This window comes from Vibrio cyclitrophicus (assembly GCA_023206055.1).
GTDB lineage: Bacteria > Pseudomonadota > Gammaproteobacteria > Enterobacterales > Vibrionaceae > Vibrio > Vibrio cyclitrophicus_A.
Map to the genome: position 1 here is coordinate 403,701 of CP065366.1, position 57,671 is coordinate 461,371.

37 protein-coding genes, 2 tRNA genes, 2 rRNA genes and 1 pseudogene (2 of these 42 cut by a window edge) are annotated in these 57,671 nt (G+C 44.3%); 34 read left to right on the top strand and 8 right to left on the bottom strand.

Features of this window, described 5'->3' with window-relative positions:
- From ITG09_01900 to ITG09_01920, 5 genes are all read left to right on the top strand, one after another.
- Window positions 1-2,247 (top strand): 23S ribosomal RNA (locus ITG09_01900); it begins 646 nt to the left of the window's first position.
- Window positions 2,248-2,381: 134 nt separating this feature from the next.
- Window positions 2,382-2,497, top strand: a 5S ribosomal RNA gene (rrf, locus tag ITG09_01905).
- Between the two features lie 43 nt (window positions 2,498-2,540).
- Window positions 2,541-2,617: transfer RNA gene (locus ITG09_01910), tRNA-Asp, on the top strand.
- 60 nt (window positions 2,618-2,677) lie between these two features.
- Window positions 2,678-2,754 (top strand) — tRNA-Trp (locus ITG09_01915).
- Between the two features lie 356 nt (window positions 2,755-3,110).
- Window positions 3,111-4,348, top strand: a protein-coding gene (locus tag ITG09_01920; protein UPR52429.1) for an IS3 family transposase whose coding sequence is annotated in 2 segments (ribosomal slippage) — window positions 3,111-3,483 and window positions 3,483-4,348 — 1,239 coding nt in all. Because the reading frame shifts where the segments join, the coding sequence is not laid out codon by codon here.
- Between the two features lie 669 nt (window positions 4,349-5,017).
- Here the strand turns inward: ITG09_01920 and ITG09_01925 are convergent.
- Window positions 5,018-6,298 carry a sodium:proton antiporter gene (locus tag ITG09_01925; protein ID UPR52430.1) on the bottom strand — a complete coding sequence of 427 codons (1,281 nt, stop codon included), beginning with the start codon at window positions 6,296-6,298 and terminating at the stop codon, window positions 5,018-5,020.
- Window positions 6,299-6,467: 169 nt separating this feature from the next.
- Here ITG09_01925 and metH point away from each other — a divergent pair, with 169 nt between their 5' ends.
- On the top strand, window positions 6,468-10,145 hold the full coding sequence (metH, locus tag ITG09_01930; protein ID UPR52431.1) for a methionine synthase: 3,678 nt from the start codon (window positions 6,468-6,470) through the stop codon (window positions 10,143-10,145).
- Window positions 10,146-10,260: 115 nt separating this feature from the next.
- On the opposite strand, the gene lysC is transcribed toward metH, so the two are convergent.
- Window positions 10,261-11,628 (bottom strand): lysine-sensitive aspartokinase 3, encoded by a 1,368-nt coding sequence (lysC, locus tag ITG09_01935; GenBank protein UPR52432.1) that lies wholly within the window; start codon window positions 11,626-11,628, stop codon window positions 10,261-10,263.
- A gap of 462 nt (window positions 11,629-12,090) precedes the next feature.
- Between lysC and ITG09_01940 the strand changes: the two genes are divergently transcribed.
- On the top strand, window positions 12,091-13,230 hold the full coding sequence (locus ITG09_01940; GenBank protein UPR52433.1) for an alanine--glyoxylate aminotransferase family protein: 1,140 nt from the start codon (window positions 12,091-12,093) through the stop codon (window positions 13,228-13,230).
- Window positions 13,231-13,334: 104 nt separating this feature from the next.
- Here ITG09_01940 and ITG09_01945 read toward each other — a convergent pair whose 3' ends face one another.
- From ITG09_01945 to ITG09_01960, 4 genes are all read right to left on the bottom strand, one after another.
- On the bottom strand, window positions 13,335-15,098 hold the full coding sequence (locus tag ITG09_01945; protein ID UPR52434.1) for a PglL family O-oligosaccharyltransferase: 1,764 nt from the start codon (window positions 15,096-15,098) through the stop codon (window positions 13,335-13,337).
- A gap of 96 nt (window positions 15,099-15,194) precedes the next feature.
- On the bottom strand, window positions 15,195-18,026 hold the full coding sequence (uvrA, locus tag ITG09_01950) for an excinuclease ABC subunit UvrA (GenBank protein UPR52435.1): 2,832 nt from the start codon (window positions 18,024-18,026) through the stop codon (window positions 15,195-15,197).
- 149 nt (window positions 18,027-18,175) lie between these two features.
- Window positions 18,176-19,048: a UTP--glucose-1-phosphate uridylyltransferase GalU gene (gene galU / locus ITG09_01955; protein ID UPR52436.1), complete on the bottom strand. Its 873-nt coding sequence runs from the start codon at window positions 19,046-19,048 to the stop codon at window positions 18,176-18,178.
- 157 nt (window positions 19,049-19,205) lie between these two features.
- On the bottom strand, window positions 19,206-19,853 hold the full coding sequence (locus ITG09_01960) for a DNA-binding response regulator (GenBank protein UPR52437.1): 648 nt from the start codon (window positions 19,851-19,853) through the stop codon (window positions 19,206-19,208).
- A gap of 278 nt (window positions 19,854-20,131) precedes the next feature.
- Between ITG09_01960 and ITG09_01965 the strand changes: the two genes are divergently transcribed.
- From ITG09_01965 to tldD, 26 genes and pseudogenes are all read left to right on the top strand, one after another.
- Complete coding sequence (locus tag ITG09_01965; protein UPR52438.1) at window positions 20,132-20,689, top strand: single-stranded DNA-binding protein; 558 nt, start codon at window positions 20,132-20,134, stop codon at window positions 20,687-20,689.
- Window positions 20,690-20,850: 161 nt separating this feature from the next.
- Window positions 20,851-22,866: an RNase E specificity factor CsrD gene (gene csrD, locus ITG09_01970; GenBank protein UPR52439.1), complete on the top strand. Its 2,016-nt coding sequence runs from the start codon at window positions 20,851-20,853 to the stop codon at window positions 22,864-22,866.
- 2 nt (window positions 22,867-22,868) lie between these two features.
- Window positions 22,869-24,311 carry an MSHA biogenesis protein MshI gene (locus ITG09_01975; protein ID UPR52440.1) on the top strand — a complete coding sequence of 481 codons (1,443 nt, stop codon included), beginning with the start codon at window positions 22,869-22,871 and terminating at the stop codon, window positions 24,309-24,311.
- Window positions 24,311-24,958: a type 4a pilus biogenesis protein PilO gene (gene pilO, locus ITG09_01980; GenBank protein ID UPR52441.1), complete on the top strand. Its 648-nt coding sequence runs from the start codon at window positions 24,311-24,313 to the stop codon at window positions 24,956-24,958. The genes ITG09_01975 and pilO overlap by 1 nt, the downstream gene beginning before the upstream one ends.
- Window positions 24,951-25,283 (top strand): MSHA biogenesis protein MshK, encoded by a 333-nt coding sequence (locus ITG09_01985; protein UPR52442.1) that lies wholly within the window; start codon window positions 24,951-24,953, stop codon window positions 25,281-25,283. The genes pilO and ITG09_01985 overlap by 8 nt, the downstream gene beginning before the upstream one ends.
- Window positions 25,284-25,298: 15 nt before the next feature.
- Window positions 25,299-26,936: a pilus (MSHA type) biogenesis protein MshL gene (gene mshL, locus ITG09_01990; protein ID UPR52443.1), complete on the top strand. Its 1,638-nt coding sequence runs from the start codon at window positions 25,299-25,301 to the stop codon at window positions 26,934-26,936.
- Between the two features lie 53 nt (window positions 26,937-26,989).
- Window positions 26,990-27,829, top strand: a complete 840-nt coding sequence (locus tag ITG09_01995) for an ExeA family protein (GenBank protein UPR52444.1) — start codon at window positions 26,990-26,992, stop codon at window positions 27,827-27,829.
- Between the two features lie 2 nt (window positions 27,830-27,831).
- The gene (locus ITG09_02000; GenBank protein ID UPR52445.1) at window positions 27,832-28,998 is read left to right on the top strand and encodes an MSHA biogenesis protein MshN; all 1,167 of its coding nucleotides are present in this window, start codon (window positions 27,832-27,834) and stop codon (window positions 28,996-28,998) included.
- A complete protein-coding gene (tadA, locus tag ITG09_02005; GenBank protein UPR52446.1) occupies window positions 28,988-30,712 on the top strand; it encodes a Flp pilus assembly complex ATPase component TadA in 1,725 nt (574 codons plus the stop codon). Before ITG09_02000 ends, tadA begins: the two co-directional genes overlap by 11 nt.
- A gap of 12 nt (window positions 30,713-30,724) precedes the next feature.
- The gene (locus ITG09_02010; protein UPR52447.1) at window positions 30,725-31,948 is read left to right on the top strand and encodes a type II secretion system F family protein; all 1,224 of its coding nucleotides are present in this window, start codon (window positions 30,725-30,727) and stop codon (window positions 31,946-31,948) included.
- A 3-nt stretch (window positions 31,949-31,951) separates the two neighbouring features.
- Complete coding sequence (locus tag ITG09_02015; GenBank protein ID UPR52448.1) at window positions 31,952-32,407, top strand: MSHA biogenesis protein MshF; 456 nt, start codon at window positions 31,952-31,954, stop codon at window positions 32,405-32,407.
- 79 nt (window positions 32,408-32,486) lie between these two features.
- Window positions 32,487-33,062 carry a prepilin-type N-terminal cleavage/methylation domain-containing protein gene (locus ITG09_02020; protein ID UPR52449.1) on the top strand — a complete coding sequence of 192 codons (576 nt, stop codon included), beginning with the start codon at window positions 32,487-32,489 and terminating at the stop codon, window positions 33,060-33,062.
- 35 nt (window positions 33,063-33,097) lie between these two features.
- On the top strand, window positions 33,098-33,616 hold the full coding sequence (locus ITG09_02025) for a type II secretion system protein (protein ID UPR52450.1): 519 nt from the start codon (window positions 33,098-33,100) through the stop codon (window positions 33,614-33,616).
- A 150-nt stretch (window positions 33,617-33,766) separates the two neighbouring features.
- A complete protein-coding gene (locus ITG09_02030) occupies window positions 33,767-34,258 on the top strand; it encodes a prepilin-type N-terminal cleavage/methylation domain-containing protein (GenBank protein UPR52451.1) in 492 nt (163 codons plus the stop codon).
- The gene (locus tag ITG09_02035) at window positions 34,255-34,824 is read left to right on the top strand and encodes a type II secretion system protein (GenBank protein UPR52452.1); all 570 of its coding nucleotides are present in this window, start codon (window positions 34,255-34,257) and stop codon (window positions 34,822-34,824) included. The genes ITG09_02030 and ITG09_02035 overlap by 4 nt, the downstream gene beginning before the upstream one ends.
- On the top strand, window positions 34,824-35,570 hold the full coding sequence (locus tag ITG09_02040; protein ID UPR52453.1) for a prepilin-type N-terminal cleavage/methylation domain-containing protein: 747 nt from the start codon (window positions 34,824-34,826) through the stop codon (window positions 35,568-35,570). Before ITG09_02035 ends, ITG09_02040 begins: the two co-directional genes overlap by 1 nt.
- Window positions 35,560-35,997, top strand: coding sequence for an MSHA biogenesis protein MshP (locus ITG09_02045; protein UPR52454.1), 438 nt, complete (start codon window positions 35,560-35,562; stop codon window positions 35,995-35,997). The genes ITG09_02040 and ITG09_02045 overlap by 11 nt, the downstream gene beginning before the upstream one ends.
- Before the next feature lie 221 nt (window positions 35,998-36,218).
- Window positions 36,219-40,982: pseudogene (locus ITG09_02050) on the top strand (hypothetical protein).
- Between the two features lie 150 nt (window positions 40,983-41,132).
- Window positions 41,133-42,176: a rod shape-determining protein gene (locus ITG09_02055; GenBank protein UPR52455.1), complete on the top strand. Its 1,044-nt coding sequence runs from the start codon at window positions 41,133-41,135 to the stop codon at window positions 42,174-42,176.
- Between the two features lie 360 nt (window positions 42,177-42,536).
- The gene (gene mreC / locus ITG09_02060) at window positions 42,537-43,424 is read left to right on the top strand and encodes a rod shape-determining protein MreC (protein UPR52456.1); all 888 of its coding nucleotides are present in this window, start codon (window positions 42,537-42,539) and stop codon (window positions 43,422-43,424) included.
- Window positions 43,414-43,902: a rod shape-determining protein MreD gene (gene mreD / locus ITG09_02065; protein UPR52457.1), complete on the top strand. Its 489-nt coding sequence runs from the start codon at window positions 43,414-43,416 to the stop codon at window positions 43,900-43,902. The genes mreC and mreD overlap by 11 nt, the downstream gene beginning before the upstream one ends.
- Before the next feature lie 7 nt (window positions 43,903-43,909).
- Entirely contained in the window at window positions 43,910-44,575 is a 666-nt protein-coding gene (gene maf / locus ITG09_02070) for a septum formation protein Maf (protein UPR52458.1), read from the top strand.
- A 20-nt stretch (window positions 44,576-44,595) separates the two neighbouring features.
- Window positions 44,596-46,065, top strand: a complete 1,470-nt coding sequence (rng, locus tag ITG09_02075; protein UPR52459.1) for a ribonuclease G — start codon at window positions 44,596-44,598, stop codon at window positions 46,063-46,065.
- 10 nt (window positions 46,066-46,075) lie between these two features.
- Window positions 46,076-49,948: a TIGR02099 family protein gene (locus ITG09_02080; protein UPR52460.1), complete on the top strand. Its 3,873-nt coding sequence runs from the start codon at window positions 46,076-46,078 to the stop codon at window positions 49,946-49,948.
- Between the two features lie 74 nt (window positions 49,949-50,022).
- Entirely contained in the window at window positions 50,023-50,835 is an 813-nt protein-coding gene (locus tag ITG09_02085) for a carbon-nitrogen hydrolase family protein (protein ID UPR52461.1), read from the top strand.
- A 19-nt stretch (window positions 50,836-50,854) separates the two neighbouring features.
- Window positions 50,855-52,300, top strand: coding sequence for a metalloprotease TldD (gene tldD, locus ITG09_02090; GenBank protein ID UPR52462.1), 1,446 nt, complete (start codon window positions 50,855-50,857; stop codon window positions 52,298-52,300).
- A 117-nt stretch (window positions 52,301-52,417) separates the two neighbouring features.
- On the opposite strand, the gene ITG09_02095 is transcribed toward tldD, so the two are convergent.
- Complete coding sequence (locus ITG09_02095; GenBank protein UPR52463.1) at window positions 52,418-53,797, bottom strand: PhoH family protein; 1,380 nt, start codon at window positions 53,795-53,797, stop codon at window positions 52,418-52,420.
- A 465-nt stretch (window positions 53,798-54,262) separates the two neighbouring features.
- Here ITG09_02095 and rapA point away from each other — a divergent pair, with 465 nt between their 5' ends.
- Entirely contained in the window at window positions 54,263-57,172 is a 2,910-nt protein-coding gene (gene rapA, locus ITG09_02100; GenBank protein ID UPR52464.1) for an RNA polymerase-associated protein RapA, read from the top strand.
- A 110-nt stretch (window positions 57,173-57,282) separates the two neighbouring features.
- Here the strand turns inward: rapA and ITG09_02105 are convergent, their stop codons facing one another.
- Window positions 57,283-57,671, bottom strand: partial view of a divalent metal cation transporter gene (locus ITG09_02105; protein UPR52465.1) — the final stretch only. 889 nt of this gene lie beyond the right edge of the window; 389 of the gene's 1,278 nt are visible here — the last part of the coding sequence; the start codon falls outside the window, past its right edge; its stop codon occupies window positions 57,283-57,285.

The following is a 57,671-nucleotide window of genomic DNA, read 5'->3' on the forward strand; positions in this document are numbered from 1 at the left end:
GCTAGGATTAGACCCGAAACCAGGTGATCTAGCCATGGGCAGGTTGAAGGTTGAGTAACATCAACTGGAGGACCGAACCGACTAATGTTGAAAAATTAGCGGATGACTTGTGGCTAGGGGTGAAAGGCCAATCAAACCTGGAGATAGCTGGTTCTCCCCGAAAGCTATTTAGGTAGCGCCTCGGACGAATACTACTGGGGGTAGAGCACTGTTAAGGCTAGGGGGTCATCCCGACTTACCAACCCTTTGCAAACTCCGAATACCAGTAAGTACTATCCGGGAGACACACGGCGGGTGCTAACGTCCGTCGTGGAGAGGGAAACAACCCAGACCGCCAGCTAAGGTCCCAAAGTATAGCTAAGTGGGAAACGATGTGGGAAGGCTCAGACAGCCAGGATGTTGGCTTAGAAGCAGCCATCATTTAAAGAAAGCGTAATAGCTCACTGGTCGAGTCGGCCTGCGCGGAAGATGTAACGGGGCTAAGCTATACACCGAAGCTGCGGCTACGTACCTTAGGGTATGTGGGGTAGGGGAGCGTTCTGTAAGCCGTTGAAGGTGGTCTGTAAGGGCTGCTGGAGGTATCAGAAGTGCGAATGCTGACATGAGTAACGATAAAGGGAGTGAAAAACTCCCTCGCCGGAAGACCAAGGGTTCCTGTCCAACGTTAATCGGGGCAGGGTAAGTCGACTCCTAAGGCGAGGCCGAAAGGCGTAGTCGATGGGAAACGGGTTAATATTCCCGTACTTCTTACAATTGCGATGGGGGGACGGAGAAGGCTAGGTGGGCCTGGCGACGGTTGTCCAGGTTCAAGTATGTAGGCGGAAAGTTTAGGTAAATCCGGACTTTCTTAACGCTGAGATACGATGTCGAGCTACTACGGTAGTGAAGTCATTGATGCCATGCTTCCAGGAAAAGCCTCTAAGCTTCAGATTGTAAGGAATCGTACCCCAAACCGACACAGGTGGTCGGGTAGAGAATACCAAGGCGCTTGAGAGAACTCGGGTGAAGGAACTAGGCAAAATGGTACCGTAACTTCGGGAGAAGGTACGCTCTTATCAGTGAAGTCCCTTGCGGATGGAGCAGACGAGAGTCGCAGATACCAGGTGGCTGCAACTGTTTATTAAAAACACAGCACTGTGCAAAATCGTAAGATGACGTATACGGTGTGACGCCTGCCCGGTGCCGGAAGGTTAATTGATGGGGTTAGACTTCGGTCGAAGCTCTTGATCGAAGCCCCGGTAAACGGCGGCCGTAACTATAACGGTCCTAAGGTAGCGAAATTCCTTGTCGGGTAAGTTCCGACCTGCACGAATGGCGTAATGATGGCCACGCTGTCTCCACCCGAGACTCAGTGAAATTGAAATCGCTGTGAAGATGCAGTGTACCCGCGGCTAGACGGAAAGACCCCGTGAACCTTTACTACAGCTTGGCACTGAACATTGAACCTACATGTGTAGGATAGGTGGGAGACTATGAAACCGCGTCGCTAGATGTGGTGGAGTCGTCCTTGAAATACCACCCTTGTAGTTTTGATGTTCTAACGTTGGTCCCTGAATCGGGATTACGGACAGTGCCTGGTGGGTAGTTTGACTGGGGCGGTCTCCTCCCAAAGAGTAACGGAGGAGCACGAAGGTGGGCTAAACACGGTTGGACATCGTGTGGTTAGTGCAATGGCATAAGCCCGCTTGACTGCGAGAATGACAATTCGAGCAGGTGCGAAAGCAGGTCATAGTGATCCGGTGGTTCTGAATGGAAGGGCCATCGCTCAACGGATAAAAGGTACTCCGGGGATAACAGGCTGATACCGCCCAAGAGTTCATATCGACGGCGGTGTTTGGCACCTCGATGTCGGCTCATCACATCCTGGGGCTGAAGTCGGTCCCAAGGGTATGGCTGTTCGCCATTTAAAGTGGTACGCGAGCTGGGTTTAGAACGTCGTGAGACAGTTCGGTCCCTATCTGCCGTGGGCGTTGGAAAATTGAAAGGGGCTGCTCCTAGTACGAGAGGACCGGAGTGGACGAACCTCTGGTGTTCGGGTTGTCATGCCAATGGCATTGCCCGGTAGCTAAGTTCGGAATCGATAACCGCTGAAAGCATCTAAGCGGGAAGCGAGCCTTGAGATGAGTTTTCCCTGGCACTATAAGTGTCCTAAAGGGTTGTCGTAGACTACGACGTTGATAGGCAGGGTGTGTAAGTGCTGCGAGGCATTGAGCTAACCTGTACTAATTGCCCGTGAGGCTTAACCATACAACACCCAAGGGGTTTTGTGGACTCAGATGTACCAGACCTTGAATGAGTTTGAAGAGAAATACTTTTAAATACAGTTTTCCAGATTATTTTGCCTTCAGTTTTTAAAAAACTGAAAGTAAAAGCAAAATTTGCTTGGCGACCATAGCATTGTGGACCCACCTGATTCCATGCCGAACTCAGAAGTGAAACACAATAGCGCCGATGGTAGTGTGGGGCTTCCCCATGTGAGAGTAGGACATCGCCAGGCTTTAAATTTGAACACTTGTCAGCGACGACAAGTATTCCACTGCGGAGTGGTAGTTCAGTTGGTTAGAATACCGGCCTGTCACGCCGGGGGTCGCGGGTTCGAGTCCCGTCCACTCCGCCACTTATTCGATAACCTCGCCTAGTGCGAGGTTTTTTCGAATCTGAAGTAAGATAAAGTTTTAGGGGTGTAGCTCCAATTGGCAGAGCAGCGGATTCCAAATCCGCGTGTTGGGAGTTCGAATCTCTCCACCCCTGCCATATTTAAGGCTCTAGCAGAAATGCTAGAGCCTTTTTATTTTCTGAATCAAATATAATACACCATTAGCAGAGCAGCGGATTCCCCGACTTACCAAAACAGCGCGTGTTGGGAGTTCGAATCTCTCCACCCCTGCCATATTTAAGGCTCTAGCAGAAATGCTAGAGCCTTTTTATTTTCTGAATCAAATATAATACACCATTAGCAGAGCAGCGGATTCCCCGACTTACCAAAACAGCGCGTGTTGGGAGTTCGAATCTCTCCACCCCTGCCATATACGAAGCCTCAGCAGAAATGCTGGGGCTTTTTTACGTCTGTTGTCCCGTCCTGAAATGTGTTTACACATTGAGGACGAATTATGACTACTTCAAATAATACCTACGTTAAGCGCACTCAGCGTGATTACACACTAGGCTTTAAATTACAGGTCGTCGCCGCTGTAGAAAGAGGCGATATGACATATAAACAAGCCCAAACCATTTATGGTATCCAAGGCCGCTCAACCGTTTTAACCTGGCTTCGAAAGCACGGTAAGATGAATTGGGCGCAAAATCCAAGGATCAATGCCATGCACAAATCACCTAAACCTGAAGAATCACCTGCACAGAAAATAAAACGTCTTGAGAAAGAGTTAGAAGACGAAAAAATCAAGAATCTCTTTTTAAATAGAGTAGTTGATATTCTTGATGCTGAGCACGGAACCAGTCTCAGAAAAAAGTATCTAGCCAAGGAGCAAGAAGCCTTCAAAAGCAGGAAGGACTAAGTTTAGTTCGAGTATGTAAGCTATGCGGGATAACGAGACAAAGCGTTTATCAACGAGAAAAGCGAGCTGTTAATCGCCAGTTGGAACTTAAACCCATCAAACAAATGGTGTTGGATATTAGACGTTATATGCCTCGGGTAGGTACTAGAAAACTCTACTTTTTACTAAAGCCAAAGTTGCAAGCACAGGGTATAAAGCTAGGTCGAGATGCGCTTTTCAAATACTTAAGAGATGAACGATTATTGGTAAGACCTAAACGTAGTTTTACAAAAACGACCAACAGTAGACATTGGATGAAGAAACACCCGAACTTATTAAAGGATTACCAACCATGTAGTCCAGAGAGTGTGTTGGTGAGTGATATAACCTATGTCCAATCAGATGAAGGAGTTCACTATCTCTCATTGGTAACTGATGCGTTTAGTCGGAAAATTATGGGCTACGAGCTGAGCAACGAAATGAAGGCGACGGATGTTGTGAAAGCGCTAGATATGGCTGTTAAGGGACGTCAATATCATTGTTCGTGTATCCATCACTCTGATCGTGGTCTCCAGTACTGCTCAGGTGTTTATCAAGATAAGTTGAAAAGTAGCGGCATAATCCCCTCGATGACAGACGGTTATGACTGCTACCAAAATGCATTAGCAGAGAGAGTAAATGGAATACTGAAACAAGAGTTCTTACTTGATAAGTGTAGAAACCTCGGAGAGCTTAAACAACTAGTAAAAGAGTCTATAAGTACCTATAACAACATGAGGCCGCACCTTAGCCTTAGGATGAAAACTCCAAATGAGGTGCATGAAAAAAGCCAACAGCTGGCGCTATTGGCTTAGTAGAAATACTGTCAACGTATTTTAGGACGAGACATGTTGCTTCTATGAAGCAATGTTGGGAGAACTAGGCGTCTCCCAAGGCTCGCCAGCCCGATCGAATCTCCGGAGTCCTGGCTCAGTCGACCCTTGCCATACTTAGTGTGTCCGGTAGAAATGCTATAGCCTTTTTATTTTTGTTACTTTAGCTATTCCTATCCACTCGCACCTCTGGAAACCTATTTGTTGTAACCTTCCGTTTTTAGACTTAGTTGAAAAATAGAGTCTTTCTGCTCAACACTCATTTAATACCGCAGCTTCCGATAATGGCTAAAGTTACTGCTGCTAGGTTCTTAGTCTCATTACTTTTGTTTCAAGATTAAATGGTAAAGCCTATCCAATTTATACTTATACAACTGAAGGTCGATTTGGTGGGGGTGCCTAATAGTGCTACAGACGAATGGGCTCTTTGCATTACTTGTCTCTAATAAGGACTAGAATAGAGCTAAGATCGTTTTTTCACGAGTCTTCGGGATCGTTATTAAATTTCCTTTTCCTTCCTTTGGTCTCAGCTCAATCTAGAATTTAGCCCACATAGATGCTTTTGATTGTGGAATATTTGACGTGTCCAATTTCTAGAGGATACAAAAAAGGCCACCTAAATTAGGCAGCCTAGTTTAATATTATGAGATGTTAATCTAGCTCTTTCTCTGCTTGCTTTGCTTTTTCGATCATAGGAGTAATTGTCGAGCCTTGTACTAAAATCGAGAATACAACTACCGCATAGGTCATAACGAGGATGACCTCTTTTACGTCGATGAGCTTCTCTTCAATTACCCAAATACCAGAAGGTATGGAAAGTGCCATAGCGAGTGCTAAGCCGCCACGTAAACCACCCCAAGTTAGAATTTTTATAGACCATGGGTTGTAAGTTCTAAAGCGCTTAAACCCGATATAAGACAAGAAGACACTTAGGTAGCGAGCGCTTAGTACTAGAGGAACAGCGAAAGCCATTAAGATCCAGTCTTCTTGGTGGAATTTGAATAGCAACATTGACATACCGATTAGTAAGAACAATACACCATTCAAGAATTCATCTATCAATTCCCAGAAGTGGTCTAGATGATCCTCACTCTCTTTTGAGAATCCGATAAATCGAGTCCAGTTACCAATCATGATTCCTGAAACTACCATCGCCAATGGGCCTGATACATGTAGAACTTCAGCAAAGGCATAACCAGCAGTTGGGATACCGATGGTTAATAGCAGTTCCATCGAGTGGTCGTCGGTGTTGCTGATTAGATAGTGGAATATCAACCCCAAAGCAAAGCCATAGACGATACCGCCAATCGCCTCTTGGATGAATAACATAGTCACGCTACCTACAGTCGGTGCTTCTGTACCGAACGCAATGGTAAATAGGGTAACGAAGATAACTAAGCCAAAACCATCGTTGAATAGAGACTCTCCCTCGATTTGAGTTGAGATTCGTCTGGGAGCATCGAGTTTCTTTACGATGGCTAACACGGCAATTGGATCGGTCGGGGAGATTAGAGAACCAAAGAGTAAGCAGTAAATTAGATCAAATTGAATACCGATGAACTGACAGAACCCATAGAGCACAAAACCAATAAAGAATGTTGAAAATAGCGTTGCCCCTAATGCGAGTACTGTTATTTCCCACTTTTGGTCTTTTAGGTTTGGTAATTTAATTCCCAACCCGCCTGCAAATAGTAAGAATCCTAATATCCCTTTTAGAAGGAAATCTTCAAAATTGATACTGGCAACGGTCTCTGAGGCAATGTCTGCCAATTGGAACCAATTATTTTGTCCCGCAATGATAATCAATAGAGATAGCATCATTGAACCAGCGGTGATGGCGATGGTTGTCTGCATCTTACCAATTTTGGTATTCACGAAAGCAATAAGCATGGCAGCAGCGGACAAGAAGCATAGGGTGTAATAGACCGACATTGGCATTCCAATATGTAACAAAGTATGAATATGAATTTTCGTTGTCTCATGCTCAAATAGCAAACATTTTTTTGTCATGACTCGGTAATCAATTTCCTTTTTTAGACGTCTAGACTCCTTTTTAATGTGTGATAGGATGGAGGGATAATTAAAGGAATGAGGTTGTACTGTGGGAAGCAATGTAAGGCAAAAGATTGAAGTTCTGTTGAAGCAAAGAATTTTACTGATCGATGGTGGCATGGGCACTATGATTCAGGACTATAAATTGGAAGAGCAAGACTACCGCGGTGAACGTTTTGCTAATTGGCATCGTGACTTAAAGGGCAACAATGACCTTTTAGTTCTTACACAGCCTAAGCTTATCAAAGATATCCATACTGAATATTTGGAAGCTGGGGCCGACATCCTCGAAACCAATACCTTTAATGCTACAACCATTGCTATGGCCGATTACGATATGGAAAGCCTTAGCGAAGAAATTAACTTTGCTGCTGCCAAGCTAGCTCGTGAAGCTGCTGATGAGTGGACAGCAAAGACTCCGGATAAACCTCGCTTTGTGGCAGGGGTGTTAGGCCCAACAAACCGAACGTGCTCTATATCCCCAGATGTTAATGATCCAGGCTACCGTAATGTTAGCTTTGACGAATTGGTTGAAGCTTACTCTGAGTCTACTCGTGCTCTTATCAAGGGTGGCTCAGATCTTATTCTTATCGAAACCATCTTTGATACGCTAAACGCGAAAGCATGTGCTTTTGCTGTTGAATCAGTTTTTGAAGAAATTGGTATTAAATTGCCAGTCATGATCTCAGGCACCATAACTGATGCATCAGGCCGTACGCTTTCAGGACAGACTACTGAGGCATTCTATAACGCCCTTCGTCATGTTAAACCTATTTCGTTTGGATTGAACTGTGCACTCGGGCCAGATGAATTGCGTGAGTACGTTGGTGAGATGTCTCGTATCTCAGAAAGCTATGTGTCTGCTCACCCTAACGCTGGTTTACCTAATGCGTTTGGCGAGTATGACCTTTCTCCCGAAGATATGGCTGAACATGTTAAAGAATGGGCTGAAAGTGGCTTCTTGAACTTAATTGGTGGCTGTTGTGGTACGACACCAGAACATATTCGTCAGATGGCCGCGGCTGTTGACGGTGTAATGCCGCGCCAATTACCCGACTTGCCAGTATCTTGCCGTCTTTCGGGGTTAGAGCCGTTGACGATCGCCAAAGAATCTCTGTTTGTGAACGTAGGTGAGCGTACTAACGTTACCGGCTCTGCTCGATTTAAGCGCCTTATCAAAGAAGAACTCTATGATGAAGCTTTGAGTGTTGCTCGAGAGCAAGTTGAGAATGGCGCTCAAATTATCGATATCAACATGGATGAAGGGATGCTAGACGCTGAGGCGTGTATGGTTAAATTCCTTAATCTATGTGCGTCTGAGCCTGAGATCTCGAAAGTGCCAGTCATGGTCGACTCTTCAAAATGGGAAGTTATTGAAGCGGGTCTGAAATGTATTCAGGGTAAAGGCATCGTTAACTCTATCTCATTGAAGGAAGGGAAAGAGAAGTTTGTCGAACAAGCGAAACTGGTTCGCCGATATGGTGCAGCCGTTATCGTCATGGCGTTCGATGAAGTTGGCCAAGCTGATACTCGAGAGCGTAAAGTTGAGATTTGTACCAATGCCTACAATATTCTGGTTGATGAAGTGGGCTTCCCACCTGAAGATATTATTTTTGACCCGAACATCTTTGCGGTGGCAACGGGTATTGATGAGCATAATAACTATGCGGTCGATTTCATTGAAGCGGTAGGCGATATCAAACGAGACTTACCTCACGCAATGATCTCTGGTGGTGTATCGAATGTTTCATTCTCATTCCGAGGTAATAACTACGTTCGTGAGGCTATCCACGCAGTATTCCTATATCACTGTTTTAAAAACGGTATGGATATGGGTATCGTAAATGCTGGGCAATTAGAGATTTACGATAATGTGCCTGAGGATTTGCGTGAAGCGGTTGAAGATGTGGTTCTAAACCGTCGAGATGATTCTACTGAGCGCTTGCTAGATATTGCGACTGAGTATCTAGAGCGTGCAGTGGGGAAAGTTGAAGATAAATCCGCTTTAGAGTGGCGTACTTGGCCAGTAGAAAAGCGTTTAGAACACTCTTTAGTGAAAGGTATTACTGACTTTATTGTTGAAGATACCGAAGAAGCTCGCGTTAATGCTTCTCGCCCTATTGAGGTGATTGAAGGCCCATTAATGGATGGTATGAACGTGGTTGGTGATCTGTTTGGTGAAGGTAAAATGTTCCTTCCTCAAGTGGTGAAATCTGCACGTGTTATGAAGCAAGCGGTAGCCCATCTAGAACCATTTATTAATGCAACCAAAGACGTTGGTGCGACTAACGGAAAAATCTTACTTGCGACCGTAAAAGGCGATGTTCACGATATTGGCAAAAACATTGTTGGCGTTGTCTTACAGTGTAATAACTACGAAATTATCGACTTAGGCGTGATGGTTTCATGTGAAAAAATCCTCAAGGTCGCTAAGGAAGAGAACGTCGATATCATCGGCCTTTCGGGTTTAATCACTCCTTCACTGGATGAGATGGTTCATGTGGCTAAAGAGATGGAGAGACAAGGCTTCAAACTGCCTCTTCTGATTGGTGGAGCAACGACATCCAAAGCGCATACAGCCGTTAAGATTGAACAGAACTACTCTGAGCCAGTTGTATATGTAAATAATGCCTCACGCGCTGTGGGTGTATGTACCTCACTACTCTCTGATGAATTGAAACCTGCTTTCGTTGAGAAGTTGGATATCGATTACGATCGCGTTCGAGATCAGCACAATCGTAAGAAGCCGCGCACCAAGCCGGTCACACTAGAGGGAGCTCGTGCCAATAAAGTCGCTATCGATTGGGATGCGTATACTCCACCGGCACCCGCTAAACCGGGAGTTCACATCTTCAATGATTTTGATGTAGCTACTCTGCGTCAGTACATCGATTGGACTCCATTCTTTATGACATGGTCATTGGTTGGTAAGTACCCAGCTATTTTGGATCATGAAGAAGTGGGTGAAGAGGCAAAACGTTTATTCAAAGATGCCAATGATTTACTGGATCGCGTAGAGAAAGAGAAGCTGCTTGAAGCGCGTGGTATGTGTGCCATGTTTCCAGCGAACAGTGTTGGTGATGATATTGAGGTGTATACCGATGAATCTCGTACAGAAGTGCTGAAGGTTCTGCATAATCTTCGCCAGCAAACCGAGAAGCCAAAAGGTTTTAACTACTGCTTGTCAGATTACATTGCTCCAAAAGACAGCGGTAAAGCTGACTGGATTGGTGGCTTTGCGGTTACTGGTGGTATTGGTGAGCGAGAGCTGGCTGATGAATACAAAGCGAAAGGCGATGACTACAACGCAATCATGATTCAGGCGGTTGCGGACCGTTTGGCTGAGGCGTTCGCGGAGTATCTGCATAAAGAAGTGAGAAAGGACATTTGGGGTTACTCGCCAGATGAGGATTTGTCTAACGATGATTTGATTCGCGAGAAGTACCAAGGTATTCGTCCTGCTCCGGGTTACCCAGCCTGTCCTGAACATACAGAGAAAGGCACGTTGTGGGAGCTTATGGACGTTGAAAAGGCAATCGACATGTCACTAACCACGAGTTACGCGATGTGGCCTGGTGCTTCAGTATCTGGTATGTACTTTTCACATCCTGATGCCCGATACTTTGCTATTGCACAGATTCAACAAGATCAAGTGGATAGCTATGCTGACCGAAAAGGTTGGGACATGTTAGAAGCCGAGAAGTGGTTAGGTCCAAACATTAACTAGTTTGAATCTATGACGAGCTTTGATTCGTAAAGTAGAAAAGAGAAAGGGTTGCTTAATAGCAACCCTTTTTGTATCTGTGATTTAGTTATTTATCTGCCGATGATAAACGGACTTTCTATTCAAATAACTCTTGGTGAAGCTTTTGAATCGCTAACTTAGACACAGATTCATCTAGCAAGAAGCATAGGTTGTGTGGGCTTGCTCCGTAACAAATCATGCGTAGGTTGAAATCTTCTAGAGTGCCGAATACCTGCTTTGCATAGCCTTTGCTTTCACTCATGTTGTTACCAATAAGTGCAACAAGGCATAGGTCGTGTTCAATATCGACAGAACATAGCTCTTCAAGCTCAAGGCGAGCGGCTTCGGGTAACTCTGGAGCACCACCTGATGTGTCTGTTTGATCGAGAGTGAGTGACACACTGATCTCTGAGGTAGTGATAAGATCGACCGAGATCTTATGTTTAGCAAGGATCTCGAACACTTTTGCCAAGAAGCCATAAGCATGGAACATGTTAGCGCTACGTAACGTAACCATAGTTTGGTTGCAGCGTAGGGCAAGCGCTCTAAATAGAGGAGAGCTCTCAACTTCTTGACGAATCCAAGTACCACCTAATTCTGGTGCTTTAGAAGAGCCGACAAATACCGGGATTTGGTGACGTAGTGCAGGTACTAGAGTCGATGGATGCAAGATCTTCGCACCAAAGTTTGCCATTTCCGATGCTTCACTAAAGCTGATCTCAGGGATAGGAGAAGCTTTAGGTGCAATACGAGGGTCAGTGGTGTAGATACCCGGAACATCCGTCCAGATTTCTAAACCAATCGCCTGTACAGATTCAGCAATCAGTGCTGCTGAATAATCACTGCCTCCACGCCCTAAAGTCGTGGTGTTACCTTCGCTATCTGCACCGATAAAACCTTGAGTAACGACAACCTGTTGCTGGCACAGTGGAATCAATTTCTCTTTTGCTAAAGCGGCAATATCTTCTAGTTGAGGTTCTGCTTTACCAAAATCGTCATTGGTGCGCATCACATCTCTGATATCAAAGCGAACAGCAGGAGTGCCTCGTTCAGAGATGATTTGAGCTAGGATGTGTGTCGACATCAACTCGCCACAGGCGACAAGGTGATCAGTCAGCTTAGTGCTTGTTTGGAATGATGCAGCCTCTGCAGCGCTCGCAATGTCATCAAGAATACTGTGAACTTCTTTTTCGATGTTGATTGGGTCTGCGAGTTGGTCAAGAATTGCGTTATGAATGTCTGCTAATTGCGCCATTAGTTCCTGACGACGAGCTTTGTCTGGAACACCGTTTGCCAGTTCAACTAGCAAGTTAGTGACGCCAGAGCATGCACTACTCACGACCAGTTTCGTGTTTGAGTTGTTTTCAATAATGGCAGCACAACGGCTCATTGCTTCAAAGTTGGCAACACTTGTACCACCAAACTTAGCGACATTAAAAGAACCAGCTACATTAGATGCACTCACGATATATCTCCCACGACTTCCTAAAATAAAATTACGGTTGGGTAATCCAACGTCCGATGTTTTTCGAAGAGAGTTTTAGAGCAAAAAGAGAGGAATTATTAGAATAGTAACCTCAGAAGCTCTTCACCATATAGAAATGGCGACAGTTGACGGGATTCAGCCCGCTCAACCGACAATAAAGGTCCTGCATCCTTTTATTATCTCGGCACTGCTCCCCATAAATGTTTTGTATTGGAAATGCGGTTCCACAAAACATCTGCCTGGGCAGTGCTCCTCTTCTGCTAGATAGCCGTTTCATTGAACGTTTTTGTGGTAACAATGTCAATCCGTAACTTGAGATAATTGGAAAATAATTTTAACAATTATGTGACAGTGGTTTGACCTCAATACTTATGGCTAATTGCTGAGGTAATCAATTTGCTTTAGGGTGGATTGTTCACAACATTAACGTAAGGGATGTACATGTCTAATTTAACACTCACTACTGCTATCGAGAGCTTTTATCCGCCACACCGAACGTTAATGGGACCTGGTCCTTCTGATATCTCGCCTCAAGTGCTGCAGGCTTTGAGCCGTCCAACCATAGGTCACCTAGATCCGCTGTTTATTGCGATGATGGATGAACTGAAACAGCTTCTTAAATACGCTTTCCAGACTGAAAACGAATTTACGATTGCCGTTTCTGCACCGGGTAGTGCGGGTATGGAGACCTGTTTTGTTAACTTGATTGAACCAGGTGAAAAGGTGATCGTTTGTCGTAACGGTGTCTTCGGTGAGCGTATGCGAGAGAATGTTGTGCGTTGTGGTGGTGAAGCGATCCTTGTTGATGACGAGTGGGGCAAGCCCGTTTCCGTTGAAAAGGTAGAAAAAGCATTGGCAGAAAACCCTGATGCTGTTGCTGTCGCTTTTGTGCATGCAGAGACGTCTACCGGAGCCTTATCTGATGCTCAAGCTATCTCGGCTATTGCTCGTCAGTTTGATGCCTTGACGGTTGTTGATGCAGTAACCTCGTTAGGTGGTGTGCCATTGCTGGTTGATGAGTGGCAGCTTGATGCGGTTTATTCGGGTAGCCAAAAGTGTCTGTCTTGTGTGCCAGGGCTATCTCCGGTGACCTTCTCTCAACGTGCTGTTGATAAAATGAAAGCCCGCCAAGCTCCCGTACAAAGCTGGTTCTTGGATCAAAGTTTAGTTTTAGGTTATTGGAGTGGAGAAGGCAAACGTAGTTACCACCATACTGCACCTGTGAATAGCCTCTATGCTCTGCATGAGTCACTGGTTTTGTTGAAAAATGAAGGTCTGGATAATGCTTGGTCGCGTCATTATGCGATGCATCAAGAGCTTAAGGCTGGCGTAGAAGCTTTGGGGTTAAAATTTGTGGTTGATGAAGAGAGTCGCTTGCCTCAACTGAATGCGCTTTATTTCCCAGAAGGAATCGATGAAGCTAAAGTTAGAACGCGGCTTTTAGAAGAGTACAACCTTGAGATTGGCGCTGGGCTTGGGTCTCTGGCTGGTAAAGCGTGGCGTATTGGTTTGATGGGTTATGGTGCTCGTAAAGAGAACGTCGCACTGTGTCTAAAAGCGCTAAAAGATGTATTAGAATAATTAACCGTAAAATTCGAAAGAAAAGCGCACGAGAGATCGTGCGCTTTTTTTTGTGCCTAACTTAAGCTCCTACTAAATAGTGCTTGCGTTGCGAATTCTTAACATTATTCAGCAGACGAAACGTTATCTTCTGCCTGTGACACTTTCTTATACTGAACCTTTGAAAAATCTCTGTTAGGGAACAAAAATTTCGCTTCGCTGCGGATTTGTTCCGCTTTACTTTCCTCTCCGAGCCCTTGATAAGCAAGAATCAAATTACTGTAGAACGCGGGTCTTGGTTTGTTCTTTATTATTTCCAAAGACCAATCAACATAAGGCTGAATAAGGCTCGGATCAGCTTTGTAGAGCCCAATGTTGAGATACGTGCTGTACACATCCCAATCATAGCGATCTTTCCATGCTACAGGGTTCGTCACTTGCTTAAGAATATCTGGGTTCTTCGGCTTAGATTGTTCAAATTGAGTCAGCACATAATTGGTATGCAGCGCGCTCAACATATAGAAACTCACCAAGATCGGAATCACTAAGCTCGACACTCTAAATAGGGTTTTACTGACGATACTAAACGACTGTTGATAGTGCCGAGAAGAGCGTTGATCAACCCAGTAAATCAAAATGATAAAGGTGATCCAGTGAATTGCAGAGTGGTAAAATGGATACTCGAGCTGAGAATGCAGGAGTATGGGTATAAATAGCGCGAGCAGTGCTAGACGAGTTCCTTTAGCCGAACTGGCTATACGTGACATCACCAGCACCGCAGCAATCAATATACCGATGATTGGTACTATCCCGCCCTCAACGCCCCAAAAAAGAAACTCATTGTGAGGGTGATCCATGGATGGAAGACCGGGATGATAATTCGAGTTAAGTTGATGTTGGCGAGCCGTATATAAGGTGTATTCAGATTCAAACTTCCCGTAGCCATAACCTGTAAATGGCTTTTCTATCATCATGTCTAACGCTTGTGGGAAGGTATAGGCTCTTGGGCTTTCTAAATTGGTTCTTTTGCTCGCGAGACTATCCGTTGTGCTCAGGTTAATAACCGTAAACGCAACAGCGATACCGACTACTACTGACGTACACCATCCGTAAAATCGCTTCTTAGTCGAAAATTTGTATAGGTAAGGCAGAATGCATATCAACCCTATTACCGCTGCCAACCAACCCGTTCGTGATGCAATAATAATTAATAGCGGTACGGTTAAGGTTGGAGTTAAATAAAGTAAAATCGACTCGCTAATCTTGTGGTTATATTTCGCGGGTTGTCTCGCAAGAAGATAAGCAGAAAGCACAAAGCCAGTGGCTAGGAAGCTGGCCATAACATTGGGTTGTTGGAAGATCCCGTAAGGTCGATTAGCTGCAGTGTTGTAGCCAAATGGGTTTCCTGGCTCTAAGGCAAAATATTGTACATAACCAAACAACGCTTGAATGACGACAGCGAGTACAATGAACCACAATATACGTTGCTTGTGTTTATTGCTGAATTTAAATTGCTGGAGGACGACGAATAACGCAAAGCCTGCCCACAATCCAAGCAAGCGCCCTGATGCCCCTTGAGGTGATGCGTTGCTGTAAAGGATGGGTAGCGTAAGTATGATGCAGCTAACCAGTAAACCAACGGTTAGCTTGGAATATTTGAGCACTCGGTTAGTCGCTAGCTGATAAAAGCCAATCGCTAACGTAAAGCTTAGTGCTAACCAAGTCATAGGGTTAAAGGATAAAGCTAGGCCAGAGCCCCCAGGATTAGGCATGAAAAAATGCATAGCTAATAAGAATACGACAGCTAAAGAAGCGAGAAAGGCTTTATTTAGTGGTAGCTGAGTTATCTGATTTTCTAGCTGGGTACCGCTAGTATGTATTGTTGCCATAAATCCCTAACCTTATAAAAACAGAGCTTGTTCCTTTTGAAACAAGCTCTGTTACTTTAACATTTTTCTGTCTGCCCGCAGGGAGCTATTTTACACCTACTTCAAATTTAACATAGGCTTAAGGAAGCGAGCAGTGTGTGAACCTTCGACTAACGCCACATCTTCAGGTGTACCTTCTGCAACAATCTCACCACCACCTTGACCACCTTCGGGGCCTAAATCTAGGATCCAATCTGCGGTTTTGACGACATCTAGGTTGTGTTCAATCACAACAACCGTATTTCCGTGATCACGTAGCCTGTGTAGAACCGTGAGTAGCTGCTGAATATCATGGAAATGAAGGCCAGTAGTTGGTTCATCTAGAATGTATAAGGTTTTTCCTGTATCTCGTTTAGATAGTTCACGTGCAAGTTTTACACGTTGTGCTTCACCGCCGGATAAGGTTGTTGCTGCTTGCCCAAGACGGATGTAAGAAAGACCAACATCCATCAGTGTTTGCAGCTTACGAGCGATAACAGGAACAGGGTTGAAGTATTCACGAGCATCTTCCACTGTCATCTCTAGAACTTCGTCAATGGTTTTGCCTTTGTAGCGAACTTCTAAAGTTTCACGGTTATAACGCTTACCTTTACACACATCACAAGGCACATATACATCGGGTAAGAAGTGCATCTCTACCTTGATTACGCCATCGCCCTGACAAGCCTCACAACGACCACCTCGAACGTTAAAACTGAATCGACCTGGCTTGTAACCACGAGAACGTGATTCCTGAGTGCCTGCGAATAATTCTCGGATAGGGGTGAAAATACCGGTGTAGGTCGCAGGGTTTGATCTTGGTGTACGACCGATAGGGCTTTGATCTATGTCGATTACCTTATCAAAATGCTCTAACCCTTTAATCTTTTTGTGCTGTGCCGGAACCGCCGTCGTAGCGCCGTTTAATTGAGTGTGGGCGACTTTAAAGAAGGTATCGTTGATAAGCGTTGATTTACCCGAACCTGATACACCCGTAATACAACTGAACAAGCCAACAGGAATTGTCGCGGTGACATTCTTTAGGTTGTTCCCCGTTGCGCCAACGATTTCTACGACCTTTTTCTTGTCGATAGGCGTTCTCTTTTCAGGAACTGCAATCTCTTTAGCACCGCTTAGGTATTGGCCGGTTAAAGAGTTCGGGTTTTCGATGATGTCTTGCATGGTGCCTTCTGCAACCACGTGTCCACCATGAACGCCAGCACCCGGACCGATATCGATAACATGGTCAGCACAACGGATTGCGTCTTCATCATGTTCCACTACAAGTACCGTATTGCCTAAGTCTCTCAAGTGTACCAAGGTTTGCAGTAGGCGTTCATTATCACGCTGGTGGAGGCCAATCGATGGCTCATCCAGTACATACATAACACCAACCAAGCCTGCGCCTATTTGGCTCGCCAAACGAATTCTTTGCGCTTCACCACCAGACAGCGTTTCTGCACTGCGTGATAGGTTAAGGTAGTTCAAACCAACGTTAACCAAGAAATGCAGGCGATCATTGATCTCTTTCATTACTTTATCGGCGATCTGCCCACGTTGACCGTCTAATTTCAACTCTTGGAAAAACTGCAGTGCATCGGCAATGCTGAGTTCAACGATTTCTGGTAGTGTTGTATCACCGATGAAAACATTTCGCGCTTCTAATCTCAGGCGAGTACCACCACAGCTAGAACACGATTTTGTTGAGATGTATTTGGCAAGATCTTCACGTACTGCGCTAGATTCAGTATCGCGGTAACGGCGCTCTAAGGTATTTAAAATCCCTTCGAATGGATGACGCTTAACTCGAATATCACCTCGGTCATTGATGTACTTGAATTCCACTTCAGTACGACCTGATCCCTTAAGAATGATCTCTTGAGTCTTTTTAGGTAGAGAATTAAATGGCGCATACAGATCAAAACCATAATGGTCTGATAACGACGTTAGCATCTGGAAATAGTAGTAGTTCTTTTGGTCCCAACCTTTAATCGCACCTTCTGCAATACTTAGGTTTTCATCTAAAATCACTCGGCTTGGATCAAAATATTGTTGAACCCCAAGTCCATCACACGTACCACAAGCACCTGCCGGGTTATTGAATGAGAACAGGCGAGGCTCAAGCTCCTGCATGCTATAGCCACACTTAGGGCAAGCGAAGTTTGCAGAGAATACGATTTCTTCTTGCTCTACGTCATCCATCCAACCGACTACGGCGATGCCACCAGATAGCTCTAATGTTGTCTCAAACGATTCAGCTAAACGCTGTTGAAGATCTGGGCGGACCTTAAAGCGATCAACGACAACTTCTATGGTGTGCTTCTTGTGCAGTTCAAGGGTTGGTGGATCGGACAAGTCACAGGTTTCCCCATCAATTCGAGCGCGGATAAAGCCTTGAGCGGCTAAGTTTGCAAGCGTTTTAACATGCTCACCTTTACGCTCTTTAACGATCGGCGCTAGCAGCATCATTTTTGAGCCTGCAGGTAACTCTAGTACCTTGTCTACCATTTGACTGATAGTTTGCGCGGCAAGAGGGATATTGTGATCAGGACAGCGCGGCTCACCAACACGAGCATAAAGGAGTCTTAGGTAATCATAGACTTCAGTGATGGTGCCAACCGTTGAACGAGGGTTGTGAGAGGTCGACTTTTGTTCTATTGAGATAGCAGGAGACAAACCTTCAATGTGGTCAACATCCGGCTTTTCCATAAGGGATAGAAATTGACGAGCATAGGCTGACAAAGACTCAACATAGCGACGCTGCCCCTCGGCATAAAGGGTATCAAACGCAAGTGATGACTTCCCTGAACCTGATAATCCGGTGATAACCGTCAGCTTATCACGAGGTATGGTTAGGTTAATGTCTTTGAGGTTATGCGTACGAGCGCCTCTAATTTCTATTTTATCCATCTCAATAGACCATGTAATTTTAAGTGGCTAAAGTATTACATAGAGTGAGATTTGTGCAAAGTTTTACTGGATAAAAAAACAGTAAACAAAAAGGGCGACTCAAAGAGCCGCCCTTTTTAAAATCAGTAACGCGAGTTATTAACCCGCCGTTATGCTTCTTTTTGTGTCGAGTGTTTACCTAGCTCGACTTGCTGCTGATCTTTCTTGTATAGGTTCTCAAAGCAGTAGTTGGTAGCTTCGATGTAACCTTCAACACTACCACAGTCAAAACGTTGACCTTTAAATTTGTAAGCCAATACACAGCCAGCTTTTGCTTGTTTAAGCAATGCATCGGTAATCTGAATTTCGCCGCCTTTACCTGGTTCAGTCTGTTCGATCAATTCAAAGATATCTGGAGTCAGAATATAACGACCAATGATCGCTAGGTTGCTAGGTGCAGTGCCTTGCTCTGGCTTCTCTACCATGTCATCGACACGGAAAAGGTCATCTTTAATCATTTCACCAGAGATAACACCGTACTTATGAGTCTCTTCTTCAGGAACTTCTTGTACAGCGACAATAGAACAGCGGAACTGCTTGTATAGTGCAACCATTTGAGCCAGCACGCCTTGTTGCTCGTTAACACAAAGGTCATCAGCTAGTACAACGGCGAATGGTTCATCACCTACCAGTTCGCGACCAGTCAAGATAGCATGACCTAGGCCTTTCATTTCACGTTGGCGAATGTAGGTGAAGTTTGCCGCTTCAATCGTTTCACGGATATTAACCAATAGGTCTTCTTTATTGGTGCCGCTGATCTGGTGTTCAAGTTCGTAGTTTTTATCAAAGTGATCCATGATCGAGTGCTTACCACGGCCAGTAACGATACACATTCCATCCATACCAGCTTCGATAGCTTCCTCTACACCGTATTCAATCAGAGGTTTGTTTACTACAGGCATCATTTCTTTGGGCATTGACTTAGTCGCAGGTAAAAAACGTGTACCGTAGCCAGCTGCCGGGAAAAGGCACTTTTTGATCATGATAAGACCCTTTATCTATAATAATTATTGATTCAACCTGAGTGGTTGATATTTCTGAGGGCAACTCTAGCACAAGTTATGTCGAAAATTCAGCAACAATGCTTATGGTTTATTAGAGCTTCCCTCAAAATTATCGTCAGTTAAAGAGGCGGATCAATTATGCAAGTAAGTTCTGATTAGCCCATGCAATCGCTTGAACCCTATTTTTGACCGCCAACTTACGGAATATCTGATAAAGGTGAGATTTAACCGTGAACTCGCTAATAAACAAATCATCGGCGATTTGTGTGTTTGATGATCCTGATTGAAGGCAGCGAATCACTTGGATCTCACGAATGGTTAAATCAACATTGGTTGGAGTCGTGTTGGTATTAACCATATTGCGGTAATAAAACAGCAGTTGATTGGTTACCTTTCTTGGCAGCCAGTTATCGCCATCAATGACTTCTTGAAGACCACGAGCAATCTTGTCTTTTTGCTCGGTATTGTAAAAGAGCCCTTTTAGAACCCCATAGGTAAGAAGCTCTGAGGTTGGAAGTTGCTGAGGGACATTGAATACGATGATCTCATTGTTTTTCCACATAACAGTCAGGTTAGGACAATTAATCAGTAGTTGTGGAACCTCTTTGTAATCGACGAGCAAGATTCGGTTGCTCTGCTTTCTATCAACTAACATTAATTCGTCGGGCGTCATGCGGTAGAGAATAATAGATAAGTGTTTTTCTATCTCTTTTACATGTAGATAGGTGTCGTTTGGATCGATGCACAGAAAATGCAAAGTGCGAGCGTATCGAGATTTTCTCATTGAAACGTCCTGTTTAGGGGGAATTAGATTCCACGTTGTCATGCAGGCTTTCGCTTCTCTAGCGCATTAATAGTGACTTGCGTTGAATATCAATTATCAAAGTAAATGAGTGGTTTGTAAGTGGAGAAAAAAGCAACATCGCTCTGAATATCATGATTTGTTACGTTTTTATTCTTTGTAGTGAGGAGAGAATAGGAATGCGATTTATCACTGCAGAAAAGCATGCTATTCTTGTGCGCTAAAATTTTCTGAGACTATGAATTTAGACGGAGCAAATCATGGCTAGCCGTGGAGTTAACAAAGTTATATTAGTGGGTAACCTAGGTAATGACCCTGAAATTCGTTACATGCCTAATGGCGGCGCGGTAGCGAACATTACCATTGCAACGTCAGAGTCATGGCGTGATAAAGCAACTGGCGAACAGCGTGAAAAAACAGAATGGCACCGTGTTGCTCTGTTTGGCAAGCTAGCTGAAGTTGCTGGTGAGTACCTACGTAAAGGTTCTCAAGTTTACATTGAAGGTCAACTTCAAACTCGTAAATGGCAAGATCAAAGCGGTCAAGATCGCTACACAACAGAAGTGGTTGTTCAAGGCTTCAACGGTGTAATGCAAATGCTTGGCGGCCGTGCTCAAGGTGGTGCTCCTGCTCAAGGTGGCATGGGTAACAACCAACAGCAAGGTGGTTGGGGTCAGCCACAGCAGCCACAACAACAGCAACAACAATACAGTGCTCCTGCTCAACAGCAGCCAAAAGCACCTCAACAAGCTCCTCAGCAGGCTCAACCTCAATATAATGAGCCACCGATGGATTTTGATGATGACATCCCATTTTAGGCCCTGTTTTTAATATATTATAAAGACAGTATCAAATTGGAAAAAGCCGCGTTCATCGCGGCTTTTTGTTACCTACAATTCTTAACGCTTTGTTTACAACGTCAATTTATAGTATAAGTAGCAATACGGTATAATGTGAGTTGAAAAGGATTTCGTTATTCATGAGATATACCCCGACACTAAAATTGAGCACTCGATTGGTCGCGTTTGTCACCGTAATAGTGATCAGTGCTATGTTCATTCTTTTTATTGGTGGCACACTTTCTTTTAAGCGTATTGGACAGGAATATTTAGACCATTATTTGGTCGGTATTGTCGACGTTGTAGATAAAGAGATGGAAGACCCTGACGCTGCGTATTCAATGCAGCGCTGGATGCCTAAGATGTTGCAGGCGAGCAATATTGTTGAGATGAAACTCTCGAACAAGACCGGCATCGTCTATCGTTTCAAAGATACCTCCCCACAAATTGATCCCAATCGCTTGTATGAGAAAAGCTTCATTTTAGAGCGTAATGAAGGTTATCGAATCGAATTTAAAGCGCTTCCTCCTTACATTGGCTACAACTACTCAATGGAAGCAATGTGGTCAATTACTTTGGCTGTGGCATTGGTCCTTTTCTGCCTTGCTCGTGGTGTCCGATGGCTAAAAGAGCAATTGATGGGATCCGAAATGCTCGAAGAGCGAGGCAGAATGATCCTTGCGGGGCAAGTTGAAGCTCATGCAAAAGGAGATGAGCGAGAATGGCCGTATACCGCAAGCGAAGCCTTAGATGTATTGATAGAAGAGCTGAAAGATGCTCGTCAAGAAAGAAGCCGCTTTGATACTTTTATCCGCACTCATACTTTTCTAGATAAACTCACAGGCACAGCCAATCGAGTACTCTTTGATAACAAACTTGAATCAGCCTTACATGAAAGTGGTGCTCGAGGTGGCGTATTACTAATACGTATCGACGAGTGGGAACAAGTTTGTGATGCTAATGATAAGCAAACCACTGACAGCTTTATTATTGAAGTCGGTGAAGTACTGTCGAATATCGTTCAGCGTTACCCCGATGTCATTTTTTCTCGTTATTATGAAGCCGACTTTGCGGTGTTTATTCCTCATCAGGGCGCAAAGGATATTGCGACCTTGGCCGCTCAGTGTTTAAGGCAGTTAGATAAGCTAACCCCGCCAGAGCCTTTGGAATCCGATAACTGGTGTCATATCGGTGTGACCATGTATACCGAAGGTGAGCGTCACAGCCAGATCATGGATGAAACGGAAACGGCATTAAAGAGTGCTCAGTTAGAACGTATTAATAACTGGAGCCGTTACCCGAAAGAGAATAAGAATGAGCTTGATAGAGGCAGTGTTCGTTGGAGGACATTGCTTGATAAAGCGCTGCTTCCTGAAAATTTAGTAATCTTTGCTCAGCGATGTTATCTTATGCTGGAATCTGGTCAAGCTAATGAATTACATAGAGAAATATTTACTAGAATTCAGGATCCTGACAAAGGTTTATTGAAATCGTCTCGATTTATGCCTGCGGTAGAGCAAGTGGGTTACCAAGCTCAAATGGACCAATCGGTTCTAAAGGTTGTGTTGAAATCTCTGAAAGAGTCAACTCAATCGATTAACTATTCGGTGAACCTGAATGTTACCCCATTTGCTAATAAACAGCACTTTAAGTGGTTTAGGAGTGAGCTGCTACAGCTCTCTGCTCAACACCGCTCTCAGCTTGCGTTTGAGTTTCCAGAAGGGCACTTGATCGCTCATCTTGATTATATGAGACCGGTGGCAAAGATGCTGCGGGGTTTAGGGTGTAAGGTTGTGGTCGGCCAAGCCGGGCGAACCATTGTTAGCACTCACTATATAAAGGACTTGAAGGTTAATTATATTAAGCTTCATCGAAGCCTAATAAAGAAAATCGATCAAAGGCATGAGAACCAACTGTTCGTCCGAAGTTTAATTGGGGCGTGCGGTGATTCTCCGACTCAAGTTATTGCCGTTGGAGTCGAGACAAAACAAGAAAAAAACACCTTGATAGAGTTAGGCATTAACGGCTATCAAGGGAGGTATTTCGACGAAGAGCAACAAATTATCCCTTTGCCTAATCAAGGTGAAAAGGCCGCGAAAGCGGAATCTGTTGTCAAAGTTGGACGAAGAAATCGATGGCGTAAGAGTAGTAGTTAAGAATGAATTTTAAAGCGATTTTAGACAAGATAAAGCCAACGAATAATAAAGGTAGCTCGCAAGTTGTCCTGTTGGGCAATGATGCCATTTATATTTCATCGACAGAACAAGAACCTCAAGTAACCAGTATTTCCGTGGTGAATGGGGATTGGGAGAGTGCACTAAAAAAATCGCTTAGCAGTGAGGCGTTTACCAGTAATAGCCTCCAACTGATTGTCTGTGCAAACTACTACCAAACATACCAAATTGATAAACCGGACATTCCTGAGAATGAATGGTCGGTAGCACTGCCTTTTTTACTCAAAGATCTTGTTTCAGAAAGAGTCACTGAAATTACCGCGAGTGCAGTCGCGTTACCGACCTCGAACAAGCTGCAAGTATACGTTTTGCCTAAAAAGCTGTTAGACAAGCTTTTGAATATAGCTAACTCTGCTCAGGTTGAATTAGTAGGCGTTGCTCCTGAAGATGAAATCTGGGGTTACAGTGCAGGCGAGCTGTCTAATTTCATTCTTCTACAACGTAGCGTCAATTCACACTTTAAGTTGGGTGCGTTTGTCGAAAATACCGTTTGTTTTCAAAGAACAATCCGCAGTGTTGTTCCTCCTTTAACGGGCGTTGCATCAAGTGCTCTGCAGTTAGATGGACTCGCGTTAGAGCTTCAACGCTCGATTGATTACCTTTCTTCGCAAATTAAAGGTACTCAGCTTCATCAGCTTAAAATCTGTTGTGATGAAGAAGATGAAGCTGAGTTACAAAGTGCCTTAAATAGTACATTGAGCTCGACAGTTTCATTGTTGGTTGAAGGTGAGCGTGATAATTCAGAGAGTTTGTTGGTTAAACTCGCCGCTGAAAAAGAGACTTTTAAGGTCAATCTTTACCCAGAACACCTTAAGCCTAAAAAAGAATATTTTACGCTGACCAATGTTGTTGCGAGTTGGGGGCTAGTTTGTGTTTTGCTGCTTGGTGGTTATTTCGCGATGCAGTATCAAGTTTCTAATCTAGATGAAAATCTAACAGCCCTGCAACAAGACTCGAATCAACTTAACAAGCAAGTTAACCAATTGAATAGTAAGTTAACTCAACATAAACCGTCTCCAGAGAAAGTCGCGGCTGTTGCGCGTCTCAAACGTGAGACTGAGGCTAAAAAAGAGGCTTTGAAGGCTGTTGGACAATACGACGAATCCCAACAAGTCGGGTATTCTGGCGTCATGAATTCCTTAGCTAAATTAGGCCGAAATGACATCTCTCTTTCGCACATCTACATGACACACGATACGTTAGATCTTAGTGGCTTGGCTCGTAACGCAAATGTCGTTCCTAACTGGATTGGTCAGTTCAAAAGTGAGCTTAATTTAGTCGGACGCACTTTTGAAAAACTAAAAATTGGTCGTAATGATCAGGATGTGGTGACGTTCGAACTAAGTACTCGTCGGGAGAGTAAATAATGCATCAGTGGAACCAACTGAACGATAAGTTTCTTGCATTAAGTCAAAGAGAAAAATGGCTACTTTTCGTGTGTGGTTTTATTGGCCTATCCATGTTGTTGTTCACCTTATTAGTTGAGCCAGCGTATCTCGACCTACAAGCGAAAAATGCCAAGGCGACGAGTCTGACTCAATCAAACCAAAGGCAACAAGGTGAGTTACTTGTTCTGCAAGCTAAATTAAACAAAGATCCAGACAAAGAAATTAATCGAGAGTACAAAAAGCTGCTGGTGGAGAGTCAAGATCTCTCACTTCAGCTTTCTCAGATTGTCGATGGATTAATCACGCCTTCTCAAATGTCACAGTTACTGGAGAGTGTTCTTAACGCCGGTAATGGACTAAAGCTTGAGTCGCTAGAGTCATTAAAACCAGAAGCGATTTCGAACAATAAAGAGACCAGTGAATATTCAGGCTACTTTCTTCACCCTGTAAGAATGGAGTTGACCGGCAGTTACTTTGATATCTCAGCTTACCTTCAAGCACTTGAGTCTCTGCCTGTGAGCTACTACTGGCGCACATTTGAATACTCAGTCGAAGAGTATCCCAAAGCTCGACTGGTGTTCGAGGTTTACACATTAGGTACCAGACAGGAGTTTATCGGTGGTTAGAACTCTTTTGTTGTCCTTGCTATTGAGTAGTTCCTTTGTGTGGGCTGAGCAAGATCCAACGGCGCCATTAGGTTGGCTTTCACCTCAACAGAAAACTGCGCCTGCTAAGAAAGCACCAACTCGTTATCGCTTACCTTCTTTAGAAAGCATCGTGTGTAAGGGAGATACGCCTTGCTATGCGATTATGAATGGTCAGATTCTCGGACAAGGAGAAACGATCAGAGGGTATCGAGTTAAGAACATTGATCCAGAATACGTCACTCTGCAGAGAAGCTCTAAGCAGTGGAAATTAGAGATGTTCTCTTTAGATGTTAAGAATAATTAAGGTTAGAGTGAAGACATGCGTAAACTTGTAGTAGCAATTCTAGTGTCATCTTTAGTCGGCTGTTCTATGGGGCATAGAGATCCTGTAGAAATTAAAGAGTCTTTAAACGAATCAATTAATGAAACCAATAGCAGAGCGCTTCATGAGCTGCCTTCGTCGGTTCAAGATGACCTTATGCCTCAGCTTAATTCTGACTCGATGTCTCCAGGTATGGAAACCGTTAAGCGTTTTCGTATTCAGGCAAAAGGTGTGGAAGCGAGAACCTTTTTTGCCAGCTTAGTGAAAGGTACGGAGTATAGTGCGGCTATTCACCCAAGTGTGTCTGGAAACCTTACGCTTAATCTAACGGACGTGACGTTAGATGAGGTACTGGCTGTTGCTCAAGATATGTATGGCTACGATATTGAAAAGCGTGGCAAAGTGATTCAAGTTTATCCTGCTGGTCTTCGCACCGTAACGATCCCTGTCGATTACTTACAAGTTAAGCGTTCTGGTCGCTCACTCACGACGATCACTACAGGAACGATCTCTAACTCAGATAATAGCTCGTCGAGCTCTTCAAGCTCAGACTCTAACTCGTCGAACTCATCTAATTCTTCAAATAACTCAAATTCAACTTCAAATGGTGGCACTGAGATTGAAACGACCTCTGAAAGTGATTTTTGGCCACAGCTTGAAGCGGCGGTTGCTCACTTAATTGGTTCGGGCGATGGGCAAAGTGTTGTGGTTACCCCACAAGCCAGTGTGATTACGGTACGCGCTTATCCTGATGAAATTCGTGAAGTTCGAGAGTTTTTAGGTATTTCTCAGAAACGTCTGCAACGCCAAGTTATCTTGGAAGCCAAAATCATGGAAGTCACCCTGAGTGATGGTTACCAGCAAGGTATTAGCTGGTCGAATTTATCTAAGTCGATTGGCAGTGGAGGTGTGGTTATTGACCGACCTGGTGGAACATTGCCTCCATTGGATGCAATCAGCTCTTTGTTAGGCGGACAAACCAACGTAACGATTTCAGACGGTAGCTTTGAAGCGGTATTGAGCTTTATGGATACTCAAGGTGATCTCAATGTTCTCTCTAGCCCACGCGTAACGGCTGCAAACAACCAGAAAGCGGTGATCAAGGTTGGTACAGACGAATACTACGTGACGGATTTATCAAGCGCGGTAGGCAGTGGTGACAATGCTAATGTTGCGCCTGAGGTTGAGTTAACGCCGTTTTTCTCTGGTATCTCTTTAGATGTGACCCCTCAGATAGACGATAAAGGCAGCGTGTTCTTACATGTTCACCCTGCCGTTATTGAGGTGGAGGAAGAAGTGAAAGAGCTAAACCTAGGCTCAACAACAGGCATAGTGCAACTTCCTTTGGCGAAAAGCTCTATTCGTGAATCTGACTCAGTGATTCGAGCACGAGACGGTGATGTGGTCGTTATTGGTGGTTTGATGAAATCCAACACCACTGATGTGACGTCTAAAGTTCCATTCCTTGGTGATATTCCAGCCTTAGGTCATTTATTCCGTAATACTAATCAGTTAACGCAAAAAACTGAGCTCGTGATCTTGCTTAAGCCAACGATCGTGGGTGTGAATACTTGGCAAAATGAGTTGGAGCGTTCACGTGATCTTCTTCAGCAGTGGTTCCCTGATGAAGAGTAATTGCTTATTTTCTCTATATAGAGTGGCAGTGTCTCACTAAGCTAGGTCGTCGTATGTATCAAGCTCACTTTGGTTTTGAACAACTGCCATTTACTTTAACGCCGAATACCGATTTCTTTTATGGTTTAGCGCCTCATTTCGAAGCTATTCAGACGGTAATCTCGGCGTTGGAAATGGGCGAGGGCGTGATTAAGGTGACCGGAGAGGTCGGTACTGGAAAAACCATGGTTTGCCGGATGTTGGTCAATCATCTACATGACTGTACAGCCTTGATTTACTTACCAAACCCTGTGCTATCAGGGGCTGACTTGCGCCAGGCTGTTGCTACAGAACTTGGTTTAACTGTCGATAATGAAGCAACCTTGGTTGATAACATTCAGCATAAGCTCATTGAGTTGCACAATTCTGGTTTAAGAGTGGTGGCCATTATTGATGAAGCTCAGGCTCTATCGGATGAAGCTCTCGAAACATTAAGGTTGTTTGGTAATCTTGAAACGGAAGATAAAAAACTGCTGCAGATTGTCTTATTAGGGCAACCCGAATTGGATGCTCGATTAGAGGCTTACCACCTAAGGCAGTTTCGCCAAAGAATCACATTTAGTTCAACACTAAGACCACTGACTCTCGATGAAACGGTGGCGTATATCGATAATCGAATTGCTAAATCTGGTGGTCATCCTGAGTTGTTCAGCTTGAATCAAAAAAAGGCGATCTGTCGTTCGTCGTTAGGTATCCCTAGATTGATAAACCAACTTTGCCACAAGGCTCTATTGCTTTCGTTTAGTGAAGATAAGAAAAGTATCGACAACCAACATCTGTTTTCAGCCATGCATGAAACGTACGATGTATGTAAGCCTAAATTTAAAACGCCAATACTGTGGGGTTGGAATTAATTATGAGCGTCATTAACAACGCCTTGTCTGAATTGGCAAAGAAAAAATCAGCGACTTCGATTGAAGCAGCAGTGGTACCCAAAGTAAAAACGCGTTCCCCACTAGTTTGGGTTGTTACGGGGTTTACTTTGAGCTTAGCGATGGGAGGCTGGGCGATATCGCAAGGTCCAGTGATTGAGCAGTCTATTGTTGAACAGTCAATCTCAACTCGAGATTTACAGGTTCAAGTCTCTGTCGTTGATGATTCAAATGGCATTCAGGAAACCGCTCAACCTACCTCATCGCCAACCAAGAAATTAGTGACGCTAGACTCTGCAAGCCTTTCAACAGAAAACACAGTAATGGTAAAAAGCGTTCAAGCTAAGCCCGATGTTTCCGAATCAGTTGTTATGTCTGCCCCAACAGAAACAACACCAGCTAAACCTCTAAGCGCGCCTAAAACGATTAAGGCTGAAAATCCCCAACCGATTTACGTTGCTAGTGTGACAAAAAAAGAGCCTGTTGCTATCTCTAATGAAGTCGCAATTTCTGAAGGTTCAGAAAATAACGGAATGTTGATTGAACAGGTGGAGCTAACGTCTGATCAACTATCAGCCAATGCACAAGGTCGTGCTCAGAAAGCGCTTGATGCGAACGATCTTACTGGTGCGTTGAAAGGTTATACAGAAGCACTTCGATATGCCCCTAGAAATGAGGACGTTCGCCAGAAACTCGCGATTCTCTATTTTGGGAAAGGTGACACTCGTAAGGCTTACGAACTTTATCAATCAGGTATCAAACTTAATACCAATAGTGAAAAGCTGCGACTGGGTTTATCAAAACTGCTAGTCAAAGCAAATCAAGCAGAAGCCGCATTGAGCCCATTAGTCCATTTACCGCCAAACCCAACCAAAGATTATCTAGCCATGCGTGCGGCGTTGAGCCAAAAATCGCAGCAAGAAGAGATTGCATTAGAGAGCTACAAAAAGTTGGTCGATGTTGATTCTGATAATGCACGCTGGTGGCTAGGTCTGGCGATTCAGCAAGAACGACAGCTTGATTTCACTGCCGCTAAAGCATCATACCAAGGTGCCTTAACCAGAGTTGGAATCTCATCTCAATCGCAAAACTTTGTGCGTGACCGGTTAAAAATACTCGATGCCTTAGAGGAGAGTGACGATGCAAATTAGATTAAGAAAGCGATTGGGTGATTTGCTTGTAGAAGAAGGCATTATTACCGAGGCTCAAGTAGAACAAGCTCTAGCCGCTCAGAAAAGTACCGGCCGTAAGCTAGGTGATGCGCTGATTGAGCTTGGCTTCTTATCTGAGCAGCAAATGCTGAGCTTTCTATCGCAACAGCTTGCTATTCCTCTTATTGATTTAAGCCGAGCAGTTGTCGATGTTGAAGCGGTGCAGCTTTTACCTGAAGTACATGCTCGTCGTCTTCGTGCTTTGGTGATTGGTCGCCAAGGCGATACCTTGCGTGTTGCAATGAGTGATCCTGCCGATCTGTTTGCTCAGGAATCATTACTTGGCCAATTAGGCGATTACGCACTTGAATTTGTCGTCGCTCAAGAGAGACAGTTAGTCGATGGTTTTGACCGTTATTACCGTCGAACCAAAGAGATCGCCTCTTTTGCCGAGCAGCTGCATGCCGAGCACCAAGTTAATGATGCCTTTGATTTTGATATCGCAGGTGAAGACAGCGACGAAGTTACGGTTGTTAAACTTATCAATTCGTTGTTTGAAGATGCCATTCAAGTCGGCGCTTCCGATATCCATATCGAACCAGACTCCAATGTTCTGCGTTTGCGTCAGCGTATTGATGGTGTGCTGCATGAAACCTTGCTAAATGAAGTGAATATTGCTTCTGCACTTGTACTGCGATTAAAGCTGATGGCAAACCTCGATATCTCAGAGAAACGTCTGCCTCAAGATGGTCGCTTTAATATCCGTGCTAAAGGTCAGTCAGTTGATATTCGTATGTCTACCATGCCGGTGCAGCACGGTGAGTCTGTGGTGATGCGTCTGCTTAACCAATCAGCCGGTTTACGTAAATTAGAAGCGTCGGGTATACCGAGCGATCTGCTGGTTCGTCTGCGCAAACAACTGCGCCGCCCACATGGAATGATCTTGGTTACTGGGCCTACAGGTTCAGGTAAAACCACTACTTTGTACGGTGCGTTAAGTGAATTGAACGAACCGGGTAAGAAAATTATTACAGCGGAAGACCCGGTGGAATACCGACTTCCTCGTGTTAACCAAGTTCAGGTAAACCCTAAGATCAACCTCGATTTCTCTACTATCTTGAGAACCTTTCTGCGTCAGGATCCCGATATCATCCTTATTGGTGAGATGCGTGACCACGAAACGGTTGAAATTGGCCTAAGGGCGGCACTGACGGGTCACTTAGTATTAAGTACGCTCCATACCAACGATGCAGTAGATAGTGCACTGCGTATGATGGATATGGGCGCTCCAGGTTACTTGGTCGCGAGCGCAGTTCGAGCGGTAGTCGCTCAGCGATTGGTTCGTAAAGTATGTACTGACTGTAAAGTTGAAGATGAGCTAGATGAACCTCGCAAACAATGGTTGAGCGTTCGCTTCCCAAATCAGGTAGGCGTGCCATTTATGAAAGGGCGTGGTTGCCAGAACTGTAACTTAACCGGCTACCGTGGGCGTATTGGTGTTTTTGAAATGCTAGAGCTAGAGCAAAACATGATGGATGCACTGAGAGCGAATGATGCGGTTGGTTTTGCCCAAACAGCCAGACAGTCTGACAATTACAAACCGTTATTGGCTTCTGCAATGGAACTGGCTTTGCAAGGTGTTGTGAGCCTCGATGAGATCATGCATCTTGGTGAAGGTGACGCCTCCGGTGCAACCGATCCAATTTATCTGTAAGGGTAGACTAGTATGCCAACGTATCGTTATGTAGGTCGCAGCTCTGATGGTAGCCAAGTAAGTGGGCAATTAGACGCGAATAACGAAGATCTTGCGGCTGAAAGCTTGATGAACAAAGGGATCATTCCAACCTCTATCAAACTGGGTAAAAGTGGTGACTCAGTCTTAGATATGGATGTGTCGAGTTTGTTCTCGCCGAATGTTCCGCTTGAAATCTTAGTTCTATTTTGTCGACAGCTATACAGCCTAACCAAAGCTGGCGTGCCGCTTCTGAGGTCGATGAAAGGTCTGACTCAAAATTGTGAGAATAAGCAGTTGAAAGCAGCCTTAGAAGAAGTGGTTGCTGAGCTAACCAATGGCCGTGGGTTAGCGGCATCTATGCAGATGCATCCTAAGGTATTTAGCTCGTTGTTTGTATCGATGATCAGCGTTGGTGAAAACACAGGTCGTCTAGATCAGGCTTTGCTGCAATTAGCTGGATACTACGAACAGGAAGTTGAGACTCGTAAACGAATCAAGACGGCGATGCGTTATCCAACGTTCGTGATCAGCTTTATTTTGATTGCGATGTTCATTCTTAACATCAAGGTTATTCCACAGTTCTCAAGCATGTTTGCGCGCTTTGGTGTCGACTTGCCGCTCCCAACTCGTATCTTGATTGGTATGTCTGAGTTCTTTGTGAATTATTGGGGCTTAATGCTTGGTGTGATCTTTGGTCTTATCTTTGCTTTTAAAGCCTGGGTTAAGACAGATAAAGGCTTGGAAAAGTGGGATCGATTACGCTTAAAAATACCTATAATTGGTGGCGTTGTTAACCGAGCTTTACTGTCTCGTTTCTCACGTACATTCGCGTTGATGCTAAAAGCCGGTGTGCCACTGAACCAGTCGCTAGCGCTATCGGCGGAAGCCTTAGATAACCGTTTTCTTGAGTTGCGAGTTCAAGCGATGAAGTCGGCCATTGAAGCTGGTAGCACGGTTTCGTCGACCGCGATTAACAGCGAAATTTTCACACCGCTGGTGATACAAATGATCTCTGTCGGTGAAGAGACGGGCCGTATTGATGAGCTATTGCTTGAAGTGGCCGATTTTTATGACCGCGAAGTCGATTATGATCTGAAAACTTTAACCGCCAGAATTGAACCCATTTTGTTAACCATCGTTGCGGGTATGGTGCTGATTTTAGCGCTAGGTATTTTCTTGCCGATGTGGGGAATGTTGGATGCAATTAAAGGTTAGGGAATGCTAAATAACCTACAACGCTCACGTTTTGTTATTTGGACTGTGGTTATTCTTTTTCTTATTGTTGGTGTGCTTTCGGCATTCAAAACTGTAGAAGATGAAGCGACTAACACGGCATTTATCGTCGCGAGCAAGCGGATTTTAGAGCAAGCCAATTTATTCAAACAACAGTATTTGCTATCGGGTGCTGGGCAAGAAGAAGGCTCGGAACCCCCAAAGATCTACAGCAGAACTGGATGGGTAATGCCTATCCTAGGTACGAAGCGAGACTGTAACTATTGGCTGGATCAATTATATCCTCAAAGGGGCATTTTAGGACTAAGTTCTCCAAGTGTTGAGGATAAAAGTGATAACATACACTTTCACTGTAGTTATCATTATACTGATAAATATCAGGTAGATATATTACTCGAAAAGGAAAGGTTTAGTGTAAGAGCCAATATTTTGGCTTTGTGAAAATATTGACAGTTTTTTTATGGTTTTATACGAGCACGAATGTATAATGCGCGTTAATAATTAGATGAGTAGGTAGAAAATGCTTAAGAATCAAAAGGGTTTCTCCCTTGTCGAATTAGTCATAGTGATCGTGGTTGTTGGTTTATTGGCGGTTGCCGCCCTACCTCGCTTTTTAGATGTGACAGATGAAGCCAAGAAATCAAGCATTGAAGGCGTTGCTGGTGGTTTTGCGACAGCAGTACTCTCGGCAAGAGCACAGTGGGAAGCAGAAGCTAGGCCATCAGAGAAGATAGGTGTTGAAACATACAATACTGTAAATTATGATGGTGTTGATTTTTGGTTAACGAGATCAAAGAACAGTAACAACGTCGATACTGATTTTCGAGACGGCTATCCGTGGACTCTGAATAACGATTCTGGCACTGCGCCACAAGATATTTCAGATGAAACATGCTCTGAGTTGATGGAAAACTTGCTGCAAAATCCACCTAAAATAGGTGCGGTTTCAGATGTCGATAATGACTCAAATTACAAATATTCAGCGCAAGCGAATTCAGGTGATGCAACGTGTACTTACGTTCAATTAGAAGGCAGTACCGAGCACGAATTTGTTTACGAAATTAAAACTGGTCGTGTGACCGTAACTTTGCAGTAAGTCTGCGTAAAATTAAACATAGAGAGAGCTTAACTATGAAAAGACAAGGCGGTTTCACCCTAATCGAACTAGTGGTTGTAATTGTTATTCTAGGTATTCTTGCTGTAACTGCGGCACCACGTTTCTTGAACCTGCAAGATGATGCTCGCACTGCAACATTAGAGGGCTTACGTGGGGCTGTAGCAGGAGCCATGGGGATCTCTTATGGTAAAGCGGCAATCAACGGCATTGAAGCTACAACATATACCGCTTTTACTGATACTGATAATCCAGGTACTGTAGTTGAAGGTATAGCACATAGTTTTGGTTATCCTGTTGCGGTTAACGATGAAACTGCTAACCAAGGCGGTATCATGCAAACCTTAGATGTATCAAATGAGTTCGTGGTTTTAGATAGCTCTGAAGATGATGCAACTGACCCTACAAATACTACTATTGACATTGGTATAGACGGATACACTGTGCAATGTGTTCAGTATACAGCAGCTATTGATGCGAATACGCCTGCGACTGTATTGATTGTTGATGGTGCTGATGGAAACTGTGGCTTATAATCCCCAGTGAATATTATCTAGAATTCAGGCCGGCCTTTGTCGGCCTTTTTTTTTCTATCGCTCATAAATATTAAAACTATTCATATACATAAGAGCGTAAGCTTCGTTATCTTGTATAATCAGTATTCGCTTGGCAGTTAGAGGCTCATTATGGATAACAGCCCCATACCCAAAGGCTTTACTCTGGTAGAGCTGATCATCGTTATCATTATCCTCGGTATTATTTCAACTTTTGCCGCGAGCCGCTTCACTGGTACCTCTAGCTATTCCACTTTTACTGCACAAGAGCAAGCCATCTCCGTAATTCGCCAAATTCAAGTCAATCGAATGCAATCGAATGTTTCCGCTGCTAATGATAGCTTTCGCCTTGCTATTAATGGTGACTGTTTAGGTTCAGTAACCGCTTGCAGTTTAAATTTATCGAACAGCACTCAGAAATCACAAGCTGATGCACGTAGTGATTATGTTCGTGAATCAGATATTTCATTTTCTTCTCCGAATACCATTGTCGAATTTGACTTATTAGGGAACCCTTCAGTGAGCGCTGGAGTTAGCATCACGATTAACTCAACCACTACTAGCAATAGCGCTCAGGTGTGTATCAATTCTCAAGGTTATGTGCGTGAAGGGGCGTGTCTATGATTCGCGTACGTGGTTTTACTCTCATAGAGAGCATTATTGTGATTATCGTACTGGGTATTGCGATGGTCACAATTAGCAGTTTTTTAGCACCTCAAGTGGCAAGTTCGGCCGACCCACAATATCAAAACCGCTCCGTAGCCTTAGGTCAAAGTTTGATGAACCAAATATTGGCACGTGGTTTTGATGAACACAGTGATTTTGATGGTGGTTTGATTCGCTGTGGCGATGCGGGAGCAGCGACTTGTTCTGCACCCAATGAACTGGGAGTGGATGGTTCAGAGGCTGCGCCCGCTGCTTTTAATGATGTCGATGACTATATTGGTTGTTGGTATACCGATACCACTGAGTCAGCTTGTGTATCATCGACGAAGTATCCGCTTGCTAATATCCTAGATGAAAATATCGAAGACAGTTATGTCAATTTCCGTGTTGAGGTCTTGGTGTTTTATGACCAAAACATGGATGGGCTTAACGACAATATAACTGGAACGATGAAGCGCGTTGAATTACAGATCTTTGGTGGTAACAACCGTTATAGCTTGGTTGCTTACAAGGGGAACTACTAATGAAACAACGTGGTTTTACTTTGATAGAGATGATCGTAACCATTGTTGTGGTTGCCGTCATTGGCCTCGCAATTGCCGGTTTTGTTGAATATGGAATGAAAGGCTATGTTGAGACTATCGATCGTCAAAAAGTACAAGTAAAAGGTCAATTTGTTGTTGAAAAAATGTCGCGAGAGATAAGCCATGCGACTCCCAATAGTTTTGATTCGAGTATTATTCCAGCGTCGGCTTCGTCCTATGCTCAAAAATGTCTAGTATTCTATGCTATTAAATATTCAGGTTTTTATCACTTTGATGAAGCGACAAACGATTTGAATTTCATAATTGGACAAGACTCTCCAACATTCAGCGCAGACGATTTCCTAATTATTAACCCAACCAATAACTCCGAGTTTGGAGAGGATTCCATTAAGCGGATTTCAGTCTCTGGTTTAGCTTCGATAAATAATGTGTTCACCGCTTCTTCGGTAAGTTTGAGTAGTCAGTCAATTGCTCAACGCCATTATATTTATGATGGTAGTAACCCGGTGAGTTATTGTTTAGTGAATGATACTGTTCAGAATCAAGGCCTAATCCAACGAAATGGAGTCACCGTTGCGGATAGCATTAATTATGCTCAAAGTAACTTCCGCTATGAAGATCCAAGCTTACAAAGAGGTGGTGTAATTCACATCGATCTTGTGCTCGAGCAAAACAGTGAAGTAAGTGTTTACCAACAAGATGTGCAGGTACTCAATGCGCCATAGAAAATCATCTCAACAAGGTAGTGTTTTGGTCGTCGCAGTGTTTGTTATTGTGGTGATGGGTTTCCTTGCAACTTCCTTAGTACAAGTTCAGTGGTCAAATCACGATACCTTGACGCGTAAACAACTTGGCACACAAGCCTGGTTGCTCGCGCATTCTGCTAATGAGTGGGCACTTGCTCAAGTTTACCCTCTGACGGTATCACCTGCGATTTCCACTAGTGTGAACACTGTATGTAACACCTTAAATGCCAACCAAGTGAGTGCTGGTATGTCGACTATCTGTACTGTCGGAGAATTAACTTGTAATCAGATTGGAACTTTAGATGGCGTTGGTTTTTTCAAAATTGAATCAACAGCCATTTGTGGTTCAGGTATCAACCAAGTGCAACGTATTCAAGAAGTTTGGGTGAGGGAAGTAGAGCTATGATAAAGAAATTTATGGTTAAACAATTTCAGTTTTTTTTGTTATTAACTACTTTACTTACTTCTTCGTTATCTTATGGCGCAACTTACAACTTAGAGCTTGAATCTGACTTTAAACAGTTATGTACATATAATGGAGGAGGACAAGCGCCGATATCTATAAATGGTTCTGAGTGGGCTAGAGAGTATCGATGTCACGGGATTTTTTCTTCACGTAATAACACTATTAATCTTTATGATAATAGTGTTGTTAAAGCTGACCAGACTTTTAATATAACAAATACAGAATTTAAACCGGTTGTTTCTTCTTCTGGTAATGAGGGTACAACTACTTTATCTGGTGCTGGTGGGGGGGAATCTTCGCTCTCGGAAGTCACTCTTCCTGGAAGCATCCTTGGTGCTGGAACTCTATCGTTATCAAACTCTTCTATTCATGGGAATGTCGATGCGAGTTACGGCATTACGATCATCGCTACCAGTATAGGAAGTGATGTTTCTGGAGGAGGGTCATTCGACTTGAGTAATGGTTCTAGTATTGGTGGTGACGTTCAGATCGTGGATGGTGCGACGGTCGAGGACTCATCAGTTACTGGTGATATAAAAGCTCAATCTCTAGCGTTGACAGATGCGTCAGTAGGAGGAAACACTAATGTTGAATTTGCGTTATTTGCAGATAACTCTTCTATAACGGGATATGCAGAAGCTCAATCAATAAATTTGACTAACGACTCAAGTATTGGAGGCTATGCAAAAGCAGCATCTACTGACTCGATAATAATAGATGATTCTTCGATTGGTGGTGATGCTTCTGCACAAAAAATAACCGCAACTGATGCGTTTATTGGCGGTAATGCTGATACTGTTTACGAACTTGATTTAACCAATAGTACCGTTCAAGGAAATGTCACGTCGATCAACTCTGATATTGATTTATCAGGCAATACAGCCATTATGGGAGATGCCACCGCTTCTACTCCTGATAATGGTTGGGCAACCATTAACTTCAATGATAACAGCATAGTTCATGGCACTTGCCTACACCGCACCTATCCTGTTGATGCTTGCGATTCTACTGAGCCTCCAATCAACCAAAATCCTCAATTTGAATTTGGGACCTTAACCAAAGACAATTGTCGCATTATCGAACCTGGTACTAACGATGATGCAGATAGACAAAGAGTGTCTTGCACATTGGAATTCGACAAAACTTACACCACGGTTCCTTTGGTGTTTGTTATGCCGACCATTGATGCCAATCTATCAGTTTTGAGCGCGAGAACTACAGAGTTACCCTCAACAGCTTCTGTTATTGGAACAAGTTTGACCTCTGCAACTGTAGTACAAGAGATTGCACCGAGCGCTAAACGTAATACCAGCAATACGACATACCTTGATGCTCCAATGCTGAGTGATGAAGATTTAAATTCACTTAACATCGATTATTTCGTTATTCAAGAAGGGGTGATTTCTCTTGGGAACGGAAAAGGACGAATTGTCGCGGGCTTAGTGGAAACAAATACTGCAGCTTCACAAATTAGTAATGAAAGAAATAATGCTGATCTTATTAAATTTGAAGATTTTGGTCTAAGTACTTTCTCAAATATTCCAGGTGTGCTTGTTCAACCGCAAACCAAAAATAATAGCTCAGCTTGGTTTACGGGTATGGCAAGAGGTGTGAATACTGAACGCTTTTATTTAGCCCTTGAAAAATCTGAAGTCATCAACAATAACGACATTAGTGAACCAGAGAAAGTCGCTTTTGTTGCTGGTGAAGGTTCAGGCATTACTCAAGGTGCTCGCTTCTTTTTAGGAAGTGGAGAGACTCGAGTCACTACCACGCTTAATGAAAAAGTCATTTCCCCAATAGAAATTGGTTGTGAGGAATCAACCAGTATTTCCGACGCTAATTTTGACGCCCCACCAATTCTAATTGCAAATAAAAACTCAAGAAGTGGTAATAACGGTGGTTGGGTTCGTCGTTGTCATGTTACTGAAGATGAAGTTTACTTTATTGTTGAAGAAGACATGGATAAGGACAGCGAACGCTCACATATAGCAGAAGATGTTGGTTTTTTTATGTTTGATCGACCAAACGAACTTGGTATTTGTGATGGCTTTAATAACAAAAGTCCAGTCCAAACTTGGATTCGAACCGATGGAACTATCGGAGCATTCGAAGCTTATAATTCCTCTCGCGTTATTGGTTCTTTTAAAGATGGAAATCGGAGGTATCTCGGCTTTGATGACGACTGGGTGACTGACGGTACAAATTGGTCAACCGGTGGTGCTTGTGATGGTTTAGCGTGTGGTGGCTTAGACGACTTGATGGTACCTAAAGAACTGTTAGAGGATATGCCTGATAACCTAACTGTTTCTGTCAATGTTGGTACTGGAGATACGCTAACCTTACCTTTGACTGACAGCGACGGCCAACCAATTTACGAATACCAAACCTTGAATATTGGTGGAATAGTAACGATAGAAGCAGGTAAATATAAAATAGGATCCATCAATGTCTGGGAAGATGGAGAGGTACAAGTCAAGAGCGGTGATTCCGTTACGATTTTCACCAATGAACTCCAACTTAATAACCGAGCGTTTTTCGGTGTCCCTATTGATAGCAGGGTCGTTGATAAACCAACTCTAGAGGCCGATACTTATTTGCGTGTCAATGTATTGGAATCGAATTCCAATAGTGTGAATATCAATAGCAATAGTTCAACGAAGCCAAGCACATTTGTCGGCTTATTGTATAGTGAACAACCTGTAAGAATTAGTAATGACGCCAGAATTTATGGCGGGGTTGCTGCTGAGAGTGTTCATATGTCAGGTCAATCACTTATTTCTGCGGCAACATCTTGTATGTTACCAAGCGATGATTACGAGATAGATATATCTCCCGCGACCGACTTAGCTTTGATGTGTGGCGACGATTCCCCTCATTTTACTATTAATACCTCTAACAATGGTGTGGGAGAAAGTCTAGGTGTTACCGTAGGTATTACGCCAGATGCTAATGAATTCGACGTTTCTGTTCTGCAAGGTTCCGGTACCGGTGTATACCCTAATTATGTTTCAAATGACGATGGTGAATTAACTTTAAAAGTTGTCGCTAAAGAGACTGCCAACATCGATTTTGACTCAGATTACACACTCACTGCAACATTAGTGGATGACTCTGGCAAAGAGGTAGAAAGCCAGTTCAAGTTCGTACCATTTAAATTCTCTTTAGTGGATGGCAATAGTCCAATAAATCGCCTTGACGTTATTGCGGGGCAAGCTACTCCTACGGTAACTAAAGTTTTAGCCTGTGACCTAGGTGACTCTATTGTAGTTGCCGAAAACTATGTAGGAGAAGCCGAGAAGCAAGTAACCATTACTCATGAGCTGGATAATTCTTGGAATGGCTCTGATGGAACGTTAACTTACTTACCTGAATTCAAAAAAGGCAGCGCTTCAACTGACTTAACTATCTCTGAGTCAGGGCTTTTCAACGTCACTTTAAAAGACAGCAGTTTTGATTGTACTGGTTTCGCTGGTTGTCCTGATGATGGGAGTTACGATTTAGAAGGGAGCTTTTCTATTTATTCTCGCCCGTGGCAATTTGCGATCTGTACGGATAATAACTCTGATGGGAACAGCAGTAGTGGGGCAGCATTTGTTGCCGTCGGTGAGGCGTTTGATGTCTACGCTCGCCCAATAAAATATACTAACTCGTCTTCTGTTTGTGGCGATGATAACTTGTTGACGTACAACTACTTTAAGTCGACAGCAAGCGTGGAAGTTACAACGACTTTAGATACACCTCTAATTACGGTTTATCCTGACGCTAAGTTAGGTGATTTAACCCCTGAGACTCAGCTAGCTAAACAAATTTCATCGAATGATCAGTCTAACAAAGGCTATAAATTTGAAAGTTTAAAATACTCAGAAGTGGGTAGCTTTAACTTTGTTGCGACAGAGACTGGTAGTTTTTATGGTTCAATCTTAGGTGGCTTTTCTGGCAATAAGTCTATTGGACGTTTTTATCCTAAATATTTCCAAGTTATCGACCAAAATTGGAACTATTCTGGTGTCCAAATATTCAATTATATGAACCAAAACTTTGAACAAGTGAGCTTTGACGTTCAAGCTTTATCCAAAGAAATATCGATTAATGGTGGAGCTGAAGAGCCTCAACCTGTGCACAATTACCAATATTTTGATCCAAAGTTAAAAACGAGTTTTTCTTTATATGAGAGTGAGCTGTCAACTCGCCTAATCTCACCAAGCTTTGGTGATGGGGCTTGGAGTGGAGCGAATCAGAGTATTGGTCGCTTTTCAGTTAATCTGTCTGGGGAATGTGGGGGAAGCAGTAGTTTCTGTTTAACTAAGGCAGATACCGGAATAGAGTATGAAGATGGGCCATATAATCTTAATGAAGGAACTTCTGGAGAGACTACAGATATTAGGCTAGCTGTTGAAGATAACGTTGATCCTGTTGAGTTTTGGAATGATGGTGACCAGCTCTTAAAAGAACCCGATATCCGCTTTGGTCGAATAGATCTAGACGATGTTGGTGGTAACTCAGATACAACTATTGCTATTCCATTAAGAGCTGAGTATTGGGATTCCAGCCGTAAGCGCTTTGTTCTGAATGACGATGATAGCACTACACGTGTTGATGCATCCACGAGCGCTAGCGATGTTATTTGGTCAGAAGACGGTAGTCTTACCACGACAGTGACACTCGCTAATGGCGGTCAAGTCTCTGATGGAGAATCTCGTAACCTGAAGGCTTCTCAAGGCGAAAGCGTAAGTATCCGTGAGCAAGTCCAGTTGTGGCAAAGCATGGATGATACTCCATGGCTCAGATACGATTGGAATAGCGATAAAGTTTCGGATGAGGCAAATGGAGAGCAAGATCCCTCCACCGTCGTCACATTTGGCATCTACCGCGGTAACGATCGTGTGATCTACCGAGGTGAAAGCGGTTTAACAGGTCAGTAAAAATATAATTTTTGCCCCTTAAGTTAGGAATCTGTAAGAAATTGCGGGTTTCAGTCCATGTTTATACTTCAATGCCTTGCCGTGACAGCAAGGCATTGGTACATTTAGTGCAATTTTTGTCTTCTAATTCTTGCAGGATGAGCGAAGAATATGTTTAAAAAACTTCGTGGCATGTTTTCAAACGACCTATCGATTGATTTAGGTACTGCCAATACCCTTATATATGTAAAAGGCCAAGGCATTGTTCTTGATGAGCCTTCAGTTGTCGCTATTCGCCAAGATCGTACAGGGTCTGCAAAGAGTGTCGCTGCTGTTGGTCATGCTGCTAAGCAAATGCTTGGTCGTACGCCAGGTAACATTTCAGCGATCCGTCCAATGAAAGACGGCGTAATTGCCGACTTTTACGTAACGGAAAAAATGCTTCAGCACTTTATTAAGCAAGTGCATGACAACAGTGTTCTTAAACCAAGCCCTCGTGTCTTGGTTTGCGTTCCTTGTGGTTCAACACAGGTTGAGCGTCGTGCCATCCGTGAGTCAGCGCTAGGCGCTGGTGCTCGTGAGGTTTACCTAATCGATGAGCCAATGGCTGCGGCGATTGGTGCTGGCCTGCGTGTTTCTGAGCCAACAGGTTCAATGGTGGTTGATATCGGTGGTGGTACTACTGAAGTTGCGGTTATCTCATTAAATGGTGTGGTTTACTCTTCTTCTGTTCGTATCGGTGGTGACCGTTTTGATGAAGCTATCATCAACTACGTTCGTCGTAACTACGGTAGCTTGATTGGTGAAGCAACGGCAGAAAAGATCAAACACGAAATCGGTTCAGCTTACCCTGGCGATGAAGTACAAGAGATCGAAGTGCGTGGTCGTAACCTTGCAGAAGGTGTGCCTCGTAGCTTTAGCCTAAACTCAAACGAAATCCTTGAAGCGCTTCAAGAGCCGCTATCAGGTATAGTATCTGCTGTTATGGTTGCACTAGAACAATGTCCGCCAGAGCTTGCTTCTGATATCTCAGAAAACGGTATGGTACTGACTGGTGGTGGTGCACTGCTTAAAGACCTTGATCGTCTGCTAACGGAAGAAACAGGTATCCCTGTTGTTGTTGCAGAAGAGCCATTAACGTGTGTTGCTCTGGGTGGCGGTAAAGCGCTAGAGATGATCGACATGCACGGCGGCGACCTGTTCAGCGAAGAATAATATCTAGGGCGTGTTGATCTTGCGAGCTGATTTTTGCAGCGAGTTGCTGGGTATTTATACAAGACAGAGGCTTTGATGTGTAGCTAGCCTACATGAGAAGCCGATAACGTAGTAGAAATGACCAGCAAACGCTGCCCGAAGGGCTCGGCTAAAAGCGTTTTACTCTTTGTTGAGGGAGATTTGCTTAGAATGACTAGGCTACTTCTCCCTCGCCTCGATTAAAACGCTTTTATCTCGAACAAAATTTAACCGCGAAAGGTCAACACGCCCTAGTGTTAGGCCCTTTTCTTATCTATTTTTATGTAAAGAGCCTAGGACCTTGTCTATAGGGTCAAATGTAGCTCTAGGACCAAATATAGAATGAAGCCAATTTTTGGTAGAGGTCCCTCTCTACAATTGCGCCTGTTTTTTGCTGTAATTTTATCAGCCAGCCTTATGCTGGCTGATAGTCGTTTAGATGCTTTCTCAAATGTCCGCTATCTATTGAACAGCATGGTTGCCCCTATTCAATACGCAGCCAACTTACCTCGCACTATGTTCGATGGTGTCTACGACCGTTTTAGTACTCGTAAAGGCCTAATCGAATCCAATCATAATATTAAACGAGAAGTCTTGCGTCTGAAAAGCGAGCTGATTCTGCTTGAGCAATACCAAGAAGAAAACAAGCGCCTTCGTAAGCTATTAGGGTCTCCGTTTATCCGTGATGAGAAGAAAGTCGTCACAGAAGTTATGGCGGTAGACACTTCACCATATCGTCATCAAGTCGTGATCGATAAAGGTCAGATTGATGGGGTGTATGAAGGTCAACCTGTGATCAACGAAAAAGGCATTGTCGGTCAAGTCACTTTCGTTGCTGCTCATAATAGTCGAGTTCTGCTATTAACTGATGCAAACAATGCGATTCCCGTGCAAGTTATTCGCAATGATATCCGCGTTATTGCTTCAGGCAATGGCATGATTGATGAGATCCAGTTAGAGCACATTCCAACCAGTACCGATATACAAGAAGAAGATCTGTTGGTGACATCGGGTCTTGGCGGTGTATATCCAGAAGGTTATCCAGTCGCCTATGTTAGTGCCGTTGATTACGACCCGAAACGTGAATTCGCTGTTATTAAAGCAGAGCCTGTCGTTGAGTTCGATAAGCTCAGATACTTGCTGCTTGTATGGCCTGATGAAAACAAACAGATGCAAGCGGATCAATCCAGCATAGAACAAGCATTGTTAGAGGGCGAAGATGGCCAATAGCGTTTTGAGAAGCAAGGTAGTAATTTTCTGCTCATTTTTGGTCGCACTTATTCTGCAGACGATTCCTTGGCCTGGTAGCTTAGATCTATTTAGACCATCTTGGTTACTGCTAGTTACGTGTTACTGGGTTTTAGCTCTACCGCACCGTGTTAACGTGGGTAGCGCTTTGATTCTAGGCTTATTGTGGGATCTTTTGATCGGCTCTACTTTAGGCATTAGAGGTATGATGATGGCAATAGTGATGTACATTATTGCGATGAACTTCCTCGTCATTCGTAATATGGCGTTATGGCAGCAAGCGATGATCATTGCCGCGTTAACGGTGTTGTTTGAGGTGTTGATCTTCTTTGGTGAATATTTGATCCAAGATGTTGTTTTCAATCCGTTATCGTTATGGAGCGCATTGATAAACTGTATACTTTGGCCGTGGATGTTTTTGTTGATGAGACGCGTGCGTCGCCATTGGCATGTGAGGTAGCGTGACGATGGAAAAGAAACATTTAGTTTTGGCATCCGGTTCGCCACGCCGCAAAGAGTTGCTCTCTCAACTTGGTTATGATTTTTCTGTCCTCGTAACCGATGTTGAAGAGTGTAAACACGATCAAGAAACCGCCGAAGAATATGTTAAGCGACTATCTTTAGATAAAGCCTTAGCTGCGTTGTCTTTATTGAAAGATAACCCTTCTGAAAGGCAGCATGTCGTTCCTAGTTCTGATACTGTAGATCTTGGTTCTGATATTGCAGCTCTTAGCTCTGATGCTATTTCTCTTGAATCTGAAACAGTGGTTCTGGGTTCTGACACAGTCGTCGTAAGCAAAGGGCAAGTGCTCGAGAAACCTACCGACTTTGCTGACTCTAAGCGTATGCTTACTCAGTTAGCGAATGAACGTCACCAAGTGATGACGGCGGTCTCTGTGGTTTCAGAAGAAAAACAAAGAACAGAAATCATTATTACCGACGTATGGTTTAAACCCCTCAGTGAAAAAGAAATAGAACAATACTGGCAAACAGGGGAGCCATGCGATAAAGCCGGTAGCTATGGGATCCAAGGTTTGGGCGGACGCTTTGTTACCCGAATCGAAGGTAGTTATTACGCCGTTGTCGGCTTACCTTTATTTGAAACGGACCAGCTACTGCAAGAATTCTTATAATTACTAATCTGAGGTGCACCATGAGTGCTGAATTGTTGCTGAACGTGACCCCGAGTGAAACTCGTGTGGCCATGATTGAAGGGGGGGCTCTTCAAGAGATCCATGTCGAACGAGATGCTCGACGCGGTATCGTAGGAAATATCTATAAAGGACGTGTAAGCCGTGTTCTTCCGGGAATGCAGGCGGCTTTTGTGGATATAGGCCTTGAAAAAGCAGCTTTTCTACACGCCTCTGATATTGTCCCACACACTGAATGTGTCGCTGAAAACGAAAAGAAGCAATTTCAGGTTCGTGATATTTCAGAGCTTGTTCGTCAAGGGCAAGACATTGTGGTGCAAGTGGTCAAAGACCCTCTTGGTACTAAAGGTGCCCGCTTAACCACTGATATCACACTACCGTCTCGTTATCTGGTCTTTATGCCGGGCGCAAGCCATGTTGGCGTTTCTCAACGTATCGACAGCGAGTCTGAACGTAACCGTCTTAAAAAAGTCGTGTCTCGTTACTGTGACGAACATGGTGGCTTTATCATTCGTACTGCCGCAGAAGGTGCAGACTCAAATGAGTTGGCACAAGATGCCGCATTCTTAAAGCGACTATGGTTAAAAGTATTAGAGCGTCGTGGTAAGCATAAAGCGCGTACTCGTTTGTATGGTGAGCTTTGCTTAAGTCAACGTATCTTGCGTGACTTCGTTGGTACTGAGTTGAGTAAGATTCAGGTCGATTCTCGTCTAGAATATGAAAACCTAAAAGAGTTTACCTCTGAATACGTGCCTGAGCTTACAGATAAGCTTGAATTGTATGAAGGTGATAAGCCTATCTTTGATATGTACGATACCGAGAACGAAATTCAGCGTTCATTGGATCGTAAGGTCGAATTAAAGTCTGGTGGGTATTTGATCATCGACCAAACGGAAGCGATGACCACTGTTGATATCAACACTGGCGCGTTTGTTGGTCGTCGTAATCTAGAAGAGACGATTTTCAATACTAACGTAGAAGCGACTCAGGCGATTGCTCGTCAGCTGCGTCTGCGTAACTTGGGTGGCATCATCATTATCGATTTTATTGATATGTTATCTGAGGAACATCGTAAGCGAGTACTAACTTCTTTAGAGGCTGCGCTAGATAAAGACCGTGTGAAAACCAATATTAATGGCTTCACGCAGCTTGGTTTGGTTGAGATGACTCGTAAACGTACTCGTGAAAGTATTGAGCATATCCTGTGTTCAAGCTGTCCTGCTTGTGAAGGCCGTGGCAGTGTGAAGACAGTTGAAACCGTTTGTTATGAAATTCTTCGAGAGATCACTCGAGTGAATCGTGCGTACGACGCCGATAAATTTGTGGTCTATGCGGCAGCTGCCGTAGCTGAGGCGTTAGAGGGCGATGAATCCCATGCGCTTGCGGAGCTTGAAGTCTTTATTGGTAAGCAAGTTAAAATCCAGGCTGAGCCTCTGTACATACAAGAGCAGTTTGATGTTGTTATGATGTAATGGAAATTTTGTGAGCTCAAGCGTTACTCTGATTCTACGTGCATGTTTATGGTTAGTGGTTACTCTCTTAGTAACGCTAGCCATTGCTGTTACTACACTGCGTGTAGCCTTACCCAATTTAAACAAGTATCAATCTGAAATTGAGCTTTGGGTAAACCAACATTCCGGTTTTGACTTTTCGATTCAAGATGTGGGCGGTTTTTGGCGTAACACTCACCCCTCTATTGCTCTGCAAGGCGTAAAAGCTAGCCTTCCTAATGCAGAGAATGTGTCCTTTTCTGTTGAGCGTGTTGAAGTCGAGTTTGACTTAATTCAATCGGTTGTGCAGATGCGTCCGGTTGTTGCCGACTTGGTCATGAATCAAATGTATCTTGATATCCGCTCAATTGATCTGTTTGCCGGACAAGATGGCAAAGACGAGCCTAAAGATCCCGGCTCTTCCAAGCGAGTGATACAAGAGCTTGATAACTTACTTCTGAAAACTTTGGTGGATGTGACCGCTAAAGATTCCACTCTTTTATATCGCACTATCTCCGATGAAGAACGTCAGCTTGATATTGAAACTCTGAAATGGCAAAACTCAGGTAAACATCACCTTGCGGAAGGTGTGGTGAGTATTAAAGATGCCAATCTCAACTCTTTGTCAGTGAGTGCTAACTTTATTGATGGTGGCTCGTTAACTGATATGACGGGCGAGTTTTATGTCAGTGCGGACAGCATCTCGGTTAAACCTTGGTTAACTCGTTATATGCAGGCGGAATCCGGCATTGAAACGGGTACTGTGAGCTTAAATAGTTGGCTTACGCTACGAAATAGCAAACCGGTAAGCGCTTATGTTGAGGTTTTACCCTCAGAATTGACGTGGAACGAAGATGGCGAGCATGACCTCATGCTTGAGTCTGGTGTCTTTAAGCTGTCTCCGACTGATGATGGTTGGCAAGTAAATGGTCACTCACTTAATTTAAGAACCGATGACACACCTTGGCCAGAACTCGATGTTGCATTCAAGTGGAACAAAGGTCCGTGGCAACTCAACGTTTCTGAGTTGGATATTACAACTATTACTCCGTTGATTAAGTTGTTGCCGGATTCCGAGCAATCCACTCAAATGATTAATTCGTTGGCTCCAGGCGGTTTGGTTTCTGATATTCGCGTCTCCATGGATTCAGGCATCGAAAGCTTACGTTATTCTGCGAGTTTTTCTGATATGGCTATTGAGCAGTGGGAGTTGGTCCCAGGCTTTAGCCAAGTGTCAGGCAGTGTGTTTGGTTCTGCATCAGAAGCGAAAGCCAGCTTACATGTTATTGATGATGTGTTTCCTTATGGCGATGTTTTCCAAGCGCCTCTGAATATCAAACAAGGTCAGGTTGACATTGTTTGGCAGCAGGATGAAAACGGTTGGAAGCTTTGGTCGGATAAAATCACGGCAGCAACGCCAGATTTACAAGTTCTGGGCGCATTTCGTTTAGACTTTCCAAATGACGCAAGCCCTTACCTTTCTTTTTATGGTGAAGCGGACGCTTACAATGTGGGTGAAACCTGGCGTTATTTACCGACATTGGCACTTGGCCAAGACTTAACCGATTACCTTTCCACTGCGATTCAAGCGGGTAAAGCCGACACCGTTAAATTACTTTGGCATGGTGAATTAGCTCAATATCCGTATACCAATCATGATGGTGTTTTTCAGGTTTTGGTTGGATTAGAAAATGCGAAATTCAGCTTTGATACCGCTTGGCCATTGATCACTGACCTTCAGCTTGATCTGCTATTTGAAAATGACGCGATGCATCTAGATTCTCGCTCAGCTCAACTGATGGATGTGACAGCCGACCGAATCACTGGACGTATTCCTTATCTAGGGGAAGGCGGCCATATTGAGATAGAAGCTAAAGCAACGGCATCTGGCAACGCAGTACGCGATTACATGACGTCTTCGCCATTAGTGGGCTCGGTAGGCGCCGCGTTGACCGCACTTCAAGTCAGTGGTGATGTCTCTTCTGAGTTTCAGCTAAATATTCCGTTTGATTCTGAAAAAGAAGCAAGAGCATGGGGTTATGCTGACTTAAGTGGTAACCATGTCGAAATTGAAGCGCCGCCGATTGTGCTTGAGAACACCACGGGCCGTATCGAGTTTGATAATGATGTAGTGACGGCAAATGGCCTCGCAGCTGATCTGCTTAATCAAGGTATATCCATTGATTTTAAAGGCCTGAATGATGGTCCTGGCTATGCTGTCGATATTGACGTGTTAGGAGATTGGGATGTTAAACCTCTAGAACCTTACATTGGTGACCAATGGCTAAGTCGTTTGTCTGGGCATGCTCAATGGCAAAGTCAGATTGATATCCAACTCAACGACATAGGGTTTACTTACCAACTGGATTTACAGTCAGATCTTAAATACTTAGCAAGTGATTATCCATATCCATTGGCGAAAAAATCGTTAGAAAGTGGATCGGCAAGATTACAAGCATCAGGTAACCAAGAGGCGATTACCGCGCGCCTGCAATTGCCAAACACCAAGTACCAAGCTGAAATTGATATCACGGGTGATGTTCCTGAACTAACAGCGACTAATTTAGTTCTTGGTCGTGGTGGCTACAAAATTAGTCCTGTTGTAGGTCATCACGCATTGATTCGTACTGATAAATTCAATGCCGATGATTGGCTATCGGTTGTGATGGAACCAGTAAAGCCTTCAACAGCTGTGCTGAGCCAAATGAATACGCCAACCATCCCTGCGCCAAGTCGTGTGACCTTCGAAAGTAAAGAGCTGATCTTGGGTGGTATCTCTTGGAATGATGTCGATTTTAGTGCTCGTAAAAACAAACAAGCATGGCAAATGGAAGTTTCGAGCCAAGAGATAGAAGGAGACATTAATTATCTACCTCCTTACGATTTAACGGTTTCATTAGATCGCCTGCATTTGTTTGTTCCAGAGTGGAGCGATCAGAAAAACCAAGAACAACTGCTGCAACGTAAAGCGCAAGAAGCACCATTGATCTCTGATTTGGATCGAGAGATCCACGATGCGATGCCGAACCTGAAGTTAACGTTGAACGACTTTTGGCTGCAAGGTTACAAGGTTGGCAAGGTTGATGTTGAAATGGCTAGGAACGAAGATCGTATTGAGTGGAACAAAATTCAGGTTCGAAGCGGCGGTAACAAAGCGGATGTCAGTGGCTGGTGGGAGCTGGACGGAGACAAGAGTCATTCCGCGCTAACGGTTGATGTTGAGGGTGAAAATAACAGTGAGCTAATGGAACGCTTCGGTATTACTTCCGGTATTCAAAAAGCGCCATTTGCATTGGAAGGTCAACTGAATTGGGATGGTTCACCTTGGGGAATCAAAATGGATACCCTTGATGGCAACGTTAAAACTAAGTTTGGCAAAGGCATTATCTCAGATGTGAGTGGTGCGGCTCGATTGCTAGGTTTGTTTAGCTTGGATTCGATCATCCGTAAGATGCAGCTCGACTTCTCTGACGTGTTTGACAAAGGCATGGCATTCAACAGCATCACTGGTACGGGCGAGATCCAAAACGGTATCTTCCTAACCAACGACCTGAATATGGATGCGGTGGCCGGTGAAATGAAGATCAAAGGTATCGCTAACCTTAATACGCGTCAGGTCGACGCTGAGGTGAACTTCACCCCAGATATTACCTCGGGTATTCCCGTATTAACGGCCTTTGCGGTAACCCCTCAAACGGCGCTGTACGTATTGGCGGTGACCACGGTGATTTCGCCAGTGGTTGAAGTCTTTACCCAAGTTAATTACTCGGTGAAAGGGCCATTGGATTCACCAACGGTGAGCGAGCTTTCACGTAGCTCCGGTGAGTTCCAGCTACCAGATAAGCTGAGAAAATTAGCCGAATAGGCCTTAGACCCTAGTCAGCGAATATACGGTGAAATGCTGATTTCTGAATCATAATGAATGGAGGAGCGATACACATGGATTGTGTTGGGTTGATTCAAATGACATCTGGCCCTAGTCCTGAATTGAACTTTGAGTACCTTGTTCAAGAGGTAGCAAAGTGCAAAGAGTCGGGGGCTAAGTGGGTTGTGTGTCCTGAAAACGCGTTAGTCTTTGGCAGTAAAGCCGACTATCACCAGTATGCTGAGCCTCTAAATGATGGCCCATTGCAAAAGAAAATCTCTGAGTTAGCAAAGCTTCAGAGAATTTGGATCGTCATTGGTAGTATGCCGATAAGCACAGCTAACGGCGTGACGACCACAACCTTGGTGATTGACGATTTTGGCAGTTTAGTGGCTCATTACGACAAGCTACACATGTTTGACGTAGATGTCGCCGATGCCCATAAGTGCTATCGAGAGTCGGATATTTTTACTCCGGGCAACCAAGTTGTGACAGCGGAAACGCCTTTTGGTCGCTTAGGTTTGAGTATTTGTTATGATGTGCGCTTTCCACACTTGTATTCAGAGTTACGCAAGCAAGGTGCACAAATCATTGTAGTTCCTGCGGCTTTTACAGCGGTAACGGGTCAAGCGCACTGGGAAGCATTATTAAGATGCCGCGCGATTGAAACACAGTCGTGGATTGTCGCGGTAGGTCAAGGTGGAAAACACCCTTGCCAAAGAGAAACATGGGGACACTCAATGGTGGTTGATCCATGGGGACAAGTGGTCGCACAGTTAGACCAAGATCCTAAAAGTATGGTGGTTGAGATAGACACATCCAGTTGCGAGTCCATTAGGCAAAATATGCCAATTACGCAACACTCTCGATTTACCAATCAATTTTAATTACAAACAAGAGCCATTTATGAGCATTAATCAAATTGAAGAAGCGCTACTGAACCCGACAGGGCTTACGGAGCAAAATATCGCAGATACATTGGCGAGCATTGCTACCCGCCAAATTGATTATGCTGATATCTACTTTCAGTCAAGCTGGCACGAATCTTTAGTGCTAGAAGACAGCATTATTAAAGACGGCTCTTTCAATATCGATTGCGGTGTTGGTGTTCGCGCGGTATCTGGCGAAAAGACCGGTTTTGCTTACTCTGACCAAATCCAATTGGATGGCCTTAAGCAGAGCGCGATTGCTGCTCGTGGTATCGCGAAGCAAGGTCAAAACGGCAAGGTTCATGCATTCAAGCGTAACTCGAACCAAACTTATTATGATGCAGTTAACCCGCTAGCGAGCTGGGAAAAACAGCAGAAAACAGAATTACTAAAATCATTAGATGCTTACATTCGCACTAAAGAGCCGATGGTGACTGAAGTATCGGTAAGCCTAAGCGGTGTGCATGAGCAGATGCTGGTTGCTGCGACTGATGGAACTTACGCAGGCGATATTCGTCCGCTTGTTCGTCTATCAATCAGTGTACTTGCTCAGAAAGGCGATCGCCGTGAGCGTGGTAGTGCTGGTGGTGGTGGCCGTTTTGGTTACGACTTCTTTCTAAGCGATGACAAAGGCACTCAAGTTGCTTATCAGTTTGCTGATGAAGCGATTCGTCAAGCGCTTGTTAACCTTGAAGCGGTTGCTGCGCCTGCTGGTGCAATGCCTGTGGTTCTTGGTTCTGGTTGGCCGGGCGTTCTACTGCACGAAGCGGTAGGTCATGGTCTAGAAGGTGACTTCAACCGTAAAGAGTCGTCAGTATTCTCGGGTAAAGTTGGCGAGCAAGTTACTTCAAGCCTATGTACGATTGTTGATGATGGTACATTGACTGATCTTCGTGGTTCATTGAACGTGGATGATGAAGGTGTTAACGGTCAGTACAACACGTTAATCGAAAACGGCATCCTAAAGGGTTACATGCAAGACAAGCTCAATGCTCGTCTAATGGGTGTCGCGCCTACGGGTAACGGTCGTCGTGAGTCTTACGCGCATCTTCCAATGCCACGTATGACTAACACCTACATGCTACCGGGTGAACATACTCCTGAAGAGATTATCTCAACGGTTGAAAGAGGCATCTATGCGCCAAACTTCGGCGGCGGTCAGGTTGATATTACTTCTGGTAAGTTTGTATTCTCGGCTTCTGAAGCGTACATGATTGAAAACGGTAAGATCACTCACCCAGTGAAGGGTGCAACGCTGATCGGTTCTGGTATCGAAGCGATGCAGCAAGTATCTATGGTTGGTAACGACCTAAGCATCGACCGCGGTGTGGGTGTGTGTGGTAAGGCTGGCCAAAGCGTGCCAGTCGGTGTTGGTCAACCAACATTGAAACTAGACTCGCTAACGGTTGGTGGTACTGAGTAATTCAGGTCAGCTGCGCGAGTTATTTTCAAAATCCCTCGCTATAAAATAAATTGAAAGCGCCTCCAATGTGAGGCGCTTTTTGTTTTTAGATTACTGATTTGGTGAGTGTATGAGTCGCTACATGTTTTCTTCAGCAAACTCAGCCAGTCGGCTGCGTACCACGCCATTGAGGTGGATATTGGCACTGCCTTCGAAGTTTTTAAAACGTTCAACCATGTAGGTTAAGCCCGAGGTGACAGGGGTTAGGTAGGAAGAATCTATCTGCGCTAGGTTTCCTGAGCAGACGATCTTAGTGCCTTCACCACAACGGGTGATGATGGTTTTGATTTGTGATGCGGTGAGGTTCTGACACTCATCGAGAAGCACAAAGGCATTTTGGATTGAACGGCCACGCATAAAGTTTATCGATTTGAACTGGATGTTGGCTTTATCACAGATGTATTTCATTGACCCTTCGGTGCAATGGTCATTCTTGTGCAGCGCTTCGAGTGTATCGGTTACCGCGGCCAGCCAAGGTAGCATCTTCTCTTCTTCGGTACCTGGGAGGAAGCCAATCGACTCACCAATGTCTGGCGTGTTTCGGGTTACGATGATCTTATCGAACTGCTTACGTTCAATGGTTTGTTCAAGGGCAGCGGCCATGGCTAATAGTGTCTTACCACTACCTGCCGCACCAGTGAGGATTACAAGGTCAATATCCGGGTCGAGTAGGGCATCTATCGCCATGCCTTGATAGACGTTCTTTGGTGTGATGTCCCATGCTCTGCGATTCATCAGCCTTTCTCGGCTGAGGTCTCTCAGGGTAATGCTTTCCGGCTCAATCTCCTCAACTCGAGCAGCAAAGTCACTTTCTTCATCAATCACATATTGGTTGAGGAAGGTTGGCTCGAACGGCGCTCTTGCTAAGGTATGCAGCGTCTTACCGCCTAGGCTTCTGCTCTCGACATTATCGATACCATCCCAAAACGATCCTTCCAGTTGTTGGAAGCCTTTGGTGAGGTATTGGATATCATCAATCAGTTGGTCGGTTTGATAGTCTTCAACAAAACGGACACCGGCGCCTTTAGCTCGCAAACGCATGTTGATGTCTTTGGTGATCAGAACCACTTCGCGTGGCGCGCGTTTATTTTGAAGATAGAGGACTGCGTTGAGGATTCGGTTATCGCCTGCCTTGTCATCAGCGAAGGCTTTGATGCTTTCTTGAAGTTCGTAATCTGCGAGTATTGAAATACTACCAGAGGCGTTAATGTCTTTAGAAAATGGAATGCCTTCCGATATTTGGTCTGGTGTTGCTTCCCTGAATAGGTCTTCGAGCGTTCGAATCGCAATTCTCGCATCTCGAGCAACGTCTCTTTTACTGTCTTTGATTCTGTCGAGTTCTTCTAGCACTGTCATGGGGATAACGACATCGTGCTCTTGGAAAGAAAATATAGCGAAGGGTTCGTGAAGTAGGATATTGGTGTCTAAAACAAATAGCTTCCGGTTGGTCTCGCCCATAGCATCTCCTTGCCGACGTGCGGCTTGCTTTGCATTCATTGAACGTAGATAAAGCTCATATAAAGATTAGTAGCTCATTCTGGTGATAGTCAACTACTTACCTAAACTTCATCTAGAGGAATATCGACATATCGTTGTGAGTGAATATGGCGTGTTCATTTAAGAGCAGCAATCTGCTACCTATAGATTAACCATGATTTTTTGACAGTTTGATTGCATTGGCGAAAACAGAAAAAAAGTGTGAAATCATCGCCTTTAGGCGTGACCTAAATCACAGCATCGAGTAATATTAGCGACCTTTTTCTGCACCATTTTCTTGAGATATTTATTATCGAGAGCGCACTTAAAAAGTGGCTGCAAACTAGGCATTTTTGGCTATATTTTTAATGCAGGAGCGATAACGCTCTTGTTTAAATTGCAGTTCAAATGACCAAATTCCAACTATAAGATTGAGGTAGTCGATTCATGACATTTGCTTTGGGGCAACGCTGGATAAGCGATACGGAGAGCGATTTAGGTTTAGGTACCGTTGTAGCAATGGATGCTCGAACAGTGACACTAATGTTTGCAGCATCAGAAGAAAACCGTGTCTATGCACGTACTGATGCTCCCGTAACCCGAGTAACGTTTAATGTCGGCGACGTCATCGAGTGCCAAGAGGGTTGGTCTTTATCGGTTGAGCAAGTGATCGAAGATAAAGGCATTCTGACTTACATGGGTACTCGTGAAGATACTCAGGAAGCGGATGTGGCTCTACGAGAAATCTTCTTAAGTAACCAAATTCGTTTTAATAAACCGCAAGATAAATTGTATGCAGGTCAAATTGATCGCATGGATAACTTTGTCTTGCGTTACCGTGCTTTAAGCAACCAATATCAACAGCATAAAAGCCCAATGCGCGGCCTGTGTGGTATGCGTGCTGGCTTGATTCCTCATCAGTTGTACATTGCTCATGAAGTGGGTCGTCGTCACGCTCCGCGCGTTTTACTAGCTGATGAAGTTGGCCTAGGTAAAACCATTGAAGCAGGCATGATCATTCACCAACAGGTGTTGTCTGGCCGTGCTGAACGTATTCTGATTGTGGTGCCTGAAACTCTGCAACACCAATGGTTAGTAGAGATGATGCGCCGTTTCAATCTGCACTTCTCTATCTTTGACGAAGAGCGTTGTATTGAAGCCTTTGCAGAGTCAGATAACCCATTCGATACACAACAATATGTTCTGTGTTCTTTGGATTTCCTACGTAAGAGCCGCAAGCGCTACGAACAAGCCCTTGAAGGCGAGTGGGACTTGTTGGTTGTCGATGAAGCGCACCACCTTGAGTGGAGCCAAGATAAGCCAAGCCGTGAATATCAAGTGGTTGAAGGCCTCTCTGAAAACACCTCTGGCGTACTGCTACTGACAGCGACCCCTGAACAGCTTGGTCGTGAGAGCCACTTTGCGCGTCTGCGTCTGCTTGATCCTGATCGCTTCTACGATTACGAAGCATTCGTTGAAGAAGAAGACCAATATGCACCGGTTGCTGATGCGGTAACGGCATTGTTCTCCGGCGTGAAGCTTGAAAACAGCGCGAAGAACCAGATTACAGAGCTACTTTCTGAGCAAGATGTAGAGCCTTTGTTCCGCATCATTGAAGGTGATAGTAGCGAAGAAGAGCAAGCGTTAGCTCGTCAAGAATTGATTGATAACCTTATGGATCGCCATGGTACAGGTCGTGTTCTATTCAGAAACACACGTGCTGCAATCAAAGGCTTCCCTAAGCGTAATGTAAACCTGCTGCCGATGGAAATTCCAACGCAGTACACAACGTCGATGCGCGTATCTGGCATGATCGGCGGCAAGATGGCTCCTGAAGCTCGTGCGATGAAGATGCTGTACCCAGAAGAGATCTTCCAAGAGTTTGAAGGTGAAGACTCAAGCTGGTGGCAGTTCGATTCACGCGTTAACTGGTTGATTGAAAAGATCCAAGACAAGCGCAGCGAAAAGATCCTAGTGATCGCTTCGCGTGCGAGTACAGCTCTTCAATTAGAGCAAGCACTGCGTGAGCGTGAAGGCGTGCGTGCAACGGTATTCCACGAAGGCATGTCGATTCTAGAGCGAGATAAAGCTGCGGCTTACTTTGCTCAAGAAGAGGGCGGTGCTCAGGTGCTTATCTGTAGTGAAATCGGCTCTGAAGGTCGCAACTTCCAGTTCGCTAACCAACTTGTGATGTTCGATCTACCGTTCAACCCAGACTTGCTTGAGCAACGTATTGGTCGTTTGGACCGTATCGGTCAGCTTCGAGATATCGACATTCATGTTCCTTACCTAAAAGGTACATCACAAGCGATTCTAGCGCGTTGGTTCGATGAAGGTTTGAATGCGTTTGCAGAGACTTGCCCAACCGGTCGCACGGTTTACGATAAGTATTCTGATGTACTGATCGAGATGCTGGCTTCTGGTAACACAGAGCAATTGGATGAAGTGATTGAAGAGTCAGCGAAGCTAAACCAAAGCCTGAAATCAGATCTAGAAAAGGGCCGAGATCGCCTACTAGAAATGCATTCAAATGGCGGCGACAAAGCGCATGAGATTGCCGAAAAGATTGCGTCGACTGACGGCGATACTAACCTAGTAACGTTTGCACTGAGCCTGTTCGACACGATTGGTTTGAACCAAGACGACAAAGGTGAAAATGCACTGGTTGTAACACCGTCTGAGCACATGATGGTGCCAAGCTACCCTGGCTTACCTTATGAAGGTGCAACGATCACGTTTGACCGTGAAACAGCGCTTTCTCGTGAAGACATGAACTTCATTAGCTGGGAACACCCAATGATTCAGGGCGGTATTGATCTGCTACTGAGTGAAGGTGTTGGTGCATCAGCGGTATCGCTATTGAAAAACAAAGCGCTGCCAGTCGGTACAATTCTACTTGAGTTGGTTTACCTTGTGGATGCGCAAGCGCCGAAACGTAGCGGTATCAGCCAGTTCTTACCTAAGACGCCAATTCGTTTAATGATGGACGGCCGTGGTAATGACTTGTCAGCTCAGGTTGAGTTCGATAGCTTTAACCGTCAATTAAGCCCGGTAAACCGTCACTTAGCAAGCAAGCTAGTGAACTCGGTACAAGGTGAGATTCACAAGCTAATTGAAGCCGGTGAGACGCACGTGATTCCTAAAGTGGAAGAAGTGCGTGAACAGGCTCAACGAGACATGCAGACTAACCTGAACGGTGAATTAGAGCGTCTACAAGCGCTTAAAGCCGTGAACCCTAATATTCGTGATGAAGAGCTAGAGGTTATCGAAGCTCAAATCAATGAACTGACAGGTTATATCAGCAAAGCTCAAGTTCAATTAGATTCACTACGTTTGATTGTGGTTTCTCACAACTAGTTTTGAATTAGTAAATGCTTTAACAAAAGAAGGCCTTCATGATGAAGGCCTTCTTTTTATCTAGCGTTTGAAAGCTGTATCGGTTGTTGAGAGATGTTCTGGCAAAGGAATTACATTAACCATTTCCACCAAATAAATACGGCTAAGAAGCCAAATAGGTAAGCCAGACCTGCCACAGACAACCATTTTAGCTTAGTGCCAATCGCCAGCGCTTTTGGAAGCTTTGTTTTACTTACTAAGATGAAGTTAAGCAATGCGAAGAATGGCGTGGTCGCAAACGCTAGCACCATCGCAAAATCAAGCATTGGCATCAGTGCTGCACTGAAGAACATCACGATGGAAAGTGCTGCGAGAGAGACGATGACGATCCAACCCTGTAGCATTTTTGGGCTGCTTTCTTTTTTAAGCAATAGACGTTGTGACTCAGCAAGCACGCGTGAATAACCGTCGATAACGGTAATGGTGCTGCCAAAAATACAGAAGAAGGCGATCAGAGCGA

What these genes read in the sequence shown, in the direction of transcription:
- ITG09_01925 (UPR52430.1), bottom strand. Translation starts at nt 6,298, where the DNA reads ATGTCGGTCTATTACACCCTATGCTTCTTGTCCGCTGCTGCCATGCTT.
- ITG09_01960 (UPR52437.1), bottom strand. Translation starts at nt 19,853, where the DNA reads ATGAGAAAATCTCGATACGCTCGCACTTTGCATTTTCTGTGCATCGAT.
- tadA (UPR52446.1), top strand. Translation starts at nt 28,988, where the DNA reads ATGCAAATTAGATTAAGAAAGCGATTGGGTGATTTGCTTGTAGAAGAA.
- ITG09_02040 (UPR52453.1), top strand. Translation starts at nt 34,824, where the DNA reads ATGAAACAACGTGGTTTTACTTTGATAGAGATGATCGTAACCATTGTT.
- pilO (UPR52441.1), top strand. Translation starts at nt 24,311, where the DNA reads ATGCATCAGTGGAACCAACTGAACGATAAGTTTCTTGCATTAAGTCAA.
- mshL (UPR52443.1), top strand. Translation starts at nt 25,299, where the DNA reads ATGCGTAAACTTGTAGTAGCAATTCTAGTGTCATCTTTAGTCGGCTGT.
- ITG09_02045 (UPR52454.1), top strand. Translation starts at nt 35,560, where the DNA reads ATGCGCCATAGAAAATCATCTCAACAAGGTAGTGTTTTGGTCGTCGCA.
- ITG09_01945 (UPR52434.1), bottom strand. Translation starts at nt 15,098, where the DNA reads ATGGCAACAATACATACTAGCGGTACCCAGCTAGAAAATCAGATAACT.
- galU (UPR52436.1), bottom strand. Translation starts at nt 19,048, where the DNA reads ATGATCAAAAAGTGCCTTTTCCCGGCAGCTGGCTACGGTACACGTTTT.
- ITG09_02095 (UPR52463.1), bottom strand. Translation starts at nt 53,797, where the DNA reads ATGGGCGAGACCAACCGGAAGCTATTTGTTTTAGACACCAATATCCTA.
- uvrA (UPR52435.1), bottom strand. Translation starts at nt 18,026, where the DNA reads ATGGATAAAATAGAAATTAGAGGCGCTCGTACGCATAACCTCAAAGAC.
- maf (UPR52458.1), top strand. Translation starts at nt 43,910, where the DNA reads ATGGAAAAGAAACATTTAGTTTTGGCATCCGGTTCGCCACGCCGCAAA.
- ITG09_01975 (UPR52440.1), top strand. Translation starts at nt 22,869, where the DNA reads ATGAATTTTAAAGCGATTTTAGACAAGATAAAGCCAACGAATAATAAA.
- ITG09_02000 (UPR52445.1), top strand. Translation starts at nt 27,832, where the DNA reads ATGAGCGTCATTAACAACGCCTTGTCTGAATTGGCAAAGAAAAAATCA.
- ITG09_02030 (UPR52451.1), top strand. Translation starts at nt 33,767, where the DNA reads ATGGATAACAGCCCCATACCCAAAGGCTTTACTCTGGTAGAGCTGATC.
- ITG09_02035 (UPR52452.1), top strand. Translation starts at nt 34,255, where the DNA reads ATGATTCGCGTACGTGGTTTTACTCTCATAGAGAGCATTATTGTGATT.
- ITG09_02055 (UPR52455.1), top strand. Translation starts at nt 41,133, where the DNA reads ATGTTTAAAAAACTTCGTGGCATGTTTTCAAACGACCTATCGATTGAT.
- ITG09_02015 (UPR52448.1), top strand. Translation starts at nt 31,952, where the DNA reads ATGCTAAATAACCTACAACGCTCACGTTTTGTTATTTGGACTGTGGTT.
- ITG09_01995 (UPR52444.1), top strand. Translation starts at nt 26,990, where the DNA reads ATGTATCAAGCTCACTTTGGTTTTGAACAACTGCCATTTACTTTAACG.
- tldD (UPR52462.1), top strand. Translation starts at nt 50,855, where the DNA reads ATGAGCATTAATCAAATTGAAGAAGCGCTACTGAACCCGACAGGGCTT.
- rapA (UPR52464.1), top strand. Translation starts at nt 54,263, where the DNA reads ATGACATTTGCTTTGGGGCAACGCTGGATAAGCGATACGGAGAGCGAT.
- ITG09_01965 (UPR52438.1), top strand. Translation starts at nt 20,132, where the DNA reads ATGGCTAGCCGTGGAGTTAACAAAGTTATATTAGTGGGTAACCTAGGT.
- rng (UPR52459.1), top strand. Translation starts at nt 44,596, where the DNA reads ATGAGTGCTGAATTGTTGCTGAACGTGACCCCGAGTGAAACTCGTGTG.
- ITG09_02085 (UPR52461.1), top strand. Translation starts at nt 50,023, where the DNA reads ATGGATTGTGTTGGGTTGATTCAAATGACATCTGGCCCTAGTCCTGAA.
- mreD (UPR52457.1), top strand. Translation starts at nt 43,414, where the DNA reads ATGGCCAATAGCGTTTTGAGAAGCAAGGTAGTAATTTTCTGCTCATTT.
- ITG09_02010 (UPR52447.1), top strand. Translation starts at nt 30,725, where the DNA reads ATGCCAACGTATCGTTATGTAGGTCGCAGCTCTGATGGTAGCCAAGTA.
- ITG09_01940 (UPR52433.1), top strand. Translation starts at nt 12,091, where the DNA reads ATGTCTAATTTAACACTCACTACTGCTATCGAGAGCTTTTATCCGCCA.
- csrD (UPR52439.1), top strand. Translation starts at nt 20,851, where the DNA reads ATGAGATATACCCCGACACTAAAATTGAGCACTCGATTGGTCGCGTTT.
- mreC (UPR52456.1), top strand. Translation starts at nt 42,537, where the DNA reads ATGAAGCCAATTTTTGGTAGAGGTCCCTCTCTACAATTGCGCCTGTTT.
- ITG09_02025 (UPR52450.1), top strand. Translation starts at nt 33,098, where the DNA reads ATGAAAAGACAAGGCGGTTTCACCCTAATCGAACTAGTGGTTGTAATT.
- ITG09_02020 (UPR52449.1), top strand. Translation starts at nt 32,487, where the DNA reads ATGCTTAAGAATCAAAAGGGTTTCTCCCTTGTCGAATTAGTCATAGTG.